General features: G+C 72.9%; 46 protein-coding genes and 1 pseudogene. 18 read left to right on the forward strand and 29 right to left on the reverse strand.

Annotation, left to right across the window (positions count from 1 at the left end):
* Window positions 1-1,280: SGNH/GDSL hydrolase family protein (locus AB0B48_RS07700; RefSeq protein ID WP_357197591.1), on the reverse strand; the 1,280-nt coding region annotated here is incomplete at its 3' end.
* Window positions 1,281-1,593: 313 nt separating this feature from the next.
* Between AB0B48_RS07700 and AB0B48_RS07705 the strand changes: the two genes are divergently transcribed.
* From AB0B48_RS07705 to AB0B48_RS07715, 3 genes are read left to right on the forward strand one after another with little or no spacing between them, the layout of a single operon-like run.
* Window positions 1,594-3,159 carry an AMP-binding protein gene (locus AB0B48_RS07705; protein WP_357197473.1) on the forward strand — a complete coding sequence of 522 codons (1,566 nt, stop codon included), beginning with the start codon at window positions 1,594-1,596 and terminating at the stop codon, window positions 3,157-3,159.
* Entirely contained in the window at window positions 3,156-4,379 is a 1,224-nt protein-coding gene (locus AB0B48_RS07710) for an MFS transporter (RefSeq protein ID WP_357197477.1), read from the forward strand. The genes AB0B48_RS07705 and AB0B48_RS07710 overlap by 4 nt, the downstream gene beginning before the upstream one ends.
* Before the next feature lie 41 nt (window positions 4,380-4,420).
* A complete protein-coding gene (locus AB0B48_RS07715; protein ID WP_357197480.1) occupies window positions 4,421-4,582 on the forward strand; it encodes a hypothetical protein in 162 nt (53 codons plus the stop codon).
* Between the two features lie 93 nt (window positions 4,583-4,675).
* Here the strand turns inward: AB0B48_RS07715 and AB0B48_RS07720 are convergent, their stop codons facing one another.
* On the reverse strand, window positions 4,676-5,251 hold the full coding sequence (locus AB0B48_RS07720) for a hypothetical protein (protein ID WP_357197482.1): 576 nt from the start codon (window positions 5,249-5,251) through the stop codon (window positions 4,676-4,678).
* Between the two features lie 221 nt (window positions 5,252-5,472).
* Between AB0B48_RS07720 and AB0B48_RS07725 the strand changes: the two genes are divergently transcribed.
* Together AB0B48_RS07725 and AB0B48_RS07730 are read left to right on the forward strand one after the other, a co-directional pair.
* Entirely contained in the window at window positions 5,473-6,411 is a 939-nt protein-coding gene (locus AB0B48_RS07725; protein WP_357197485.1) for a sialidase family protein, read from the forward strand.
* A gap of 39 nt (window positions 6,412-6,450) precedes the next feature.
* Entirely contained in the window at window positions 6,451-7,137 is a 687-nt protein-coding gene (locus tag AB0B48_RS07730) for an SGNH/GDSL hydrolase family protein (RefSeq protein WP_357197487.1), read from the forward strand.
* Window positions 7,138-7,240: 103 nt separating this feature from the next.
* On the opposite strand, the gene AB0B48_RS07735 is transcribed toward AB0B48_RS07730, so the two are convergent.
* The 12 genes from AB0B48_RS07735 to AB0B48_RS07790 all read right to left on the reverse strand — a co-directional run bounded on the left by AB0B48_RS07735 (window position 7,241) and on the right by AB0B48_RS07790 (window position 18,384).
* The gene (locus AB0B48_RS07735; protein ID WP_357197491.1) at window positions 7,241-8,599 is read right to left on the reverse strand and encodes a hypothetical protein; all 1,359 of its coding nucleotides are present in this window, start codon (window positions 8,597-8,599) and stop codon (window positions 7,241-7,243) included.
* Window positions 8,596-9,564, reverse strand: a complete 969-nt coding sequence (locus tag AB0B48_RS07740) for a transketolase C-terminal domain-containing protein (RefSeq protein ID WP_357197494.1) — start codon at window positions 9,562-9,564, stop codon at window positions 8,596-8,598. Before AB0B48_RS07740 ends, AB0B48_RS07735 begins: the two co-directional genes overlap by 4 nt.
* Before the next feature lies 1 nt (window position 9,565).
* Window positions 9,566-10,537 carry a thiamine pyrophosphate-dependent dehydrogenase E1 component subunit alpha gene (locus AB0B48_RS07745; protein ID WP_357197497.1) on the reverse strand — a complete coding sequence of 324 codons (972 nt, stop codon included), beginning with the start codon at window positions 10,535-10,537 and terminating at the stop codon, window positions 9,566-9,568.
* On the reverse strand, window positions 10,534-11,325 hold the full coding sequence (locus tag AB0B48_RS07750) for a DUF3050 domain-containing protein (protein WP_355008003.1): 792 nt from the start codon (window positions 11,323-11,325) through the stop codon (window positions 10,534-10,536). Before AB0B48_RS07750 ends, AB0B48_RS07745 begins: the two co-directional genes overlap by 4 nt.
* A 1-nt stretch (window position 11,326) precedes the next feature.
* The gene (locus AB0B48_RS07755) at window positions 11,327-12,256 is read right to left on the reverse strand and encodes a phytanoyl-CoA dioxygenase family protein (RefSeq protein WP_357197501.1); all 930 of its coding nucleotides are present in this window, start codon (window positions 12,254-12,256) and stop codon (window positions 11,327-11,329) included.
* Window positions 12,253-13,344: a 4-hydroxyphenylpyruvate dioxygenase gene (gene hppD, locus AB0B48_RS07760; protein ID WP_357197504.1), complete on the reverse strand. Its 1,092-nt coding sequence runs from the start codon at window positions 13,342-13,344 to the stop codon at window positions 12,253-12,255. Before hppD ends, AB0B48_RS07755 begins: the two co-directional genes overlap by 4 nt.
* Window positions 13,345-13,419: 75 nt before the next feature.
* A complete protein-coding gene (locus AB0B48_RS07765; RefSeq protein ID WP_357197507.1) occupies window positions 13,420-14,658 on the reverse strand; it encodes a beta-ketoacyl-[acyl-carrier-protein] synthase family protein in 1,239 nt (412 codons plus the stop codon).
* Window positions 14,655-16,271, reverse strand: a complete 1,617-nt coding sequence (locus AB0B48_RS07770) for a class I adenylate-forming enzyme family protein (protein WP_357197510.1) — start codon at window positions 16,269-16,271, stop codon at window positions 14,655-14,657. The genes AB0B48_RS07765 and AB0B48_RS07770 overlap by 4 nt, the downstream gene beginning before the upstream one ends.
* Window positions 16,268-16,780: a beta-ketoacyl synthase chain length factor gene (locus AB0B48_RS07775; protein ID WP_357197513.1), complete on the reverse strand. Its 513-nt coding sequence runs from the start codon at window positions 16,778-16,780 to the stop codon at window positions 16,268-16,270. Before AB0B48_RS07775 ends, AB0B48_RS07770 begins: the two co-directional genes overlap by 4 nt.
* Window positions 16,777-17,880 carry a beta-ketoacyl synthase N-terminal-like domain-containing protein gene (locus AB0B48_RS07780; protein WP_357197516.1) on the reverse strand — a complete coding sequence of 368 codons (1,104 nt, stop codon included), beginning with the start codon at window positions 17,878-17,880 and terminating at the stop codon, window positions 16,777-16,779. Before AB0B48_RS07780 ends, AB0B48_RS07775 begins: the two co-directional genes overlap by 4 nt.
* Window positions 17,873-18,118, reverse strand: a complete 246-nt coding sequence (locus AB0B48_RS07785; RefSeq protein WP_357197519.1) for an acyl carrier protein — start codon at window positions 18,116-18,118, stop codon at window positions 17,873-17,875. Before AB0B48_RS07785 ends, AB0B48_RS07780 begins: the two co-directional genes overlap by 8 nt.
* A complete protein-coding gene (locus AB0B48_RS07790; RefSeq protein ID WP_355007995.1) occupies window positions 18,118-18,384 on the reverse strand; it encodes an acyl carrier protein in 267 nt (88 codons plus the stop codon). The genes AB0B48_RS07785 and AB0B48_RS07790 overlap by 1 nt, the downstream gene beginning before the upstream one ends.
* Before the next feature lie 15 nt (window positions 18,385-18,399).
* On the opposite strand from AB0B48_RS07790, the gene AB0B48_RS07795 reads away from it, so the two are divergent.
* Window positions 18,400-19,086, forward strand: a complete 687-nt coding sequence (locus AB0B48_RS07795; RefSeq protein WP_357197523.1) for a 4'-phosphopantetheinyl transferase superfamily protein — start codon at window positions 18,400-18,402, stop codon at window positions 19,084-19,086.
* Here the strand turns inward: AB0B48_RS07795 and AB0B48_RS07800 are convergent.
* The 8 genes and pseudogenes from AB0B48_RS07800 to AB0B48_RS07835 form a co-directional block, all read right to left on the reverse strand.
* Complete coding sequence (locus AB0B48_RS07800) at window positions 19,014-20,363, reverse strand: class I adenylate-forming enzyme family protein (RefSeq protein ID WP_357197526.1); 1,350 nt, start codon at window positions 20,361-20,363, stop codon at window positions 19,014-19,016. The two genes, AB0B48_RS07795 and AB0B48_RS07800, sit on opposite strands and share 73 nt — an antisense overlap.
* A gap of 433 nt (window positions 20,364-20,796) precedes the next feature.
* Window positions 20,797-21,624: a M55 family metallopeptidase gene (locus AB0B48_RS07805; RefSeq protein WP_357197529.1), complete on the reverse strand. Its 828-nt coding sequence runs from the start codon at window positions 21,622-21,624 to the stop codon at window positions 20,797-20,799.
* 155 nt (window positions 21,625-21,779) lie between these two features.
* Complete coding sequence (locus AB0B48_RS07810) at window positions 21,780-22,097, reverse strand: antibiotic biosynthesis monooxygenase family protein (protein ID WP_357197532.1); 318 nt, start codon at window positions 22,095-22,097, stop codon at window positions 21,780-21,782.
* Window positions 22,094-23,368 carry a beta-ketoacyl synthase N-terminal-like domain-containing protein gene (locus tag AB0B48_RS07815; RefSeq protein WP_357197535.1) on the reverse strand — a complete coding sequence of 425 codons (1,275 nt, stop codon included), beginning with the start codon at window positions 23,366-23,368 and terminating at the stop codon, window positions 22,094-22,096. The genes AB0B48_RS07810 and AB0B48_RS07815 overlap by 4 nt, the downstream gene beginning before the upstream one ends.
* On the reverse strand, window positions 23,365-24,639 hold the full coding sequence (locus AB0B48_RS07820; protein WP_357197538.1) for a beta-ketoacyl-[acyl-carrier-protein] synthase family protein: 1,275 nt from the start codon (window positions 24,637-24,639) through the stop codon (window positions 23,365-23,367). The genes AB0B48_RS07815 and AB0B48_RS07820 overlap by 4 nt, the downstream gene beginning before the upstream one ends.
* Complete coding sequence (locus tag AB0B48_RS07825) at window positions 24,636-25,031, reverse strand: cupin domain-containing protein (RefSeq protein WP_357197541.1); 396 nt, start codon at window positions 25,029-25,031, stop codon at window positions 24,636-24,638. Before AB0B48_RS07825 ends, AB0B48_RS07820 begins: the two co-directional genes overlap by 4 nt.
* The gene (locus tag AB0B48_RS07830; protein ID WP_357197544.1) at window positions 25,024-25,779 is read right to left on the reverse strand and encodes an SRPBCC family protein; all 756 of its coding nucleotides are present in this window, start codon (window positions 25,777-25,779) and stop codon (window positions 25,024-25,026) included. Before AB0B48_RS07830 ends, AB0B48_RS07825 begins: the two co-directional genes overlap by 8 nt.
* Window positions 25,776-26,990, reverse strand: a pseudogene (locus AB0B48_RS07835) (biotin carboxylase N-terminal domain-containing protein); the annotation flags it as partial. The gene AB0B48_RS07830 and the pseudogene AB0B48_RS07835, both read right to left, overlap by 4 nt.
* 150 nt (window positions 26,991-27,140) lie before the next feature.
* Here AB0B48_RS07835 and AB0B48_RS07840 point away from each other — a divergent pair.
* From AB0B48_RS07840 to AB0B48_RS07860, 5 genes are all read left to right on the forward strand, one after another.
* Window positions 27,141-27,407 (forward strand): hypothetical protein, encoded by a 267-nt coding sequence (locus tag AB0B48_RS07840; protein ID WP_357197547.1) that lies wholly within the window; start codon window positions 27,141-27,143, stop codon window positions 27,405-27,407.
* A 41-nt stretch (window positions 27,408-27,448) separates the two neighbouring features.
* Window positions 27,449-29,788 (forward strand): tetratricopeptide repeat protein, encoded by a 2,340-nt coding sequence (locus tag AB0B48_RS07845; RefSeq protein WP_357197550.1) that lies wholly within the window; start codon window positions 27,449-27,451, stop codon window positions 29,786-29,788.
* Between the two features lie 40 nt (window positions 29,789-29,828).
* A complete protein-coding gene (locus tag AB0B48_RS07850) occupies window positions 29,829-30,452 on the forward strand; it encodes an ABC transporter ATP-binding protein (RefSeq protein ID WP_112602474.1) in 624 nt (207 codons plus the stop codon).
* Window positions 30,449-31,870, forward strand: a complete 1,422-nt coding sequence (locus tag AB0B48_RS07855; protein WP_357197553.1) for a DUF6297 family protein — start codon at window positions 30,449-30,451, stop codon at window positions 31,868-31,870. Before AB0B48_RS07850 ends, AB0B48_RS07855 begins: the two co-directional genes overlap by 4 nt.
* Window positions 31,871-32,020: 150 nt before the next feature.
* Window positions 32,021-32,599 carry a dihydrofolate reductase family protein gene (locus tag AB0B48_RS07860; RefSeq protein WP_357197556.1) on the forward strand — a complete coding sequence of 193 codons (579 nt, stop codon included), beginning with the start codon at window positions 32,021-32,023 and terminating at the stop codon, window positions 32,597-32,599.
* On the opposite strand, the gene AB0B48_RS07865 is transcribed toward AB0B48_RS07860, so the two are convergent.
* Both AB0B48_RS07865 and AB0B48_RS07870 read right to left on the reverse strand, forming a co-directional pair.
* A complete protein-coding gene (locus tag AB0B48_RS07865; RefSeq protein WP_357197558.1) occupies window positions 32,581-33,291 on the reverse strand; it encodes a helix-turn-helix domain-containing protein in 711 nt (236 codons plus the stop codon). The genes AB0B48_RS07860 and AB0B48_RS07865 overlap by 19 nt on opposite strands.
* Window positions 33,292-33,315: 24 nt before the next feature.
* Complete coding sequence (locus tag AB0B48_RS07870; protein WP_357197560.1) at window positions 33,316-34,788, reverse strand: PLP-dependent aminotransferase family protein; 1,473 nt, start codon at window positions 34,786-34,788, stop codon at window positions 33,316-33,318.
* A gap of 62 nt (window positions 34,789-34,850) precedes the next feature.
* On the opposite strand from AB0B48_RS07870, the gene AB0B48_RS07875 reads away from it, so the two are divergent.
* On the forward strand, window positions 34,851-35,462 hold the full coding sequence (locus AB0B48_RS07875) for a LysE family translocator (RefSeq protein WP_357197563.1): 612 nt from the start codon (window positions 34,851-34,853) through the stop codon (window positions 35,460-35,462).
* A gap of 7 nt (window positions 35,463-35,469) precedes the next feature.
* Window positions 35,470-36,210 carry a phenylalanine--tRNA ligase beta subunit-related protein gene (locus AB0B48_RS07880; protein WP_357197566.1) on the forward strand — a complete coding sequence of 247 codons (741 nt, stop codon included), beginning with the start codon at window positions 35,470-35,472 and terminating at the stop codon, window positions 36,208-36,210.
* On the opposite strand, the gene AB0B48_RS07885 is transcribed toward AB0B48_RS07880, so the two are convergent.
* Together AB0B48_RS07885 and AB0B48_RS07890 are read right to left on the reverse strand one after the other, a co-directional pair.
* A complete protein-coding gene (locus AB0B48_RS07885) occupies window positions 36,183-36,785 on the reverse strand; it encodes an MBL fold metallo-hydrolase (protein WP_357197569.1) in 603 nt (200 codons plus the stop codon). The two genes, AB0B48_RS07880 and AB0B48_RS07885, sit on opposite strands and share 28 nt — an antisense overlap.
* Before the next feature lie 55 nt (window positions 36,786-36,840).
* Entirely contained in the window at window positions 36,841-37,449 is a 609-nt protein-coding gene (locus AB0B48_RS07890) for a hypothetical protein (protein WP_357197572.1), read from the reverse strand.
* A gap of 43 nt (window positions 37,450-37,492) precedes the next feature.
* On the opposite strand from AB0B48_RS07890, the gene AB0B48_RS07895 reads away from it, so the two are divergent.
* The 3 genes from AB0B48_RS07895 to AB0B48_RS07905 all read left to right on the forward strand — a co-directional run bounded on the left by AB0B48_RS07895 (window position 37,493) and on the right by AB0B48_RS07905 (window position 39,889).
* Entirely contained in the window at window positions 37,493-38,620 is a 1,128-nt protein-coding gene (locus AB0B48_RS07895; protein WP_357197574.1) for a DUF5919 domain-containing protein, read from the forward strand.
* Window positions 38,621-38,692: 72 nt separating this feature from the next.
* A complete protein-coding gene (locus tag AB0B48_RS07900; RefSeq protein WP_357197577.1) occupies window positions 38,693-39,580 on the forward strand; it encodes a pentapeptide repeat-containing protein in 888 nt (295 codons plus the stop codon).
* A 72-nt stretch (window positions 39,581-39,652) separates the two neighbouring features.
* Window positions 39,653-39,889 (forward strand): preprotein translocase YidC, encoded by a 237-nt coding sequence (locus tag AB0B48_RS07905; protein WP_357197580.1) that lies wholly within the window; start codon window positions 39,653-39,655, stop codon window positions 39,887-39,889.
* Between the two features lie 7 nt (window positions 39,890-39,896).
* Here AB0B48_RS07905 and rnhA read toward each other — a convergent pair whose 3' ends face one another.
* Genes rnhA through AB0B48_RS07920 form a run of 3 tightly spaced genes read right to left on the reverse strand, consistent with a single transcriptional unit; the run spans window position 39,897 to window position 42,985 of the window.
* Window positions 39,897-40,370 (reverse strand): ribonuclease HI, encoded by a 474-nt coding sequence (rnhA, locus tag AB0B48_RS07910; protein ID WP_091406604.1) that lies wholly within the window; start codon window positions 40,368-40,370, stop codon window positions 39,897-39,899.
* A gap of 10 nt (window positions 40,371-40,380) precedes the next feature.
* Window positions 40,381-41,661 carry a lycopene cyclase family protein gene (locus tag AB0B48_RS07915; protein WP_357197582.1) on the reverse strand — a complete coding sequence of 427 codons (1,281 nt, stop codon included), beginning with the start codon at window positions 41,659-41,661 and terminating at the stop codon, window positions 40,381-40,383.
* 55 nt (window positions 41,662-41,716) lie between these two features.
* Entirely contained in the window at window positions 41,717-42,985 is a 1,269-nt protein-coding gene (locus AB0B48_RS07920; RefSeq protein ID WP_357197585.1) for an MFS transporter, read from the reverse strand.
* 144 nt (window positions 42,986-43,129) lie between these two features.
* On the opposite strand from AB0B48_RS07920, the gene AB0B48_RS07925 reads away from it, so the two are divergent.
* Both AB0B48_RS07925 and AB0B48_RS07930 read left to right on the forward strand, forming a co-directional pair.
* Window positions 43,130-43,969, forward strand: a complete 840-nt coding sequence (locus tag AB0B48_RS07925) for a metalloregulator ArsR/SmtB family transcription factor (protein ID WP_357197588.1) — start codon at window positions 43,130-43,132, stop codon at window positions 43,967-43,969.
* Window positions 43,970-44,279: 310 nt separating this feature from the next.
* Entirely contained in the window at window positions 44,280-44,765 is a 486-nt protein-coding gene (locus tag AB0B48_RS07930; RefSeq protein ID WP_091406610.1) for a hypothetical protein, read from the forward strand.
* Window positions 44,766-44,843: the final 78 nt, after the last annotated feature.

Raw genomic sequence — 44,843 nt, forward strand, 5'->3', positions numbered from 1 at the left:
CACAGGTCGAGCAGCCGCAGCGGCACGGCGTCTGCCAACGCCTGGTTGCCGGCGTCGTTCGGGTGGATGTGGTCCCCCGAGTCGTACGCGGGCAGCAACTGGCTGGGCCGGGCCGGGTCGCGCAGCACCCGGTCGAAGTCGAGCAGCCCGTCGAACTCCCTGCTGCCGCGCAGGTACGCGTTCACCGCCTGGCGGGTGGCCTCCTTCTGCGGCGTCCACACACCCGGCGCTCCGTGCCCCTCGTACGGGGTCAGCGTGGCCACCAGACTGGTCAGCCCGCGCTGCCGGAGCTGCTGGTTGATCTGCCGCAGCGTGCCGATGATCGCCTCGGGTGAGTCGTTCGACATCCAGATGTCGTTGATGCCCAGGTGGGTGACGACGGTACGCACACCGGTCTGCGGGAACACGTCCTCGTTGAGCCGGGCCGCGGCGTTCGGGCCGAGCTGGTAGTAGCCCGGATAGTTGCCGTCGCCCGGCTCGGTGCCCTCGTGGTTGAGCCGGTTGCCGGCCAGGCTCAGGTTGAGCACACCCGGGGTGCGCTTGTCCGGCCGGTCGGCGAGCAACCGGTCGGAGAGCAGGTCGGGCCAACGCCGGTTGGCGTTGACGGTGCTGCCGTTGCCGTCACCGATGGAGTCGCTGAGCACGACCAGCGCGCCGGGGCTGCCCTTGCGTTGCACGTCGACGCCGGAGAGGAAGAACCAGCAGCAGGTGGGACGGGTGGTGAAGCCGGTGCCCTCGGCCGCCCCGGTCAGATCCCCGGCGCCGATGAAATTGGCCTGCTGGGACTGCCCGTGGAACGTGGTCGGGCCGGTCGGCGTCGGGAAGTGCACTGTGACCACCAGGTCGCTGTCGTCAGCGACCGGGAAGGCCAGCGGGTCGCTGAGCAGTTCGGCGCCCCGGTTCATTGTCGCCGTGGTCGCACCGGTGAAACTCAACGGACGTACCGAGGCCGCGTCGATGTCGGAGAGGTCGTCCGGTGTCGCGGTGTTCGGCCGGGCGACGGTGGCACGACCGACGGTGACCGCCTGCTCGCCGTAGAGGTTGCTCAGGCGGACCCGCAGCGCCGGGCCGCCCACGGAGACGTGCACGATCATCCGGACGCTCTGGTTGTTGAGGCCGGTGTTCGTCAGCCCGACCGAGTTGCCCCGGGTGACCGCGGTGGCCCAACTGCCCGCCCACTCGGCGCGGGAGTCGGGTCGGCCGGCGGCGGTGCCGGACGGACCGGCGCTGGCGACGACGGCGGGTGCGCCGGCGACCAACAGCGCGGCCGCAGCGGCGATGACAGGCCATCTCTTCGGGGTTGCCGTTGCCATGGAACCTCCATCGTGGGGCAGCCCAGGGCCGTCCGCTGACGGCGCCCGCCTGGACGATGGTCCAGAAACCTAGCCGCCGCCGCTGACGGGCGTCAATCAACCTGATCGACGCGATCAAATGTCCGGCGGGCCGTTCGGATCGCCCGTCGGCACGGTTCCGACCAGCCGTCTCGCGCCTAGGCTTCCAGGCGGCGGCGGTGCGGTCGCCAACCGCGCCACCGTCGCGTCGTCACCGGGAACTGCCCGGGGACCGCCGCTTTTCTCAGATGGGGGCTGCCGGATGACTGACGGACCCGGGCACACCACTACCTACGTGGACAGGGTGTTGGACCTCTTCGCCGAGTTCGGCGACCGGGAGGCGCTTGTCGGCGCCGACCGCCGACTCACCTACACCGAGGCCGCCGCGCTGGTCCGGGCGATGGCCGCGACGGTGACCCGGCACGGCGTACGGCCCGGGTCGGCGGTGCTGGTGACAGTCGCGAACGCGGTGGAGGGTCCGCTGCTACAGCTCGCCCTGCATCTGCTCGGCTGCCGGACGATGTGGGTCGCCCCGGTGACCGCGCGCCGGGAGGTCGACGAGTTCATCCGGTTGGCCCGCCCGGACGCCCTGGTCTACGACGCCCGGGACCGGACCAGTCTGGGCCCGGAGCTGGCCGCCGCGCTGCCCGGCACACCGGTGTGCTGTCTGGGCTCGGGCGGCACCGGGCCCGATCTCACGGCCGACGCCGACGCCGACGGGACGGGCCTGCCGGCGTCGGTGCCGGCGCCCGAGTCGTTCCTGCAAACCAGCGGCACCACCGGCAGCCCGAAGCTGGTGCACCACCGGGAGAGCTTCTACGCCCAGATCCTCGCCCTGGCCGCCGACTTCCGCGCCGCCGGGTTCCCGTTGCTGCGGCACCTGTCGCACTCGCCGATGTGGCTGGCCAGCGGGCAGATCACCACGCTGTTCAACCTGTTCACCGGCGGGGTGCTGTTCCTGCGCGACGACTGGGACCCGGTGGCCTTCGTGGACACCGTGCAACGGGAGCGGATCAACTCGACCTTCGTCACGCCGCCGATGCTCTACGAGGTGCTGGACCACCCGGCGCTGGTCGGCGCGGACTTCTCCGCCATGTTCATGTTCAACGTGGGCGCCGGGCCCGCCGCGCCCGCCCGGCTGCGCCAGGCCATCGCCCGGTTCGGCCCGGTGCTGCGCATCGTGTACGGCCTCAGCGAGGCGGTCGTGATCACCGCGCTGCCCGGGCTGACCGACGATCCGGAGCACCCGGAACGGTTGCGCTCCTGCGGGAGGCCCTACGGCGACGTCCACATTGAGATCCGCGATGACGACGGCGCGGTGCTGCCGACGGGCCGCGACGGCGAGGTGTGGGTACGGACCCGACTGAGCTTCGCCGGCTACCACGGTCAGCCGGAGCTGACCGCGCAGACGCTCGTCGACGGGTGGGTGCGGACCCGCGACATCGGCCACCTCGACGACGACGGCTACCTCTACCTCGTCGACCGGGCACACGACATGATCGTCACGCATCGCCGGAACTGGGCGATCTTCTGCCGTCCCATCGAGGACGTGCTGGTCGGGCACCCCCAGGTACGGGCCGCCGCCGTCATCGGCGTGCCGGACGAGACGGTCGGCGAGGTGCCGCACGCGTACGTGGTGCTCGGGCCGGGCGCGACGGTCACCGGGGCGGAGCTGATCGACCTGGTGACCGTCGAACTCAACGAGATGTGGGCGCCGGCCGCTGTGGAGGTCCTCGACCGGCTGCCGGTCAACCGGTCGATGAAGGTGGACAAGCGGGCGCTGCGCGCACGGTACGCGGCCCGTCGGGCGGCGGCGGTCGGGGCGTGACCCCCCGCCGGCAACTGGTCGTCCTGGTCAGCGCGGACCTGATCTCCAACCTGGGCACCCGCATCTCGGTGGTGACCATTCCGTGGCTGGTGCTTGTCACCACCGGCAGCCCCACCAAGATGGGACTGGTCGCGTTCGCCGAGACCCTGCCGTACCTACTGTCCAGCGCGTTGGGCACACCCTGGGCGGACCGGATCGGCCTGCGCCGTACCTCGATCCTCTGCGACGCGGGCAGCGCGGTGGTGATGGTCGTCGTGGCGCTGACCCCGTGGTTGGGCTTCGTCCCGCTGGTGGCGCTCGTCGCGGTGGCCGGCGCGCTGCGGGGCATCGGGGACCGGGTGAAGCACGTGATGTTCCGGCCGGCCGCGGAGGCCGCCGGAGTGCCGCTGATCCGCCTGACCTCCGCGTACGACGGGCTCAGCCGGGTGGTGACACTGTTCGGCGCCGCGGTGGGCGGCCTGCTGATCGCCGTCTTCGGGGTGACCGAGGCGATCCTCATCGACGCGGCCAGCTTCGGGGTCTGCGCGCTGCTCATCGGCGTCCTGGTCCGCCCGCCGGCCGCCCCGACGCAACCCACCCAGCCGGAGAGTTACCTGCGCGCCCTGCGGGGTGGCTTCAATTACCTGGGCCGGGACCGGCCGTTGCTCGGCATGCTCGCCGTCATCTCGGCGCTGAACATGGTGGCCAACGCCAGCGTGGCCGTCTACATCCCGGTCTGGGTCGCCCGGGAGCTTCCCGGCCCGAGCGGCCTCGGTCTGGTGTTGGCGGCGTTCTCGGCGGGCGCGCTGCTGGGCAACCTGGTGTTCACCGCGCTCGGGCCCCGGCTGCCCCGGCGGCTGACGTTCCTGGTCGGCGCGCTGGTCGCCGGCACGCCCCGGTTGGTGGCGCTGGCGATCAGCGACGAACTGCCGGTGGTGCTCGTGGTGACGTTCCTGTCCGGAATCGGCATCGCGGCGGTCAACCCGCTGCTCGGGGTGGCGCTCTACGAGCGGGTGCCGCCGGAGTTGCAGACCCGGGTGATCGGCATCGCCGGTTCGTTGGCGTTCGTCGGTCTGCCGGTCGGCGCGCTGCTCGGCGGCTGGTCGGTGGACGCCCTGGGATTCACCCCGGCCCTGCTGACCATGGCGGCGGCGTGCCTGGTGGTGACCGCGTACCCGCTGCTGAGCAGGGCCTCCGGCCCGGAGACACCGGTGCGGCCCACTCCCGCCACCACCCGGTAAACCCGTTGCGGGTCCGGCCCGGCTGCCACAGGCTCGGGCAGATGAACGGACAGCCCACCTACGGCGTGCCAGTGACCGACTGCGACACCGTGATCGCCTGGACCCTGCTGCACGGCCCCAGCCGGGCCGCCTTCCGCGCCGCGCTCGGTCTCGACGACGCCAGCTGGGCTCGGGCCGGGGCTGGGCGCTGTGGAAGGCGCTGATCACCCTGGATGATCAGGACCCGGCGAAGGCCGAGTGGGCCGCGCGCGTGCTCAGCGAACTCCTCACCGAGCACCACGCGCACCGCTGAACCGTCACCGGTCGGCCGGGGCCCGGGTGGCGTGCTCGGTACGGCAGCGCGGGCAGCGCAGCCGCGTCCCGGCTGCCGCCCGGGGCACCCGGAGCCGCTGACCGCAGCCGCAGGTCAGTACCGGCGCCGACGCGCGGAGGTATTCGTCCCGGTCCCGGCGCGGCCACCGGCCGTGACAGCGGGCGCACCACTTCGGCGGGTAGCTGTGGTAGTGGGCGAGGCCGAACGCGCCCGCGATCATCAGCGCGACGGGGACCAGCAGACCGAGCGGCGCGAGCAGCGCGGTCGGCACTCCGCCGAGGCCGTCGGAGACCAACTCGGCGACCACAGCGAGCACGACCACCGGCACACCGAGCAGTGTGAACCCGAAACCCCAGGCGAAGGTCAGCAGGGACGGCAGGAACATCCACATGCCGCCCGGCGCCCAGCGGCGGACCCCGTACCCGCCGCAGCGTGGGCAGTTCGGCGAGGCGCGGTGCGGCACCGACCGCAGCGCCTTCGGCGCCAACCACTGCACCAGGAGCTTGAGGATCTCCTCGACCAGTTTCGTCGCGAGAGCCTGAAGCAACGAACCGAGCATCCGGTCACCTCCCTCGCCGACGGATCCCGTGGTCGACCCACCACCCATGGTGGGCGGTGGGTGCCAACATCCCGTCCCAGCGCGCCGATCTCGTCGCGCCAACGACGCCGATCCGACAGCGCCCGCGCGTTGTTCGTCGGACGTTCGGTTGCTGGTCGCGTGGGCGTCGGCGACGGCTGACTAGCGTCTACGGTCGTCACCGCACCTGGAGGCCGCCGCGTATGACGTCGTCACCCACCCGCCGCCGCACCGCGGAGGTCGTCGCCGTGCGCCGGATCGGCGACAGCGCGCCGCACAGCGCGTTCACCGACCTCGTCCGGTACGCCGGAAGCTGGTTCTGCGCCTTCCGGGAGGCTCGCACGCACCTCAGCGACGACGGCGTGATCCGGGTACTGACGTCGAGCGACGGCCGGTCCTGGACCTCCGCGACGGTCATCGCGCAGCCCGGTGCCGACCTGCGTGATCCCCGTTTCGTGGCGCGCCCCGACGGGCGGCTGCAACTGCTCGCGGCGGCCGCCACCGGCGCGGCCAGCAAGACGTTCCAGACGGTGACCTGGCTCAGCACCGACGGGCACACCTGGGGTGATCCGACCCCGGTGGGCGAGCCGGGCGTCTGGGTGTGGCGGGCGGCCTGGCACGACGACGCGATGTACGGCGTCGGCTACGCCACCCGGGAGCCGAGGTTCGCCCGGCTCTACCGCAGCACGGACGGGGTCGACCTGCGGCAGTGGGTGCCGACGCTGTTCGCTGACGGGTACCCCAACGAGTCCGGCCTGGTCTTCGCGCCGGACGGTACCGCCCTGTGCCTGCTGCGGCGGGACGCGGCCACCGCGAGCGCGCAGCTCGGCCGGGCCGTGCCGCCGTACCGGGACTGGACCTGGACGGATCTGGGTGTCCAGGTGGGCGGGCCGGCGCTGCTCCGACTGCCCGACGGGCTGCTGCTGGCCGGGGTGCGCCTGCACGACGGCGAGGTCCGCACCGCGATCTGCGTCGTCGATGCGGACCGGGGCGAGCTGACCGAACTGGTCGCGCTGCCGTCCCGTGGCGACACCAGCTACCCCGGGCTGGTCTGGCACGACGACCTGCTGTTGGTGAGCTACTACTCGTCACACGAGGGGAAGACCTGTGTCTACCTGGCCGAGGTCAGGCTGACCGGCTGAGCCTGGCCCGGCAGCCCGGCGGTCGGCTAGCGTGCCGGCATGCCATCGACGCTCACCGAATCGACGGACCCGTACTGTCTGCGCCCCGGGGAGGCCACCGAGTTGCTGAACGGGCACCGGTGGCGGCGGTTCGTGGCGCTCGGCGACAGCGTCGTGGAGGGCATGTGTGAGCCGACACCGGGCTACCCGGACGTGCAGTGGGTCGACCGGGTCGCCGCCGAGCTGACCGCCGTGCGCCCCGAACTGGCGTACCGGAATCTGGGTCGACGCGGGCTGCGCGCGCACCAGGTGCGGGCCACCCAGCTCGGCCCGGCGCTGGCCTTCGCACCGGACCTGGCGCTTGTCGTCTGCGGCGGCAACGACGCCTTTCACCCGGCGTACGACGCGGAGGCGGTGGACGCCGAGCTGACCGCGATGATCGTCGCGCTGCGCGAGGTGGGCGCCGACGTGATCACAGTGGGCATGTTCGACGTCTCACACAGCCCGGCGGTGCCCGCGCACCTCCGGCCCGGCCTGGGCGACAGGATGCGCCGCCTGTCGGCCCACACGGCAAAGCTGGCCGAGCGACTGAACACGATCCACGTGCACCTGACCGACCATCCCCTGACGGCCGATCCCAGCCTCTACAGCACCGACGGCCGCCACGGCAGCGCCCGCAGCGACGCCATAGCCACGGCCGAAACCCTGCGCGTCCTCTCCCCCCACCGCACCCCCCGCATTCCCTGACCCCACCCCTACCCACCTGTTGATCATGAAGTTATTGCCACGACACGCCGCAGCGCGGGGCAATAACTTCATGATCACCGCGGGTGAGGGTGGGGCCGGGTCTTCAGTCGCTCAGGAGGATTCCGGTCAGGAGGACGCCGTGGGCCAGGTTGAGGATGCCGTCGCAGCCGGGGTAGCCGACCCGGGCCAGGCCGCCGGAGGCGTGCCGGCCGAACAGGTACGGGGCCAGGGAGTACGGGACGTCGGCGGTGACCGTCTCACCCGTCTCGATCTGGACGAAGTCCATCGACACCCGGTCGGTCGGCAGGTACTCCTGGAGGATGGCACCGCCCTGCTCGACGGCGGCCCGCACACCGTCGGCCCAGTCCGCGGCGCTCAGCTCCGGGCCGAGCAGGACACCGTGCCCGGCCGAACCGTCGGCCGGCTTCGCCACCAGCGTGGCCTGCTCGGCGATGGCCCGGTCGAGCACCGCTGCGGTCAACGGCACCGTGTACGGCACGTGCCGGCGGATCAGTGCCTGGTCGTCGGCGGGCAGCCCGTCCACGTCCTCCCACAGCCAACCGAACGTGGTCTTGTTACCGAGCAGCCAGGCTGCCGCCGACACGAACATCGGTAGGGTGCCGGCGGCGAGGGCCACGGCCACCGCGTCCAGACCGGCGGTCGGAGTGACCCGGTTGGGCACGAACAGCCGGAACAGCGCGTCGACAGGTGCGCCGTCGACGACCAGGCGGCTGTCGGCGTCCAGTGTGGCGGTGGCGACCGGGGCGATGACCAGGTCGATGCCGAAGTCCCGGGCCCGTACGGCGAGGGGGTCGAGGATCCGGATGAACGTCTGCGGGTCGTCGAGGCCCGGGTAGTCGCCGTCGAAGTCCATCAACAGCGCCACCCGAGCGCCCTCGGGCAGCCGCAGCTCCTCACGGATCGCCACGAACCGCTGATCCAGCAGCGACGGCGCGGCCCGCACCGGCAGGTCGTCGAGGATGCCGTGCTCCCGGTAGAGGCCCTCGTACCGCTGGATGACGGTGTCGGCGTCGAACCCGCCACCGAGGCTGCTGTCGATGTTGTACTCGACGAACTTCGGCACGCCGGCGGAGAAGATGACGTCCGGGCGGTACGCGGCCAGCAGCGCCTCGGTCAGCGGCTCGGCCTCGTCCAGCAGCCGGGTCTCCCCCGCCGGTACGCCGAGCAGCCGGCGCAGCTCACCGGCGGTGTCGGCCCGACGGCGGCAGGCGTCGAGGATGAGCTGGGCCAGCCGGTCGCAGACCTCGTTGAGCTGCCGCCAGGCGTCGGCGGTGAGCACCGGGGGCCGGGCCAACCGCCACTGCTTGTTGTACGTCGCCCGACCGTGGAAGACCTGCTCCCAGGCCGCCGCCCCGCTCGCCACCATGGCTCGACGGGCCGGCTCCGGCAGGTCGCTCCAGGCCCGGTCGGCCGCCGGCCACGGGTAGTGCGGATCAGTCATGAGCCGTCCTTCATCGTGAGGTGGATCGCGGTGGCGAGCTGGTCGCGGCCGGGCTGGACGGCCCGGTCCAGTGCCGGGGCGAACGGCAGCACCGCCCCGTCCGGGCGGGTGACCCGGCGCGGCGGGGCGAGCAGCCGGACCCGCTCCACCACCGAGGTGATGATCTCGGCGGCCATGCCGCAGGAACGGTTGCCGTCGTCGAGCACCACGAGGCGTCCGGTGCGGGCCACCGACTCGGTGAGACCGTCGATGTCGAACGGGTACAGGGTGCGCGGGTCGAACACCTCCACCGAGACCTGGTCGGCCAGCTCCTCGGCGACGGCCAGCGCGTCGTGCACCAGGTGCCCGATCGCGACCACTGTCACGTCGTCGCCGAAACGGTGGATCCGCCCGCGGCCCAGCGGCACCGGCGTCAGGTCGTCGACGTCGTCACGCACGTCCATCGCGCCGGCCGGGGCGAACACCACCACCGGGTCGTCGTGGCGGATCGCGGTGACCAGCAGCCCGTACGCGTCGGCCGGGGTGGCGGGTACGACGGTGACCACGCCGACGTGGGCGAAGAGGCTGTACGGGTGGTCGGAGTGCTGCCCGGCCCACCCGGTACGCGAGCCGGATCCGGGCACCAGGTAGGTGACGGGGACACGGCACTGCCCGCCGGTCATCAACGGGAACTTGTGCGCGTGGTTGACGATCTGTTCGAAGACCAGGAACAGCAACGATGGGATCTGGAACTCGATCACCGGGCGCAGCCCGGCCAGCGCCGCCCCGGTGGCGAAGCTGGTGAACGCCTGCTCCGACAGGGGGGTGTCGCGGACCCGTTCGGTGCCGAACCGCTTGGCCAGCCCGGTGGTCACCAGCGACGCCCCGACCTGGACGTCCTCGCCGAGCAGGAACACCGCCTCGTCGCGGGCCAACTCGTCGCCGAGGGCCCTCGTCAGCGCCCGGCGGTACGACAGTCGGGGCACCTCAGCCACCTCCGGTGCGGGCGGTCAGGCCGCTGGCGTACAGGTAGGTCAACGCGTCGGCCGGGTCGGGTTGCGGGCTGTTCAGGGCGAACCGCACCGCCGCGTCGAGGGTCGCCTCGACCTCGGCGTCCACGGCGGCGCGGTCGGTGTCGGTGAGGCGTTCACCCTGGATGCGCACCGGGTCCCGGGCCCGACCACGGGTCACCTCGTCGGGGGGCCGGTAGTCGAGGCGTACCGCGTGTTCGAAGGTGTGGTGCACGTCGAAGCGGTAGGTCCGGGCCTCGATCAGCTCGGGGCCGCCGCCGGCGCGCATCCGGTCGACGGCGGCGCACGCGGCGACGCGTACCGTCTCGGGGTCCTGGCCGTCGACCTGGACGGCCGGGATGTCGAACGCGGCGGCCCGGCCGGCGATGCTGCCGGCCACCGCGCCGGCCACCGGCATGGTGGTCGCGTAACCGTTGTTCTCGCAGACGAACAGCACCGGCACCCGCCAGAGCGCGGCCAGGTTCAACGCCTCCAGCAGCATCCCCTCGTTGACCGCGCCGTCGCCGAAGAAGCTCACCCCGACGGTGTCGCGGCCCCGGCGGCGGTGGGCCCAGACCGCACCCGTGATGATCGCCCCCGATGCGCCGACGATCGCGTTGGCCCCGAGCACGCCGATGCTCAGGTCGGCGGCGTGCATCGAACCGCCCCGGCCGGCGTTGAGGCCGGTGACCCGGCCGCACAGCTCGGCGAGCATCCGGGCCGGGTCGGCCCCGCGGGCCAGGACGTGCCCGTGCCCACGGTGGGTGCCGGCGAGCACGTCGTCGGCGCCCAGCGCGGCGCAGACGCCGGCGGCGATCCCCTCCTGACCGAGGTACGGGTGGATGCCGCCGACGATCTGCCCGCCGTGGACCATCTCCACCGCCCGTTCCTCGAACCGGCGGATCAGCCGGACCGTGCGGTAGAGCCGGACCGGGTCGGCGTCGGTCACACGGGCCCCTTGATGGCGGCCAGGATGTCGTCCCAGAGCCGTGCCCGGGCGGCGAGGGCGGTGTTGACGGTGTCGGCGCACTCCTGCCACTTGGTGTCGTCGTCGCCGCACAGGTCGGCGAGCATCTGCATGGCCATCGGGGTGTGCTGTTCGCCGTCGACCTCGATGTGCCGCTCCAGGTAGTCGACGAAGGTGTGCAGCCGGTTGCTGACCTCGTTGACCGAGACGACCTGGGTGAACATGTCCGGGATCAGGTCCTCCCGGCCGAACGCGAACGCCGCCGCCTGGCAGTGCACCGGGGTGGACTCGATGATCTGCCAGGTGGTCGCGGCGAACCTCGCCGACGCGGCCGGCACCCCGGCCTCGGCGAGCGCCTCGGTGACGGGTCGGCCGGCGCGCAGCAGGTCGATGAGCGCGTTCACCGCCGTGGTGTCCGCGCCGGCCTCGGCCATGCCCCGCACGTACAGCTCGAAGTGGCTGATGTAGCCACCGCCCAGCTCGTCGCTCTCCTCGACCATGACTATGTCGTTGATGAGGCGGCGGCTGCCGGTCGGGCCGGTCGGGATCCACGGCACCGTGACACAGGTCAGTTGCCGTTGCAGCGACTTCAGCAGGGACATGAAGTCCCACACCGCGAAGACGTGGTGCTGCATGAAGGTGACCAGCGCGTCGTGGGTGTCGAGGTTGGCGTAGAGCGGGTGCTTGACCACGGCGTCGCGCCGGTCGGTCACCGCCCGCTCCAACCGCTCGATGCCCGGGTGCGTCTTACCCCAGTCGTACCGTGACATGTCAGCCTCCCTGCTGGGCGCGGTGGCGCCAGATGACCGGGCAGTAATCGGGGTCCGCGTAGTCCGGCCGCCCGTCGTGGGTGCGGCGGACCAGCACGTCGTGGTTGTACGAGGCGAATGTGCCGTCGGAGAGCGGATACTCCCGCCAGGCGTTGTCGCCGTCCTGCAAATGCAGCGAGATCGCCTGTCGGGGGCGACCGCTGACGTTGGGGCCACTGCCGTGGTAGGTGCGGCAGTGGTGGAAACTCACGTGTCCCTTGGGGATCACCATCGGGATCTTGCGGATCTCCGCGCCGTTGTACGCGGCGTTCTCGGCCAGCATCTCCTCCAGCTGGCTGCGGTCCCGGTCGGCGAAGTGCCGCACCACCGTGTCGTCCGCGCCGATCTCCTTCCACCGGTGCGAACCGTCGACCATCGTGATGGTGCCCATCTCCTCCCCGCAGTCGTGGAAGGGGATGAACGCGGTCAGCATCTTCTCCGACGACGAGGACGCCCAGTAGTGCTTGTCGAAGTGCCAGGGCACGATGTTGCTCGGCTCGCCGGAGATCGGCGGCTTGTAGATCAGCGTGGACTGGAAGACCCGGATCTCGTCGGCTCGGGCGAGCCGGGCGGCGACCGCGCCGAGCAGCGGTTTGCGCAGAATCGCGCCGAGCCCGTCGTGCTCGTGGTGGACGTAGTCGTTGTGCCGCTGCACCGGCCCCTTGGAGGGCTCCCAGTAGGCCAGCTTCGGTGGGCGTACCGGCAGCCGCCGGTCCCGCTCCCCGTCGTAGTAGCGCTGCGTGGCAGCGGCGAGGGCGTCCACCTCGTCGTCGGTGAACACCTTCTTCGACAGGTACCAGCCGTGCTCGGCGTAGTGCCGCACGTCGTCGTCGGACGGCAGCAGCGCCTGCTCCTCGGCGGTCAACGTCGGCTCGTACTCCGTCGCGGTCATGCCCCCACCCCCTGTGGTGTGGCCACCGCAGTGGCCAGTTCCCGCTCCTTGGCCTCGTAGAGGGCCTTGATGTTGCCGCTGCCGAAGCCGCGCGCGCCGCGCCGCTCGATCAACTCCAGGAAGAGCGTGCGACGCACGTGCATCGACTCGGCGAAGATCTGCAGCAGCTGGCCGTCGTGGTCGGAGTCGACGAGCACACCCAGCTCGCGCAGCCGGTGCAGTGGGGCGTCGACCCGACCGACCCGCGCCTCCAGGGCGTCGTAGTAGCTGGCAGGGGTGCCGGCGAAGCGCACCCCGCGCCGGCCCAGCGCCTCGACCGCGCCGACGATGTCGTCGGTGCGCAGCCCCAGGTGCTGCACTCCCCCACCGGCGTGCTGGTCGAGGAACGCGTCGATCTGCCCGGGTCGCCGGTTGCGGTCCGGTTCGAGCAGCACCACAGTGACCCGCCCGGACGGGCTCTGCACCACCTTGGAGTTCATGCCCTGTCCGTCGACCTCGATGTGCTCCTCGAAGATCTGCGCGAAGTCGAACAGCGCCTCGAAGTGCCGGACCGTCTCGTCGAGCTGGCCGGGCGGCACGCAGACCGCCAGGTGGTCGATCTCGGCGAGCACCGGCGGGTGGCCGTCCGTCGTGGACGCCGCCGCGGTGATGGCGCCGGGCAGGAACTCGCTCCCCTCGCCCCGGCGCTGCACCAGCCGGTGCCGCACGTCGGCGAAGCCGTCCACCTCGGCGATCACCACCTCGGCGTCCGCGCTGGTGCGGGTGGTCGGCGGCGTCACCCCTGTCGCGCCCCGACCCACCAGCTCGGCGTACGCGGCCGGCACGTCGTCGACCTCGACGGCGACGACCCCGATGCCGTCACCGTGGCGTTGCACGTACCGCGACGCCGGATGCTCGGCGCTCAGCCCGGAGGTGAGCAGCAACCGGATGTCGCCGTGGCAGAGCAGCAGTGAGCGCTGCCCCGCCAGCCCGGTCTCCGGACCGCCCTGGCCACAGATCTCGAAGCCGACGGCGGTGCTGAAGTAGAAGGCCGCCTGTCGGGCGTCCCCCACATAGAGTTCGATGTGGTCGATACCACGGATGTCCATGTCGCCTGAAACCCTTCCCAACCGATTCCCCCTGTGTTGCCGTCCGGGCACACCCCGCCCGGGATGCCGCCTCGATCACCCCCTCGGCTCGGCGACGCGCGCCAGCAGCAGGCTCACGTTCTGGCCGCCGAACCCGAACGAGTTGGTGACGGCGTACTCCAGGTCTGTCTTGCGGGCCGTGCCACGGATGTGGTCCGCCGGGCAGGCCGGATCCGGATCGTCGAGGTGGTACGTCGGCGGCAGCAGACCCCGACCGAGCGCCAACGCGGTGGCCGCCGCCTCCAGCGCCCCGGAGGCACCGAGCAGGTGACCGGTGAGCGCCTTGGTGGAGCTGACCGGCACACCGCCGACGCCGAAGACGTCGGCCAGCGCCGTGGTCTCCGCGATGTCACCGAGCTTCGTGCCGGTGCCGTGCGCGTTGACGTATCCGACCGCCGCCGCCGGCACACCGGCGCTGCGCAGCGCCCGGCGGATGCACGCCGCCGCGCCGGCACCGTCCGGGCGGGGGGCGGTCGGGTGGTACGCGTCCGTCGTCGCGCCGTGACCGGCCACCTCCGCGTACCCGGCGACGCCGCGGGCCGCGGCGTGCTCGGCGCGTTCGAGCACCAGCAGCGCGGCGCCCTCGGACAGGACGAACCCGCTGCGGGAGGTGTCGAACGGCCGACTCGCCCGGCCCGGGTCGGTGCCGGCGCGCGCCAACGCCCGCGCGTTGCCGAAGGTGTCGGCGAAGGTCGGGAAGAGCGGTGCCTCGCTGGCCCCGCAGAGCACCACGTCGACCTCGCCGGTCGCGATGAGCCGCACCCCGTCGGCGACCGCCTGGGCGCCGGAGGCGCAGGCCGTGCCGACCGACGAGCTGTAGCCGCGGATGCCGTGCGCGATGGCGATCCGCGCCGCCGGCATGTTCGGCAGGATCCCGGTGAGCAGGTACGGGCTGACCGCCGCCCGACCCCGGGCCGCCCGGGCCAGCACCTGCGACTCCAGGGTGGCCATCCCGCCGACCCCACCGACGATCACACCGATCCGGTCGGGGTCGACGTCGCGGCCCACCTCGATGCCGGCGTCGGTGAGAGCGTCGGCGGCGGCGAGCAGGGCGAGGACGACGATCCGGTCCAGCACCCGGGTCTCCGGCCCGGACGCGACGGTACGTGGGTCGATGTCGGGCAGCAGGCCGGCGACGTCCAGCGACTCGCTCGCCGGGTGCCCCTCCGGCGGGCGGGTCAGCCCGGACCGGCCGGTGGTCAGCGCGTCAAAGGTTTCCTCGACGCCCCGACCGACCGGTGTGAACAGACCCATCCCCGTGATCAACGCGGTCATGAGCGTGCCTCGGTGAGGTAGCGCTCGCGCAGGACCACCTTGCGGACCTTCCCGGTCACGGTGACCGGGATGTCGGCGGAGCGCACCGGCACGACCCGACGCAGTGTGGCGCCGACGTCCGGGCCGAGGGCGGCGCGGACCCGCTCGGTGCGGTCCTCGGCCTCGTCGGCGCCGGCGGCCAACTCCAGCAGCACGTCGGTGACGACCGCCCCGGCCTCGGCGACGATCACCACGGTGCAGTCGGTGACGTCCGGGCAGTCCGCGAGGATGCGCTCCTCGGACAGCGCGGTGAAGAACCGCCGTCCGTCACCCGCGTCGACCGAGTCCACCGCCCGGTCCAGGTGGTAGTAGCGGCCGTCGGTGTCGGCGCGCACCAGGTCACCGGTGAGGTACCAGCCGCGCTGGCGGAAGCGGTAGGTGGTGACCGAGTCGTTCCAGTAGCCTCGGAACAGCGACGGTGAGTCGATGCCCAGGAAACCCACCTCGCCGACCGGCACCGGCTCACCGTCGGCGTCGAGCACCGCCACCTTCGCGAACCGGTACGGGCGGCCGATGCAGCGGCCGTACCGGTCGGTGTCGGCGCGGTGGGTGATGTGGAACATCGAGTGCCCCATCTCGCTGGAGCCCAACCCGTCGATGAAGACCGAGCCGGGCACCTTCGCCACCCCGTCGCGGGTCATGGTGTCGCGCCAACCGACCGCGACCAGCCGGCGGATGTGCGGCTCGTGCGAGGCGTCGCCGGTGTTGAACCACAGCCGCACCGAGTCCAGGTCGTACCCGGACAGGTCGAAGCGGGCCAACTCCGCCCAGGTGACCGAGAAACCGAACACCCCGTCGGGGCGCCAGCGTTGGATGGCGTCCAGCACCTGCTCGCCGCCCTGCTCGGAGAGCAGGAAGATCTGCGCGCGGTTGCCCAGCGCCTGGTTGACCATCAGCACCGTCGCGGTGTGCGGTGCGGGCAGCGCGTTGAGGATCCGGGTGGTGCCCTGCGCCTGCGGCATGGTGAGCAGGTGCCGGGTGGCCGCGAAAAGGCTGGCGTGCGAGTGCAGCACCGCCTTGGGCACCCCGGTCGTCCCGGAGGTATGGGTGATCACGATCGGGTCGTCCGGGTGGTGCCGGTAGTGCGCCGGGGCCGCGGCCGGGTCACCCGTGCCGGCCTGCGCGGGAGTGCCTAGCAGGGGTACGCCGAGGTCGTGCCCGGCCAGCAGCGCGGTGTGCGCGTCGTCGGCCAGCACACCGACGCCCCGCAGGCGGCGGATGTACTCGGCGGCGATCTCTGGGCGGAGTTTGCCGTTCATCAGCGCCGGGATCGCCCCGAGCCGGGCCAGCGCCAGGAAGCTGAGCACCATGTCGGCGGCGGCGGTGGCCCAGACGGCGACCGGGTCGCGGGGGCGTACTCCTTGTTCGTGCAGCCAGGCGGCGCGGGCGGCGACCCGCTCATCGAGCCGGCCCAGCGTCAGCGGCGTCTCGGCGGGGTGCCCGTCGACGGCGGTGTCGAAGGTCAGGCCGGGCCCGTCCGGGTCGGCGCCGTGCGCCAGCACCCGGGCCAGGACGTTGCCCGCGCCCAGTTCGGTGTCGGCGGCCAGTGCGCCGCGCAGTCCCCGTGTCCTCATGGTCGTGCTCCTCCCCCCAGCAGCACCGCGACCGCCTCGGTCGGCCCGTCGGGTGCCTGTTCGATCAGGATCAGCAACACCTCGTCGGTGTCGCCGTCGTCGCGCAGCAGGTCGGCCTCGGCGACACCGTCGGTGTACGGGTCGCCGGTCGGGCTGAGGCAGACCACCGGTCCTCGCAGGTTCCAGCGGGCCGCGAGGTGCCCGGCGACGCTGTTGGGCACGGACTGGAAGAAGAACAGCGGGCCGACCCGCCCGCCGGCCTCGACGGTGGCCCGTACGTGCCGAGCGCTGGCGAGATCACCGCTGGCGCTGACCAGCACGATTCCCGTCCGCACCCCGGCGGGCACTCCCGCCGACCCGTATCCCCGCCGCAGACACCGTTCCGCGACGGCCACCACCACCGGCGCGAAGTCCGAGTGCACAAACCCCGGCACCCCCGCCACGGTGCCCCCGACGTCCCCGCCCTCGGGCCAGAGAGCCCGAGCCCTCTCCCCCGGCGATCCGGTCATCCGACGCCGACCAGGAGAGCGGTGTTGGCGCCACCGAAGGCGGCGTTGAGGGTCAGGGCGTGGGTGGCCTCCGTCCTTTGCGGACTGTCTTTGACGACGTTCAGAGGGCAGGATTCGTCGGGGCCCAGCCATCCGGCGTTGACCGGCAGGTCGCCGTGGCGCAGCGCGAGCGCGGTGACCACCAGTTCGAGCAACCCGGACGCCTCCAGCGCGTGCCCGTGCACCGACTTCGTCGAGCTGATCGGGACCTGGGCGGCATGACCGCCGAGAGCCCGACGCAGGGCGGCGGCCTCGGCGGCGTCGCTCTGCGCGGTACCGGTGGCGTTGGCGTTGACGTAGCCGACGGACTGCGGTGGCAGCCCGGCCCGGCGCAGCGCGCCGTCGACAGCGCGGGCCAGCCCGGTGCCGCCGGGCTCCGGCTGGCAGGGATGGAACGCGTCGCCGGCCCGCCCCCAACCGACCACTGCGGCCACCGGTTCGACACCGCGTCGTCGGACGGCGCTCGACTCCAGCACCACCGCGGCCACGCCGTCGCCCAGCAGCAACCCTCGACGGCCGGCGCTGAACGGGCGGACCGCCCCGTCGACAGCGAGGGCGCGACCGGCGTCGAAGAGCGCGTACTGGTCCGACTCCACCAGGTAGCCGGCCGCGACCACGACCCGCTCGACATCATCCCGGGTGATCCGGGCGGCGGCGTCGGCCACCGCCGTGCTGGCCGACACGCAGGCGCTGGTGTAGACCCGGGTGTGCCCGGACAGTCCACATCGCGCGGCGAGCTGACCGGCGAGCACGGCCGGCGTCGGGCCCACGGCCGGGCCGCCGTGCACGGCGAGCAGCAGGGCACACCCGGCGCGCTGCGCGCGGTTCAGACCGGCCGCGCGGCAGGCCGCGTCGATCGCGGTGGCCAACTCGTCGGGGAGGGTAGCGACCTCGGGCAGGGTGGCCGCCACTGTGACCCGGCGGGAGGCGGTGTCGAATCGGTCCACCGGCCCGAACGCCGGCACGCCGGCCAACACCCCGGCGAGCTGCGCGTCGGCGCCCCGCCCCAGGGCGCTGACCGCGTACACACCGGTGAGCTGGGCTACGCGCGCCTCAACCATCTGCGGAGGCGGTCAGCGACGCCTGGAACACCACCAGGGCGTCGTCGACTGTGCGGATGCCGGCCAGTTCCTCGTCGGTGAGGTCGAGCCGGCGTTCGTAGCGCTGCTCGACGAGGTGCACCAGCCAGGCAAGCTCCATCGAGCCGATCCGGTCGGACACGTCGGCAGCCGGTTTCGCTGTGAGTTCGGCGAGCATGGTCATCAGGTCAGCTCGCCCCAGATCGGGCTGACCGCCCATCAGCTCTTGTCGCTCGTCGCCTCGGTGACCCGATCGGCGACCATTGTGGTGAACTCGCCGACCGTCATCAGGGCGAGCTGCTCCGACTCGTCGTCGGCGAACGTCAGGCCGTACCGGTCCTCGACCCGGACGGACAGGTCGGCCAGGGCGAGTGACTCCAGGTCGACGCCGGAAGGGCCGAGCGTGGTGTCGTCGTCGAGCCCCTCGACGTCGTAGTTCATGTCGGCGAGCTGCTCGACGACGAAGGCGCGGACCTCGGCTCTCATGGATACCCTTTCTGCGTGGCTCAGCTGACGGTGTCCGGTCGGGACACCGCCTACGTGTGGGTCGGCCGGGACACCGGCGGTCAGCCGGATCCGGCCGCTGTGCTGCTGCGGCGGGCGGGTGCTCTGTTGCTCGGTCGCCCGGACGCCCAGCTGGTGCTGACGCACGACCGTGAGGGACGGCCGGTCGTCCGGGTCGACGAGGTGACCGGGTCGGTCGAGCTGGCGGTCAGCGTCAGCCGCACCGCCGGGCTGGTGGTGGTCGCCGCCCGTCAAGCCGGCGCGGTCGGGGTGGACGTGGAGCGGATCCGCCCGCTGCCGGCGCTCGCGCTGGCCCGCCGCTGGTTCCCGCCCGCCGAGCTGGCCTGGTTGGGCGATCGGCCCGAGGCCAGCCGGACTGTGGACTTCCTGCGGCTGTGGACCGCCAAGGAGGCGGTCGGCAAGGCGCTCGGGCAGGGGTTGCGCGGCGGCGGGTTGCGCCGGCTGATGCCGCCGCCGGGGCTGCCGTTGCGGCCGGTGCCCAGCGCCGAGCACCTGTGCGTCGGTCATCCGCACCTGGGCGGGGGCCTCGTCCTGGCCGTCGCCGCGCACGCGGGCGAGCAGGTCGGCATCGAGGTGATGCAGCGGCCCGGTCACGGGGTGACCGCCGAGCGCAGCGCGTCGGTCGAGCGGACCAGCTTGCCGGTGGTGGTACGGGGCAACTGATCGAGCAGGTGCAGCGCCCTGGGCCGTTTGTAGCCGGCCAACCGCTCGGCGAGGAGCTTGTCCAGCGTCTCCTCCGACAGCGGGCCGTCCGGTTGGACGTACGCGGTGATGCCGTCGTCCCAGACCACCACGGCGGCGGCGACGCCGGTCAGCTCGGCGACGGTGGCCTCCACCTCGGTCAGGTCGACCTTCATCCCGCCGACGGAGACCTGCGAGTCGAGTCGACCGCGCACCGTGACCAGGCCGGTGTCGTCGTCGACGGTCCCGGCGTCGCGGGTGTGCAGCCACCCGTCGGACCAGCGGGTCGGGTCGCTCAGCCCGACGTACGGCGACGCCGGGCAGGACACCCACAGCTCACCGCCGGACTCGCGGACCTCGATCCCGGGCGCGGGGGCGATCGACGGTCGGTGCGACCCGTGCAGGTCGGTGCCGATCACCCCGACCTCGGTCATCCCGTACATGTTGCCCAGGGGTACGCCGTACCGGTCGGTGAACGCCCGGGCGACGGCGGCCGGGACCAGCTCACCCCCGGTGGTCATCCGCCGCAGCTGTGGCAGTGGACCGTTCGGACGGGTGGAGGCGAGCAGTCCGATGTGGAACGGCACGCCGAGCACCGTGGCTGGCGTGGGGCCGGCGCTGATCGCGGCCAGGACGGCGTCACCGCTGAGCCGCTCCGGTGGCACCAGCTCGACCCCGGCGTGCAGCCCGTAGAGCAGGCCACCGACCAGGCCGAGCACGTGCACCATCGAGGGCAGCAGGATGATCCGCTCGCCGGGCAGCGCCACCCCGTCGATCCGGGTGTAGCGGTGCACCTCGGCGACCAGGTCGGCGGCGGTGCGGCCGATCACCTTGGACGGGCCGGTGGAGCCGGAGCTGAGCTGGATCACGGCGTGGCCGCTGACCGCCGGGCGGTCGGCGTACCGGGTGACGCCCTCGGTGACGTCGACGAAGATCTTCAGGGCGCCGCCACCGGTCCGCACCGGAGCGACCACCACCTGCGGGGCCAACCGGGTCAGCGCCCGGTCCACCTCGTGGTCGGTGAGCCGGTGGTCGAGCAGGATCGCCTGCCCCCCGGCGCGCCAGGTGGCGAGCAGGTTCACCACGTACGCCAGCGACGGCGGCAACCGCAGCGCCACGGCACCACCGGGGCGCAGTCCGGCGGTGGTCAGCCGCTCCTGCGCGGCGGTGACCAGCCGGTGCAGGGTCGCCCGGTCGACGGGCTCGGGCAGACGAAGACAAACGTCGGTCGGGTGGCCGGCGAAGAGGACTTCGTCCACCCAGCCGGGGTCTGTCGCCGTAGGATCTTCTGCCGTCACTGCCGTTCACCGCCCAGCATGAAAGAGGGCGAATCCGCCCATCACGTACGCTTGTCGGGGTGCTGCGGGGAACCATACGACTCCCACGTGGCCATTGCTAGATGCGAATGGATGGATCAAAAGCAGCGGCCAGCCGGATTGCCGACAGCCCGTTCGGCGGGCATGATCGGGCGGGTGATTTGGCAGAACGTCACCGAGGCATGACGCCTCGTACAACCGTCGCGCGTCCCCAGCCGGACGGCCGATGGCGGCGAGGTCGCCGCCGAACGAGACGGCTCTCGGGCGCCAAGGCGCGTTCATCAGGGCGGTCGAGTTCATCAGGGCGGCCGAGCCGAGGCGGTGTCCGGGCGGCCACCGGCAAGGCGCAGGCCGGCCAGTTCTGATGAAACAGGCCTCAGCTCGGTTTGATGCTGGCGAGTTCGACGAGCAGCTGAACCAGCCGATACGCCTCGGCGACGTCGGCGGCGTGGAAGGCGACCGTCCGGCCGCCACCGACGCGGGTAACACCCGGGACCAGAACCGCGAGGTCGACCATGTACGGCCCGTACAGATCGACCTCGACGTCAACCGGCCCGGCCATCTGCGCCGGTGGGATCGAGGCGCGCCGGGCGATCGCGTCGGCGGCGGCATGGCGCAGCCGCTCCCGTGCCTCCTGCGGATGCAGGGCCACCGCGGCGGCCTGACCCAGGGTCTGCTTGACGGCGACGGTGACCGCCGAGGGCACCAACGCGCTGAACTCGGCGCAGGCGGTGTCGTCCCCGCTGAGCAGGACGACGGGCGCATCGTGGTGCCCTGCCATGGCGACGTTGAGGCCGATCTCGCCCAGCGACCGCCCGGCCACCCGTACGTCGAGGATGGCGTCGCTCATCGTGTGGGCCAGCACGGCGGGCCCGGCACCCGCCCGAGCGTGATAGCCGACGAGCAGGACGGCATCCGTGTGCTCGTCCAGCCCGGCGAGCATGCCCAGCGGCCGGGGTTTGCCCCGCACCAGGTGAGCACGCCGGTCGAGGTCCTCGGGCAGGATGTTCCGGAACGTCCCGTGCGCGTCGGCGACCCACACGACCGCCTCGGGTTCGGCATCGAGGACCCCGGCGATCACCGCGTTCGCCTCGGCCGTCATCAACGCCCGGCCGCGCTCGTAGTCGTACCGATCCGGATTCGTCTCGGTGGGGTGAACGATCCCCGAGACGCCCTCCATGTCGACGGAGATCAGTACCTTCACAACTCCAAGACCCTACGCGCCGCAACCCGTCCCCACCGCGTCGATCTTGCAGTTTCGGTCGTCGAGACGCGTGACATGCCCCCTATGTCGCGACATCAAGTGCAAGATCGCGGGAAGAGGGCGACGGGGGCGGCACCGGGGGGCGGGAAGGACCCTCAGGCCAGGGCTGGGGTTTGGGCGTGGATGTGGAAGCGCAGCGAACGGGCGTCGGTGAAGCACTCCCGCATCGGGCGTACGAGGTCCCGGTGCTCAGGGCTGCGTTCCCACTCCTCGAAGTCGGCCAGGCTCGCCCACTCGCTGGTGATCAGCCACTGCTCCGGGTCGGTCGACGACCGGCACACCTGGTCGACCAGGTGCCCCGGCACACCGCCGGCGACCAGGTGCCGCACCTGTTCGTACGCGGCGAGGAACGCCTCGGTGCGCGGCACCGGCACCCGTACCAGAAAGACCACCCGGGCCCGTTTGTCGCTCATGACGCCTCTCCCCTCATCGGCGCGGCCCCGCGCAGGACCAGCGCACTGTTGAACCCGTCGAAGCCCCGCGCGCAGATCAGGGCGAGTCGACTGCGCGGTCGACGGTGCTCGCGCAGGAAGTCCAGCTCGCAGCCCTCGGCCACCTCGTCCGGGCCCGCCGACGCGGGCAACGTGTCGTGGGCGAAGGCGAGCAGCGCGGTGGCCACGTCCAACGCCGAGCCGCCCTGGTACGCCCGACCCGTCAGCGGTTTCTGCGTGGTCACCGGGGGCGGCCGGTCGGCGAACACTGCCCGCAGCGCCTCGGCCTCGCTGCGGTCGTAGCGGGGCACGCCGAGAGCGTCGGGCAGCACCACGTCGATTCCGGCGGCGGCGACGCCCGCCCGGTCCAGGGCCAGCCGCATCGCCCGCGCGTACTGGGCCGGGTCGCCGCTGCTCTCCGCAGTGGTGTGCGCGGCGTCGTGGGTGGAGCCCCACCCGCTCACCTCGCCGTAGACCCGGGCGCCCCGGGCCAGGGCGTGCCCCAACTCCTCCACCACGAACACCGCTCCGCCCTCGGCCGGCAGGTAGCCGCTGGCGGTGGCGTCGAACGGCCGGTACGCCCGCTCCGGGTCGGCGACGTCACTGAGCAGCCCCGAGCGCAGCTGGCAGGCGAGCGCGTACGGGCTCAACGGGCACTCGGTGGCCCCGGCGATCACGACCGGGGTGCCCCGGCGCACCGCGCGGGCGGCGTGGGCCAGGCTGTCCAGCCCGCCGGCCGACTCCGCGACCAGCACCCCGCTCGGGCCCTTGAACTGGTGGTGGATGGAGAGCTGCCCGACGCTGGCCGCGTAAAACCAGGCGATCGACTGGTACGCCCCGACCGTCCGTGAGGTGCCGCCCCACAGCCGTTGCAGTTCCCGCTGACCGAACAGGTTGCCCCCGGACGAGCTGGCCAGGGTCACCGCGTAGCCGTACGGGTCGGGTGCCCGGTCGGGCAGGCCGGCGTCGGCCAGCGCCAGCCGGGTGGCGGCGAAGCCGAGGTGCGTCCACCTGTCGGTCTGCACCAACTGTCGACTGTCGGCGTATGAGTCGGCGGTGAAGCCGGGCACCTCCCCTCCGAAGCGCGTCGGATAGCCGACCGGGTCGAACAACGTGATCGGCCCGGTCCGGCGGGTGCCGGCGAGGACCGTGCGCCAGTGCGCGTCCGCGCCGATGCCGCTCGGTGCGACCACCCCGATGCCGGTCACCACCGCCCGGGCCGTCGCGCCGCCACTGTGCGAAGCGGCGCTCACGCCGCCACCGCGCCGAGCATCCGACGGAAGACCATGGCCGACTGGAAACCGCCGAAGCCGCTGCCCACCGAGAGGGCCACGTCCACCGGTACCTCCCGTGCCTCATTGGGTACGTAGTCCAGGTCGCACTCCGGGTCCCGGGTGCTCCAGTTCGCCGTCGGCGGCACCACACCGAACTCGATGGCGAGGGCGCACGCGGCCATCTCGATCGACCCGATCGCGCCGAGCGAGTGCCCGACCATCGACTTGATCGAGCTGATTGGGATCCGGTACGCGGCCTGGCCCAGCGCCCGCTTGAACGCGGCCGTCTCGTGTCGGTCGTTCTGCCGGGTGCCCGAGCCGTGGGCGCTGATGTAGGAGACCTGTTCGGGCAGGATCCGGCCCTGCCGGAGCGCGTCGGTGACGGCGAGGCCCATCTCCAGCCCGTCCGGCCGCAGCCCGGTCATGTGGAAGCCGTTGCTGCGGCTGGCGTAGCCGGCCACCTCGCAGTAGATGTGCGCTCCCCGACGCCGGGCGTGGCCGGCCTCCTCCAGCACCAGCACCGCCCCGCCCTCGGCCAGCACGAACCCGTGCCGGTCGGCGTCGAACGGGCGGGAGGCGTGTGCCGGGTCGTCGTTGTCCGGGCTGGTCGCCTTGATCGCGTCGAACGAGGCGACAGTGACCGGCGAGATCGGCGAGTCGGACGCGCCGGCCAGCATCACGTCCGCCTCACCGTCCACGATCATCTGGTGGGCGTACCCGATGGCGTCGATGCCGGAGGTGCAGCCGGTGGACACCACCTGCGCCGGACCGTGCAGCCCGTGCCGGCACGCCACGTCCGCGGCGAGGCTGCTGGGCACCAGCGCCTGATAGAGGTACGGGCCACCGCGCGTCCCGTCCACCAGCCACCGTCGGCCGTGCTCGCTCACTGTGACGTACTCCTGTTCCAAGGCCATCGTGCCGCCCACCGCCGTGCCCAGCACCACCCCGGCCCGGTCCCGTTGCGCGTCGGTGAGCTCCAACTGGGCGTCGGCCACCGCCTCGGCGGAGCAGGCCAGCGCGAACTGCACGTACCGGTCGGCCCGGCGTCGCTCGGCCTCGCTCAGGCCCGCCGCGACCGGGTCGAAGTCGCACTCCGCCGCGATCTGCGACCGGAACGCCGACGGGTCGAAGAAACTGATCCGCCGGGTGGCGGTGCGCCCCTCGGTGATGGTTTTCCAGAAGCGGTCCCGGCTGGCGCCGCCCGGGGCCACCACCCCGATCCCGGTCACCACCGTGCGGCGCCCGGTCATGGTGCCTCCACCAGTTCGGTGTCGACGTGGCCCAGTTCGGGTCGGGGGGCGAGCGGGCCCAGGTGGAAGACCACCTCGGCCGGTTCGACCCCGGTGTTGCGCAGCCGGTGCCGCACGTTCACCGGGACGAAAAGCCCCTCACCGGCGGCCAGCAGCGTCGGGTGATCGTCCAGGTCGACGGTGATCGCGCCCCGCACCAGGTACAGGAACTCCTCGCTGTACGGGTGGTAGTGCTCGGCGATCCGCTCCCCCGGCTCGAGTGTGGCCACACCGAGGAAACCCGAGGTGCTGCCGACGGTGCGGGGGCCGAGCAGCACCCGTAGCTCACCGCCGCGCCGACGGTCGGCGGGTACGTCCCGGGCGGCGATCGGGCGGGTGCTCAGGTCACTCATCGTCGGCTCCCGTCGGTGCGTCGCTGGCGGTCGGCGCGCCCTGGTCGGCGCGCTGCCAGGCGATCCGCTCCACCCGGTCCTTGATCACCGCGAGTTGGATCACGCTGTTGGTGTTGATCCGCTCGGTCATCGCGGCGTTGTCGACAGGCGCGGTCGGCTTCATCGCGAAGTCCTGCGTCCAGGTCATCCGGGTGCCACCGGCCTCCTCGGTGTAGCGCCAGTGGATGCGCATGTACTCGAACGGCCCGGTCTCCACCCGGTGCGCCCGGACCTGCCTGCTCACCGGGTCGGCGGTGCGCTCGCTGACCCAGCTCCAGGACACCCCGTTCTCGTCGGGGTACATGGTGAGGCGGAACCGCACCGTGTGCGCCTCGCGGTGCAGGATCTCCACCACGGCGTACTCGGTGAACAGCTCGGTCCAGTTCGCCACGTCGTTGGTGACCTCCCAGACCAGCCCCAGCGGCGCGTCGATGACCACGCTGTTCTCGGTGTGCCCGGGCGGGTCGGCGCGGCGGGCGACCAGGTCGGCCACCGCCGGGATGCTCAGCTGTCCGGCCTGCTCGGGGATGGCCACCTGCCAGCGGTCGGCGACGACCGCCGACAGTTCCAGCAGGGCGAGCGAGTCCATGCCCAGCTCCTCCAGCGACGCGGCGGGCGCGCGGGCCGCGGCGTCGGCGTCCAGCCCGCAGTGCGCCACCAGGATGTCGGTGATCTCGGCGGTCATCGGGCGACCATGGGTGACGGTCATCGGGTCCTCCTGTGGGTTGCGTCGGGATCTGCGGCGGGCGCGGTACGCGGTGCGGGGGTGGTCGTCGGCCCCGGAGCGGGCGCGGAGAGCAGACGGTCGACCAGTCCGGTGGTGTAGCGGCCCTTGCGGAATGCGGCGTCGTCGAGCACCCGCCGGACGAACGGGATGGTGGTGTGCACGCCCGGACCGGCGACGTCGAACTCGTCCAGGGCCCGTTCCAGCCGGTTGAGGGCCAGCTCCCGGTCGGGCGCCCAGACGATCACCTTGGCGAGCAGCGAGTCGTACCAGGGACCGACCAGGTAACCGGCGCTGGCGTGGGTGTCCACCCGGGTGAACGGGCCACCGGGTGGGGTGAACCGCTCCAACCGGCCGGGGGTGGGGGCGAAGCCGCGCCCGGGGTCCTCGGTGTTGACCCGACACTCCACCGCGACGCCGTGCAGGCGGATCTCCTTCTGCCGCCACCGCAGCGGTACGCCGGCGGCGATGTGGAGTTGCTCGTGGACCAGGTCGATCCCGGTGACCATCTCGGTGACGGGATGCTCCACCTGGATCCGGCAGTTGATCTCCAGGAAGTGGAACTTCTCCTCCGCGTCGACAAGGAACTCCAGCGTGCCGGCGCCAACGAAACCGACCTCGAGGGCACCCCGCAGGGCGGTCTCGGCGATGGTGTCGAGAACGGCGGCGGGGAGCGCCGGCGCGGGTGCCTCCTCGACCAGTTTCTGGTGCCGGCGCTGCACCGAGCAGTCCCTGGTGCCCAGGTGCACCCCGTTGCCGTGGGCGTCGCAGAGCACCTGCACCTCGACGTGCCGCGCCTCGGTGAGGTAACGCTCGACGTACACCCGGTCGTCGCCGAAGGCTGCCTGCGCGGCGGCCCGGGTCCGGGTGTACGCCCGGCGCAGCTCGCCCGGGGTGCGCACCACTGTCATCCCCCGGCCCCCGCCCCCGGCGGCGGCTTTCACGATGACCGGGTAGCCGACGGCGTCGGCCACCTCGGCCGCCGCGGCGGCGGTCGGTACCGGCGCGACACTGCCCGGCGACAGCGGCAGGCCGGCGCGGCTCATCAGTGCGCGGGCCGAGGACTTGTCGGCCAGCGCGGCCATCACCGCCGGTGGCGGGCCGATGAACGTCAGCCCGTTGTCGGCGCAGATCTCGGCGAAGTCGGCGTCCTCGGAGAGGAAGCCGTAGCCGGGGTGCACGGCCTGCGCCCCCACCTGCCGGGGGGCGGGCCCCCCGGGGGGCGGGGGGGGGGGGGCGCGCCGGGGGGGGGCGCCGCGCGCGCCCGGGGCGGCGGCCGCGCGGGCGCCCGCCCCCCCCCCCACGCCCGGTTGGGCGGGCGTCGGTGGTGGCACACACTGCGCCGGTTGGCCCGGCACAACCTGTCGGCGGTGGTGGCGGTGTCCGTGCTGGAGTTCGTCCAGGTCTGGAACGACCTGGTGGTGGGGCGGCTGTTCAGCGCGTCGGGGTCCTCGCCGCTCGGGCCGTTCCTGGCCGAGCAGACCCGCAGTTTCGTGAGCAACAGTGGCGCGCTGGCCGCCAGCTCGGTGCTCGCCTCGGTGCTGCCGGTGGTGCTGGTGGTCCTCTCGCGGCGGCACCTGGTCGCCGGGCTCGTCTCCGGGGGCGTGCGGTGACCGGGCCGGGTGGTGCGCGCGGCGGCTCACGCTGGCCGGCGTTGATCGCGATCGGCGGCGTGGTCGGCAGCGTCCTCGCCAACGTGGCCAGCAACCTGGCCGGCAATGTCCTCTCCGAGCTGGCGGCCAGCGTGCTCGGGCCGGTGACCATCGTCCTGGCCTCCGGCGGCGTCGTCGGTTACGTGGTGTACGAGGTACGCCGCCGCCGGACCGGCCGAAAGGTCGACCCCGAGCCGACGGAGGTGCTCACCACCCCTGCCGCCGGGGCTCCCAACCTGCCCTACACGGCCGAGTTCACCGGTCGCGAGGAGCACGTCGACGCCCTGGTCGGTCTGCTCGCCCGGGAGCACGCGGTAGCGGTGCTGGGCCGGCGTGCGGTGGGCACCTCCGCGTGCGCTGTGCAGGCCGCCAACGAGTGCCGGGAGGAGTTCCCCGACGGTCAGTACTACCTGGACCTGCGGCGGCGCGGCCGACCCCGCTCGGCCCGGCAGGTGCTCACCGCGCTGGCCCGGATCCTGGGCACCGCCCCGCCGACCTCCGGCCGGCCGGACGCGCTCGCCGCCGCCGCCGACGCGCTGCGCGGTCAGCTCGACGGTCGCAAGATCGTGCTGGTGCTGGACAACGTCGACCGTCCCGACCAGGTGCGGCCTCTGTTGCCGCCCACCGCGCGCACCTGCCGCCTGTTGCTCGCCGGTGGTCCGGCGCTGGTTGGTCTGGAGGGTGTGGTCGCGCACTGGATCGCCGAACCGGGCACGTCCGAGGCGGTGGAGCTGTTCGCGACGGCGGGTGGGGCCGCGCCCGCCGCCCGGGTCCGTCGCGCCGACCCACGCACCGATCCGGCGGTACGCGAGATCGTCGACCTGTGCGGGCGGCAACCGCGTACCGTCCGGGCGCTCGGTTACCGCACCGCTCAGCACGGCTGGCGGCACTCCGACGTGCTGGACGCGCTGCGCCGCGCGGTGCAGACGCCACCGCATCAGCGGCTCGCCGTCTCACCGGCGGCCCGCCTGGTCACCGAACGGGACATCGCGTACCGGGTGTTGCCCCGCCAGGCCCGACGGTTGTACCGGCTGATGTCGCTGGTCCCCGCCCCGGTGGACCGGCCCAGCATCGCCGCGCTGGCCGGACGGCACCCCGAGCTGGTGACCGCACTGCTCGACCGGTTGGCCGCAGCGGCGTTCGTGGTCGGCGCGCCCGGCGACCGGTACGAGATCCGCCCCCTGCTGGCCGGCAGCGCCCGGCTGCACCTGCGGGACGCGGATCCGGTCCGGGCCCGGGTCGCCGCGCAGGCCCGGCTGACCCGGCATCTGGCCCGTCGGGCCGAACGGCACGCGGCCAACCTGGCGGTGCTCGGCTCCTCACCCGACCGGGAGTGGTCGCTGCCGTTGGACGACGACCCGTACGGCTGGTTCGACCTGCACCAGGAGCTGCTGCTGGCGGTGGTGCGGGTGCCGGCCGGCGCGAAGGAGACCCTGCCCCGGCGGGTGCGCCGGTGGTGGTTCCGGTTGGCGGTGGCGCTGTGCGGGTGGCTGGCGTACGCCGAGCGGCTCGACGAGTGGGAGCAGGTCTGCCGCACCGTGCTGGCCACCCCGACCGCCGACGACCGTCCGGAGATCGCCGGGTGGGCGCACAACGAGTTGGGGGTGCTGCGTCGACGCCGGCACGACCCGCAGGGGGCGGCGGCGGCGCTCACCCTCGCGGTCAACGAGCGGGGGCGGCGGGGCAACGCCCAGGCGCGGATGAACCTCGGTCTGGCCCTGCTCGACCTGGGGCAGCTCGACGACGCGGTGGAGCACCTGGAGATGTCGCGCCGACACCGCTCCGGCGCCGACCGGGCCGGGCACGCCCTCACCGAGCTGGGCCTGGGCGCCGCCCAACTGGCCCGGGGCGAACCGGACACCGCGCACCACCACCTGGTGCGGGCGGCCAACACGTTCCGGTCGGTGGGTGACGCGCGCGGGTACGCGGCGGCCCTGACGAACCTGGTGCTGGTGCACGCGGCGCTCGGCGAGCACCTGGACGCCGCCCAGGCGTGGCGGGCCGCACTGCGCGAATACGAGTCGGTCAACGACCCGACCAGCCGGGCGACGGCGCTGCTCAACGCCGGGGCGACCCTGCTGAGCAGCACCCCGGGGCAGGCGCGCACGGCGTACGAGCTGCTGGCCGAGAGCCGCCGGCTGCGCGAGGAGACCCGGCCGACAGCCGGGCTGGCGCGTACCCTGCTCTACCTGGGTGACGCCTGCTCCGCGCTGGGCGACCAGGCCGACGCGCGGCGGCACTGGGCGGACGCGGCGGCCGTGGCCGAGGAGGTCGCCGACGCCCAGGGGCTGGCCGCCGCCGACGCCCGACTGGACAACGACGCCGACAGCCGGGTGACGTAGGTCGCTCGGGTTGGTCGGTGGCGTGGCTCTGGGAGACTCTGTGATCGTGGACGCGCTCTCGGTACGGGGACTCAGTCGCAACTTCGGCAACCTGGTCGTGCTCGACGAGGTGAGCTTCACGCTCCCGGCGGGCCGGATCGCGGTGGTGCTGGGCCCGAACGGCAGCGGCAAGACGACCCTGCTGCGGTGCGTCGTCGGCGCTGACCGGCCGGACGCGGGTGAGGTGCTGGTGCAGGGCCGCCGGGCCGACGAGACCGATCCTCAGGTGCGGGCGCTGGTGGCCGCCGCCCTGGACGACATCGACTTCTTCCCCGACCTGTCGGTGGTCGAGCACCTGGAGCTGGTCGCGTACGCCCACGGGGGTGACGCCGAGCCGGTCGAGGAGGTCCTCGCCGAGCTGGGTCTGGAGCCGGCCCGCGACCAGCTGCCGGTGACGCTGTCCAGCGGGCAGCGCCGCCGGCTGGCGCTGGCGTCCTGTTTCGTCCGGCCCCGCCGGGTGCTGATCCTGGACGAGCCCGAGCAGAGGCTCGACGTCCGCGGGCGACAGTGGCTCGCCGACCGGCTCCTGCGGGAACGGGCGGCGGGCACTGCCGTGCTGTTGGCCTCGCACGACCCGGAGCTGATCGACGCGGTGGTCGACGAGCGCATCGAGATCGGCAAGTGACCGCCGCGCCGGCCACGATCGCCGACACGCCGGTCGGGGTGCCGACCGCGCGGCAGGTGCGAACGCACCTGCGTAAGGCACGCAGCCGGCACCACGACCATTCCCTCGGTGACGTGCTCGGCGACGCGTACGTCATGGTCCTTTTCGTGGGCATGTACGGCTGGTTCGCGATCAGCGCCAGCCGTGACCTGCTGGACTCCCCCTCCGTGGGTCAGGCCGAGCCGGGCGTGCGGTGGTGGCTGGCGGTCGCCGCGCTGCTGGCGGGCGCGGGGCTGGCCTGGCGTGGTCTGCGCGCGCTCGGCCCGCTGCTGGTCACGCCGGCGACGCAGAGCTGGGCGACCAGCGCGCCGATCGACCGACGGGCCTGGTTGGCGCCCCGTTTCGTCCTGTTGCTGCTGGGCTCGGCGGCCGGCACCGCTGCGCTCGGCGTGGCGGTGGCGGCGCTCGGTGGGGTCAGCGAACCGTCCGCCCTGGGCTGGGCGGCGGCGGCCGGCGCGGGGTGGGGCGCGGCCGCGCTGGCGCTCAGCGTCGTCGCCCAGGGCAGCCGGTCGGGGCGGCGCTGGCCGACGGTGATCGGGGCGGTGCCGATGGTGGCGGCGGCCGTGATCACCGCCCTGGTGGTGCTCGTCGGTCGACTCGGCGACGGGCTGTCCCGGCCGGCGACGACGCCGACCGTCGCGTTGTTCGCCGCCGCGGTGCCGCTCGTGGGCGTGGGCGTGATCCTGGCGGTACGCGCGCTGCCCCGGGTCGACCGGGCCACCCTGACCACCGGCGCGCAGTTCGCCAACGCCGCCGCCACGGCCACGATCCTGCTGGATCCGAGCCTGCTCGCCGGGCTGGTGGAGAGCCGCCGCTGGCGCCGGATCGGCCGGGTCCGCAGCCGCCGGTTCCGGCCCGGCCCCGGCTGGTGGGCGCTGTTGCAGGCCGACGTACGCCGGTTGCGCCGCCACCCGAGCGCCGTGCTGATCTGGGCGGCGCTGATCGGGGTGCAGTACGCTGCCGCGCTCGCCCTGCCCGGGTTGGCCGGTGCCGCGCAGGTGGTGTTCGCGTACCTCGCCGCCAATCGGCTGACCGGCGGTCTGCGGTCGGTCAGTCGCTCACCCGGGCTGCGCCGGGCGCTCGGTGGCAGCGACAACCTGCTGCGTGGGATCCACGTGGTGGTGCCGGCTGTCGGCGCGGGTGTGTGGTGGTTGCTGACCCTGCCGACCGTCGACCCGGGGCCGGCCTGGCTGGCGCCGACGCTGGCGCTGGGGGTGGTGGCCGCCGCGTTCCGGGCCGGCACCCGCCCGCCGATCGACTACGGCGGCGCGACGGTCAACACACCGTTCGGGATGATCCCGGTCGACCTGATGCGTCAGGGGTCACGGGGGCCGGCCCTGCTCGCCGTGCTGGTCCTCGTCCAGCTGTTCCTGGGCTGAGGATCCGCCCGATCGTTGCGGGGCCTGATGACGGCACCAGGCGATCCGGCGGCCCGTTCGGACCGGCTGTCGCTTCCGTCCAAGACAGCGCCACGTCAGCGATCTAGCGTGTACCCGGCAGCTCGCTTCCAAGCCTGAGGAGACAACACAATGCGCGACCTGGTCTACACCGGTTTCATGTCGCTCGACGGCGTCGTCGACTCGCCCGGCGGCGGGCCGGGTGAGGAGCACCGCAGCGGCGGTTGGGTGTTCAAGGACCTCGAGTTCGTCCCGGAGGCCTGGTCGCTGAAGGGCGAGGAGCTCGCCGACACGACGGCGTTGATGTTCGGCCGCCGCAGCTACGAGGCGTTCGCGCGGGTCTGGCCCGGTTCGGAGGACCACGCCGACTACAAGGAGCTGCCCAAGTACGTGGTGTCGAGCACGCTGTCCGACGACGCGCTCGTCGACGGGTGGGGGCCGACCACGATCCTGCGCTCGACCGGGGACATCGCCGCGCTCAAGCAGGATGAGGGCGGAGCGATCTTCATCCACGGCAGCGCGGAGCTGGCCCGGCGGCTGTCCGATGAGGGGCTGATCGACCGGTACAACCTGCTCGTCTTCCCCGTGCTGCTCGGTGCCGGCAAGGGCCTGTTCGGCCGGGCCGACCGCGACAAGCACATGCTGACGCTGCGGGAGTCGGAGAGCTACCCGAACGGGATCCTCAAGGTGATCTACGACGTCAAGCGCTGATCCAGGTCGAGGGCGATGGCGCCGCCAGTGCCCTCGCGTAGCTGGCGAACGGTACGTCCGAGGTAGCGGCGCAGTGCCCTGGCCAGGTGCGGCTCGTCGAAGTAGTCGAGCTTGGCGACCACGTCGGCGGCCGCGTCTCCGCAAGCCAGCAGCTCCGCCGACGCGCGGGCCCGCTCAATCTGCCGGACCGCGCCGCGCGTCAGCCCGGTCGCGGCGCGGAACCGGCGTTCGACGGTCCGCGCCGAGACGACCGGCCCGCGGCCCCGCAGCAGCTCGGCGACGAGCGGGTCACGGACCACGGTCCCGGCCCGGACGAGGCTGTCGACCAAGGCTTCCGCGTCGTCGGGGCCGGGCGTCTCCCAGCGAGCGCCGTCCAGCCGGAACGTCCGGCGCGTGGTGTCGGGGAGCTCGATGCCGCCGTCGACCAGCGTCGGCGTGGGCACGGCCCGCAACGAGGTGCCCACGGCGAACTCGATGCCGGTGAAGGTCGCGCCGTGCGGCACCGGCGCCGTGCCAGTGCGGGTCTCGGGACCGGTGATGCTCGCGTACGCCCGGCCAGCCTGCTCCCAGAACACCAGGCCCCAGCGCACCCCCGCCACGGACGTCATCGCGGTGACCTGCTCGCTCGTGCAGGTCCACACGGTGTCGACCCATGGCGAGTCGGACCCGCGCGTCTCGAAGCGCAGTCCCACTGGCGAAGGATACGCCGGATGGTCCTAGCCGGAGCCGAGCGCGGCGGCGACGGCGGCGACGCCGGCCTCGATCTCGGTGGGAGTACGGGCCGCGTAGCCGAGCACGAGGCCGGGCCGGTACGGCCGCTGGCAGTGCCAGGACAGCGGTTGCACCTTCACCCCGAGTGCCAGCGTCGCCGCCGCCCACTCGGTGTCGACGACGGTGTCGTCCAGCGTGATCATCAGGTGCAGCCCGGCGGCGGCGCCGTGCACTGTCGCCGACGGCAACGCGCGGGCCAGGGCGGCGATCATGGCGTCCCGCCGACGGATGTGTCGCCGGCGCAGCAGCCGCAGATGCCGCTCGAAGGCGCCGGAGGTCATCAACTCCGCCAGCACCAGTTGCGGTAGCACGGCGTTGCCCAGGTCGGCGTTGCGCTTGGCGGCCACCACTGCCTCGCGCAGCCGCGCCGGCACGAGCAGCCAGCCGACCCGCAGGGCGGGGGCGAGCAGTTTGGACACGCTGCCGGCGTAGCAGACCTGCTCGGGCAGCAGGCCCCGCAGCGCCGGCACCGGAGGACGGTCGTAGCGGTGCTCGGCGTCGTAGTCGTCCTCGATGATCAATCCGCCGGCCCGCGCCCAGGCGACGAGTTGGCGGCGGCGGTCACCGTCGAGCACCACGCCGCTCGGGAACTGGTGTGCGGGGGTGAGCATCACCGCCGGTACGCCGCTGGCTGTCAACTCGTCGACCCGCAGCCCGGCGTCGTCGACGCTGATCGGCGGGGTGTCCATCCGCCAGTTGTTCAAGTGCTGGCGTACCCCGAGCGACCCCGGGTCCTCGACGGCGATCCGGGCGACGCCGGCAGCGGCGAGCGCCTGGGCGAGCAGCCCGAGCGCCTGGGAGACGCCGGCCACGATGATCACCTCGGCGGGGTCGACGCTGATGCCGCGGTTGCGGGCCAGCCAGGCGGCGACGGCCTGTCGCAGCACGGGCGTGCCACAGGGGTCTCCGTAGCCGAGGTCGGCCGCGGCGAGGCGGCGCAGCACGCTCCGTTCGGCACGCAGCCAGTCCGCGCGGGGAAAGGCGGCCAGATCGGGTACGCCGGGCGTCAGGTCGATCGACGCGTGCGCCGCGCGTAACGCCTCGAAGATGTCGGTGCCCGGTGCCGGCGGAAAGGTCGTGACCGGTGCCGGCGCGGCGGTCGCTGTGGGTGTGGGCGCGACCGGCGCGGCGACGACGACAGTGCCGGCCCGGCCCCGGCCGGCGATGTGCCCCTCCTCGGTCAGGCGCTGGTACGCCTCGGTGACCACGCCCCGGGAGACACCGAGGTCGGCGGCGAGCACCCGGGTCGGAGGCAGCCGGTCACCGACCGGCACCCGCCCCTCGGCGATGGCCTGCCGCAGCCGGTCGGTCAGCCAGTCGGCGCGCCCGCCCGGCGTCGCGTCGGTGATGGTCAGGTGCAGGAAGTCGGAGCCGGCCGATATGGACCTCTCGGACGCAGTCGGTTTGGCTCTGCCCATCGGACCATTGTGGCAGCAGAGTGAGGAGGAGCCAGACCTGCCGACTCCGCCGGAGGACGATCGTGACCATCCCGTTCCTGATCACCACGCTGATCGTGGTGGTCACCCCCGGCACCGGGGTGATCTTCACGCTCTCCGCCGGCCTGTCGCGGGGCGCGCGGGCCGGAGTGCTGGCCGCGTTCGCCTGCACGCTGGGAACGTTGCCGCACCTGCTGGCCGCGATGACCGGGCTGGCCGCGCTGATGCAGACCAGCGCCGTGGCGTTCGAGACCGTCCGCTACCTCGGCGTCGGCTACCTGCTCTACCTGGCCTGGTCCATGGCGCGCGACCGCGACGCCTTCGCGGTGACCACCGACGCCGCACCCCGCTCGGCGATCCGGGTGATCGTCTCCGGGGTGCTGGTCAACCTGCTCAACCCGAAGCCGACGATGTTCTTCGTCGCGTTCCTGCCGCAGTTCGTGGACACCACGGCACCCGGCTCGACCCGGGTGATGCTCGGCTGCGGCGCGGTGTTCATGTTGCTCACCATGGTGGTGTTCAGCGGCTACGGCATCTTCGCGGCCCGGGTACGCGACCGGGTGCTGACCCGCCCCCGGGTCACCGACTGGCTGCGTCGATCCGCCGCCGGCACCTTCGTCGCGCTCGGCGTGACCCTCGCCCTCACCGAACGATAGGAGCACAGTGCAGTTCGAACATTCTCCTCGGCTTCGCGACGCGTACCCCGATCTGGTCGCCGGTGTGGTGCAGGTCGCTGGGATCACCGCCACCGCCGACGTGGCGGCACGCACGGCCGCCCATCTCGGCGAGGCGCGGCGGCGGTTGGCCGGTGGGGCCGAGAGCGGGTTCCCGGAGATCCAGGCGTGGCGGCGGGCGTACGCGGCGATGGGGCTGCGGCCCACCAAGTACCGGTGCGCCTCCGAGGCGCTGCTGCGTCGGCTGCGCCTCGACGGCGAACTGCCCCGGGTGCACCCGCTCGTCGATCTCTGCAACGCCGTCTCGGCCGCGTACGCCATCCCGGTCGCGGCGCTCGACCTGGACCGGGTCGACGGCGACCTGGTGGTCCGGCCGGCACACGGGGACGAGGCGTACCTGAGCTTCGCGGGCGACACCGAGCATCCCGAACCGGGCGAGGTGACCTTCGTCGACTCCGCCGGGCGGGCCCACGCCCGACGATGGACCAACCGGCAGAGCGGCTGGTCGGCCGTGCGGGCGGGCACCACGTCGGTGCTGATCGTCGCCGAGGCGCTGCACCCGGGCGGCGAGCCGGCCGTGACCCGGCTGGTCGCCGACCTCGTGACAGAGCTGACCGAGGTGTGGTCCGCCCCGACGACCGCCGCGGTGCTCACCGCCGCCGCGCCGCGTTTCCGCACCCCGGCGGCGGATGACGACCGGGGTCAGGCGGTCTCGCCGGGCAGCAGGTGACGGTAGCCGGGGATCGTCTCGGCGAACCAACCCGCGACACTGGCCAGACCGCGGTCGTTGAGCTGCGCGTCGTGGATCGGGTACGCCGCCGCCGCGCCCACGACGCCGGCGAAGCGGATCGCCTCGTCCAGGCGCAGCCAGGACCCCTGGGCCGGGACGAGCAGGGTGCGCACCGGCTCGTCCGGCACGTGCAGGGCGTCGCCCGGGTGGTAGAGCCCGTTGCCGATCAGGTAGCCGAGGTTCGGGCAGTCCGGTTGGCCCCCATAGATGGTGGCGTGCCGGCCGCCGTGGGCGCTGACCTCGATGCCGGCCGCGGTGAAGCGTTGCCCGGCACGGACCCGGGTCACCGGTAGCGGCGCGACATCCGGCAGCTGAGCACCCTCCGGGGCGTACACGGGGACGCCCCGGAGGGCCAGGCGCGCCACGTCCACGTGGTCGGTGTGTTCGTGGGTGACCAGCACCGCGTCCGCGCCGACCAGAGCGTGCGGCTCACTCCACGTCCCCGGGTCGACGACAAGCACCCCGCCGTCGTGCTCGACGCGTACACACGAGTGGGTGAACCGGGTGATCCGCATCAGCCGACCGTACGCCGCCGCGCTGGCGATCGACCTCAGTGGCACCGGCGGGCCGTCAGCGCATCCGTGCGGCCGACGCCCGGAGGATGTAGACGAACTGCACACCGAACGCCACCACCGCGACCAGCACCCCGACCAGGACCGTCAAAACGGCCTCGGCACCGACGGTAGAGGCCACCAGGGCGATGCCGAGCCCGCTCAGGACGGCGTTGACCGCGCCCACGAGTGCGGCCGTGGTCAGCAGGAACTCCCACCGCCCGGGACGCGTGCCGACCAGGTTCCACGCCGTGCTCATGGCGTCGTCGGCCGCCACCGCGTCGGCGAAGAAGTCGTGCTCGCCCGCGAGCTGATGGTGGTAGTAGGCCCGGATGCGCTGGATCCGCAGCAGGTCCAACGAGTTCTCCACGGTGGTCTCCACCAGGCGCAGAAACGTCAGCACCCCGATGATGACCAGCGTCGGCAGCACCGCGGCCAGGTACGGCCGGACCAGCCTGTCGTTGCTGGCGACGAAGCCGAGGCCGATCAGCGCCGCCGACAGGACGGACAGGAAGATGGTGGCGCGACCGGTGGCCTCGGCGATGGTGCCGGCGCGGGACGTCTGCAACGCGTAGTGCTCGGTGGTCAGGACGGTGAGAAGCGCCTGCTCGCGTTCACTCTCGTCCATCCCGCCACCCTCCGTGGTCGCACGACTCCGTTACCGTCAGCCTATGAGCGGTGGATCGGGTCCGAGCGGCGAAATGCTCGGGTGGGCTGGTCGGGGCGGGCGGCAACGACGGGCCTTCGTCGTCGGTGGGGCACTCTTCGCGATCGCCGTCGTCATGCTGCTGGCCGCCTGGCGCAGCGCCGGCTTCCTCAGCGACCTGCTGCTCAACCTCGGGGCCAGCGTGGTCCTCGCGGCCATCTCGTACGTCATCTTCGACCCGTTGTTCGAGGAGGCCCGCAAGGCGCGGGTGCAGGAGCACCTCAGCTTCGACCAGCAGGCGTTCGTGACACGGCTGCACCGCTCCGGGCGTCGGGTGCGCATCCTGGACACCTGGACGATCCTGTTGGAGCAACGGCACCGGGAGGAGACGCTGAGCGCGGTGCGAGCGGCGCTCGCCAACGGCGCCCAGGTGCAGTTGCTCCTGCTGGACCCCGACTGCACCGCAGCCCAGCAACGCTCCGAGGAGCTGGAACGGCAACGGGTGGACGTGCCCCGGCAGATCCGCACCAACCTGCGCCACCTGGCCGCGTTCGCCGACGCGCTCGACTCGCGGCTGCGCCACCGCCTACAGGTCCGGCTCTACGACGCGTCCCCGTCGATCCAGCTCTACCAGTGGGACGGGCGGGCGCTGATCTCGTTCTTCCCGATCGGGAAGTTGTCGTTCAACGTGCCGCAGCTCGAGGTGGACATGGACAGCCCGTGGGGCGGGTTCGTGCACGCCCGGTTCGAGGAGCTGTGGGAGCACGAGCAGGCCACCCTCGACCTGGAGCGGTACTGGTCGGTCATGGTCACGCTGCGCCACGACGAGTCGGACGTGGTCGAGGTACGCGTGCCGTTCGTGACGGTGGACGGGCAGCACTACGTCGACTGCCGGGGGTTCCGGGTGACCGGGCCGCTGACGGTGCGAGCCGTGCTGCCGCCCCGCGCGCCCGGGGCGACGCCCGGCGTGTTCGCCCTTGCCGAGCCCGCCGACGGGGACCGCACCCCGGTCGCCGTCGTGAAACGGCACTTCGACCAGAAGTACGGGCACGACGACGGCGAGCGAGACGTCCGCCGGCTCGTGCCGCCACCGGGCGATGCCCGTACCCCGGCGCCCCGCACCGCGCCGGCCGGCGACACACACGCACGGTGACCCCCGACCGACCTCGGGGTTCGGCACAGGAAACAATGGTGGTCCACCCTGATCGCCAGGAGGACCGTCGGCGTGCCGCACCGCACCGCACCGCCGTCCGGGGCGGCGCAGCTGCGCGCCGACTGCGGACGCTGCTTCGGGCTGTGCTGCGTGGTGCCCGCCTTCGCCGCGTCGGCGGACTTCGCCATCGACAAGCCGGCCGGCTCGCCCTGCCCCAACCTGCGCCCCGACCACCGCTGCGGCATCCACACCGAGCTGCGGCAGCGTGGTTTTCCCGGTTGCACGGTGTTCGACTGCTTCGGTGCCGGGCAGCAGGTCGCCCAGGTGACCTTCGGCGGGCGGGACTGGCGGGACGCGCCGGAGACGTTGCCGGCGATGGCGGAGGCGTTCGCGGTGCTGCGACCGCTGCACGAACTGCTCTGGTACCTCACCGAGGCGGTGGCGCTACGCCCGCCGGCCGACCTGCGCGCCGAGCTGGAACGCGCCCGCGTCGAGACGCTGACGCTCACCGAGGGTGACCCGGCGCAACTTCGCGCGGTGAACGTCGCCGACCAACGGAACCGGGTCAACCCGCTGCTGTCCCGGGCCAGCGACGTGGCCCGCGCCCCCGGCGGCGCCGACCGGCGGGGCGCGCACCTGCTCGGGGTGGACCTGCGCCGCGTCGACCTCCGCCGGGCCAACCTGCGCGGGGCGCTGCTCATCGGCGCCGACCTGCGCGGAGCGGACCTCGGTCTGGCCGACGTCACCGGCGCGGACCTGCGCGGGGCCGACCTGCGGGGCGCGGACCTGCGGCGCACGCTCTTCCTGCACCAGACCCAGCTGGACGCCGCCCGGGGTGACACCCACACGGGCCTGCCGCCGACGCTCACCCGGCCGGCGCACTGGACGGCGCTGCCGCTCACCCCGGTCCGTCAGCCCACCCGGTCTCCCGCACCTGCTCGTCGGGGCCGGCGTCGCTGACCGCGAGGTTTCGGCCGGGACGACGCCGGGTAGCCAGCGCCGACGCGAACCGGCATCGACGGGGGGCACGGCGTGGGCTACCGAAAGCGCGACGGTGAGCTGCCGGGCGACCCGCAGCACAGTGAGGACGAAGCCGGCCAGGTGCCACTGGTGCAGGTCGAGGCGGACACCGAGGTCCCCGCACCGGCGGACACCGACGTCCGGCCGGACATCGTGACCGAGCCCGACAACTCGGGCGTCGTCGGTGGTTCATCCGGCAGCAGCGGCGGCGGTTCCAGCATGCCGGGGCACCCCGACGCGACCCGCTGACCCGGGATCAGCGGCTGGTCAGCGCGCCCCGGGCCTCGGTCATGCCCTTGTTGGCGAGCCCGTCGGCCCGCTCGTTCTCCGGGTGGCCGTTGTGTCCCTTGACCCACAGCCAGGTGACCTCGTGCCGTTCGCAGGCCGCCTCCAGCCGCTGCCACAGGTCGGCGTTCTTCACCGGCTGCTTCGCGGCGGTCCGCCAACCGTTGCGCTTCCACGACGCCAGCCAACTGGTGATGCCGTTGCGCACGTACGTGCTGTCGGTGTGCAGCTCCACGGTGACCGGCCGGTTCAGGCTCTCCAACGCCTGGATGGCCGCCATCAGCTCCATCCGGTTGTTGGTGGTGGGCGTGGCCTCACCGCCGCACAGCTCCCGCTCGTGATCGCCGTAGCGCAGCAGCGCACCCCAACCACCCGGACCGGGGTTGCCACTGCACGCCCCGTCGGTCCAGATCTGCACGCCCCTGCCGGCCGCCGCGTCCACCATGCCCGGCAACCTACCGGGAGCGGACGTCGTCCTCCCCGCTCGGGGGGCCGGCGCGCCGAGCCGTCGACGTCGAACCCACCACCGCGGGTGGGATGGCCGGCGCCGGCCGGGTGGGGCGCAGCCGGTCACGGACCCGGTCTGCGGCGTCGCCGGCGGTCGCGGCGATCATCGGCAACAGCCGGGTCGAATTCATGATGGCGACCTCCTCGGCCGGAGTGGTGCCGCCATCGAGGAAGCGCAGCACCCGCTCGGCCGGGTTGCGGTCAAAGAGCCGATCGAAGAAATCAGGACCGCCCACCCCGCCCCGGTCCAGCGCGCGCAGCGCCAGCGCGTCCATCCAGCGGTGCCGGCGCGGGTACGCCGGCGCGGGCACCGGCGCGCCGCCCGCGGCGAGGGCGCGGGCCACCTGGTCCGCCTGGCGGTACATGGCGGAGAAGGTGAAGCCGGTGGAGGGGCGGGTCGCGCCACCGGCCGTGCCGAGCCGGACCACGCGGGGAGTGGGCCGGGCGGGAAACGGCGCATCGGTCATCGGGATCACCCCGTTCTCCACCTCGCGCACCCGCAGCCCGGTCGGGTCCAGTCCGAGCAGATCCCGGTAGCCGGCCAGCGCCGCGTCGTACCCGGCGTCGGTGAGCAGGTCCGGCGAGAACTCGGTGTACTCGACCAGGGCGTAGCGGTCGCTCACCGGCAGCACGTACCCGAAGGAGACACCCCGGGGCGGCTGCGGGGTACGGAAGTCCATCAGCACCGCACGGGTCGGGTCGAACACCGGCCGGTCAGCCTCCAGCCACCACCCCCGGAAGTGCTGCAACCAGGTGGTTCGCCCCGCTCGCGCCGGCGGGCGGGGGCGCGAGTCGAGCACCCAGCCGGCCCGGACGCCGCGCCCGTCGCCGGTGCCCACCAGTACCCGGTTGCCGTCGTCGCGCACCGTCGCGGCGGGCGCGTCGATCCGGATGGGGTCGTGGGGACGCTCGGCGTCGGCAGCCCGGTCGTAGACCGGGCCGGAGCGGAGCATGGCGTACCGCAGCGGGGTGAGGTCCAGGACGCGGCGTCGCGCCGCCGTCGCCACCTCGACCTGCTGCCAGCTCGCGCTGAGCAACGGGTCCAGGTCGCCGTCGGGGTGACCCCAGAACGCCCAGGTGCGGTCCTGACCGCGTCGGCGCACCGGGTCGACGATGGCGACCCGCAGATCCCGGACGCCGTGGCGGTCCAGTGCGGCGAGCAGCAACGACGCGGCGCCGCCGCCACCGAGCAGCGCGAGGTCGACGTCGAGCGGCGCGGAGTCGGTCACCCGCACCACGCTGCCACACCGCTGCCCGGCACCACCGAATGGGCTGCCACGGCGCTCAGGCCACCGGCGCGGGCGACTCGACCGGGGGCGGGTCGGCGTAGGCGCGCGCGACCGCGGCGCGGTTGAAGACCCGCCAGGTGGCGGCGGAGACGCCGATCGCCACCACCAACCCGACCCAGTACGGCGCTGTGATGCCGAATCGGGCGGCCAGCAGCCCGCCCAGCAGTGCGCCCACGCAGTTGCCGCCCGCCGCCACGAAGAGGTTCGTGCTGGCCACCCGGCCCTGCAGGTTCGCCGGGGTGAGGCGTTGGCGCAGGGAGTTCGACACGATGTTCCACAGCCCGCCGTGCACGCCGAAGGCGAACAGCGCGAACCCGACCACGATGGTGTTGCGGGACGCGGCCAACGCCAGGTGCAGCCCCGCCTCGACGAGCAGGCCGATCCGGATCGTCCAGGTGGCGCTGATCCGGGCGATGATCCGGTCGCCGAGGAGGGCGCCGAGCACCCCACCGGTGGCCATGCAGGTGAAGAGCAGGCCGTAGCCGACGGATCCGAGGCCCAGCCGCTCGCCGGCGAGCAGCACCAGCACCGCGAGCGCGGCGGTGAGGGTCACGTTGAGCAGACCGATCAGCAGGGCCATCGTGCGCAGCAGCCGCTGGTTGGCCAGCCAGCGCAGGCCTTCGACGATCTCGCCGCCCATCGAGCGGGTACGGCGTGCCTGCGTGTCACCGACGGCGGCCCGGAAGTCCCCGCCGATCAGCGCCACCAGTACGGCGCTGAGGGCGTACGTGACGGCGTTGACCAGGAACGGGCTGCCCGCCGAGAGCGCGAACAGGAAGCCGCCGAGCGGGCCGGCGAGCATGCTGTGCATGAGAGTGGCGCCGCCGCTGAGCCATCCGTTGGCGCGCTCCAGGCGGTGCCGCGGCACCACTACCGGAACCATGGCCTGGCTCGCCGCGCGGAACACGATCTCACCGGTGTTGACCAGGAACAGCACCGCGAACAGCAGCACCACCCCGCCCTTGCCGCTGAGGATCGCCGTGGCCAGAACGGCGAGCGCGACCACCCGGACCAGGTCGATGACGATCATCAGGCGGCGCCGGTCCATCCGGTCCACCAGCACCCCGCCGGGCAGGGCGAAGAGCAGCCACGGCAGCCACGCCACGGCGGACGCTCCGGCGACCACGAGCGGGTCGTCGGTGCGCGACGCGACGAAGAGCGGCGCTGCGACGGTGGCCAGGCCGCTGCCCAGGGCCGAGAGGGTGCTCGCCGCCCAGAGTTTGGCGAACACCGGTCCCAGGCCAGCTCCCACATTCCGTGTCACGGCGAGCGAACCTACCAGCGTCTCTCCGGGCGGCACGGGGATTTATCCCTCCGGCAGAAGCCCGCCCGCGGCCAGGTTGACAGGCAACCCGGTAGTTGCCTAACTTGACAGGCAACCGAATGGTTGCCTGTTGTGGGAGGGTCGATGGACGACGCGTTCCGGGCGCTGGCCGACCCCAGCAGGCGTCGACTGCTGGACCGGCTCAACGAGCGCAACGGCCAGACCCTGCGGGAGCTGTGCGACGGGCTGGCCGGCACCCGACAGGCCGTCAGCAAGCACCTGTCGGTGCTGGAGGCGGCCGATCTCGTCACGACCATGCGGCGCGGCCGGGAGAAGCTGCACTACCTCAACGCCGCCCCGATCAACGCCATCGCCGACCGGTGGCTCAGCCGCTACGACCGCGAACGCGCCGCCACGCTGGCCGACCTGACCACCGCATTGGAGCGACAAGCCATGGAGAGCCCGACCTTCGTCTACACCACCTACGTGACCACCACCGCCCAGCGACTGTGGTCCGCGCTCACCGAACCGGCGTTCACCCGTCGCTACTGGGGTGGAGTCGCGCTGGTCTCGGACTGGCAGGTCGGGTCACCCGTGCTGTGGCAGGACGCACCGGACGGCGAGCCGCGCGACCTCGGCCAGCGGGTGCTCGTCGCCGAGCCGTACCGTCGCCTCTCCTACGGTTGGCACGGCTTCCAACCCGAGCACGCCGAGCACTTCGGCTGGTCCGACGAGGAGCTGGCCGCGCGGCTCGGTGAGCGCCGCTCGAAGGTGACCTTCGAGATCGAGCCGCACAGCGGGTCGACCGTCCGGCTGACCGTCATCCACGACGACTTCTCCCCCGACAGCGAGATGCACCGGGCGATCAGTGGCCAACTCGACGGCAGCGGCGGCTGGCCGGAGCTGCTGGCCAGCCTCAAGACCCTGCTGGAGACCGGCGAGCCGATGCCCGACCCGAGCCAGGCCCAGGCCCAGGCCCGCTGACCCGAGCGCGAATCACCTCGGCCAGGTGGTGCATTCCCGCCCTCTTCGGCAATACCTCGCCATCGGCCCAGCGGCGACAGCTCGGCCGGAGCAGACATCGATCGGAGCACCCGTGCCGGTCGGGGCGTCCGGGCCTTTCGGCAGCTCACCCCGCCTTCGGGTGGACACGTGACGGCAACGAGGATTTCTCATTTTCACCTGATCGAGGACCCAACCCACCTAGTGTTGGGCACACCGGTGCTAGTCACGGAGTTGGCCACCCGAACGACGTCCCACGCAGTCAGCGGACGAAAAGTGAGGGAAGACGCGTATGAAGGTCTCAACAGCACTCTGCTCGGCGGCGCTCGGCGTGGGCCTCGGCACGCTTCTGCTGCCAGGCGCCGCACTGGCCGACACCACTGTGTCACCGGCCACCACCCCGGTCGGTGGGACCGTCGTGCTCACCGCGACGACCTGCAACCCGAAGTCGGGTGACGCCCTCTTCCGGGTCACCGGGCCCAACCGCGACCAGAACGTCCGATCCACCACGGCCGCCGCCGGCGGCGGGCTGAGCGCCGAACTCTTCACCGCCGGATTCACCCTGGGCACGTACACGGTGGCGGCGACCTGCGGCGACGGCAGCTCGGCCGGCACCGCCACCTTCGCCGTCACCCCGATCGGCGGCGCGCCGGCCGGCTCCGGCGGCGACAACCGTGACACCGGCGCTCTCGCTGCCGGCGGCACGCTGCTCGGCACCGCCCTCGCCGGCGCGGTGATCCTGATCCGCCGGCGCCGTCCGGTGTCCACTGTCGCCTGATCGGCGACCGTTCCATCCCTGAGACGGGTTCCCCCCGACGGGAGAACGGAGCGGGCCCCCCCACAATAAGGTTAGGAG

The sequence above is a fragment of the Micromonospora sp. NPDC049089 genome, assembly GCF_040648775.1.
Lineage (GTDB): Bacteria > Actinomycetota > Actinomycetes > Mycobacteriales > Micromonosporaceae > Micromonospora.

Excerpts from the sequence above, each read along its gene's own strand:
- AB0B48_RS07705 (WP_357197473.1), top strand. The coding sequence starts at position 1,594 with ATGACTGACGGACCCGGGCACACCACTACCTACGTGGACAGGGTGTTG.
- AB0B48_RS07715 (WP_357197480.1), top strand. The coding sequence starts at position 4,421 with ATGAACGGACAGCCCACCTACGGCGTGCCAGTGACCGACTGCGACACC.
- AB0B48_RS07720 (WP_357197482.1), bottom strand. The coding sequence starts at position 5,251 with ATGCTCGGTTCGTTGCTTCAGGCTCTCGCGACGAAACTGGTCGAGGAG.
- AB0B48_RS07725 (WP_357197485.1), top strand. The coding sequence starts at position 5,473 with ATGACGTCGTCACCCACCCGCCGCCGCACCGCGGAGGTCGTCGCCGTG.
- AB0B48_RS07730 (WP_357197487.1), top strand. The coding sequence starts at position 6,451 with ATGCCATCGACGCTCACCGAATCGACGGACCCGTACTGTCTGCGCCCC.
- AB0B48_RS07735 (WP_357197491.1), bottom strand. The coding sequence starts at position 8,599 with ATGACTGATCCGCACTACCCGTGGCCGGCGGCCGACCGGGCCTGGAGC.
- AB0B48_RS07750 (WP_355008003.1), bottom strand. The coding sequence starts at position 11,325 with ATGTCACGGTACGACTGGGGTAAGACGCACCCGGGCATCGAGCGGTTG.
- AB0B48_RS07755 (WP_357197501.1), bottom strand. The coding sequence starts at position 12,256 with ATGACCGCGACGGAGTACGAGCCGACGTTGACCGCCGAGGAGCAGGCG.
- hppD (WP_357197504.1), bottom strand. The coding sequence starts at position 13,344 with ATGGACATCCGTGGTATCGACCACATCGAACTCTATGTGGGGGACGCC.
- AB0B48_RS07765 (WP_357197507.1), bottom strand. The coding sequence starts at position 14,658 with ATGACCGCGTTGATCACGGGGATGGGTCTGTTCACACCGGTCGGTCGG.
- AB0B48_RS07770 (WP_357197510.1), bottom strand. The coding sequence starts at position 16,271 with ATGAGGACACGGGGACTGCGCGGCGCACTGGCCGCCGACACCGAACTG.
- AB0B48_RS07775 (WP_357197513.1), bottom strand. The coding sequence starts at position 16,780 with ATGACCGGATCGCCGGGGGAGAGGGCTCGGGCTCTCTGGCCCGAGGGC.
- AB0B48_RS07780 (WP_357197516.1), bottom strand. The coding sequence starts at position 17,880 with ATGGTTGAGGCGCGCGTAGCCCAGCTCACCGGTGTGTACGCGGTCAGC.
- AB0B48_RS07785 (WP_357197519.1), bottom strand. The coding sequence starts at position 18,118 with ATGGGCGGTCAGCCCGATCTGGGGCGAGCTGACCTGATGACCATGCTC.
- AB0B48_RS07790 (WP_355007995.1), bottom strand. The coding sequence starts at position 18,384 with ATGAGAGCCGAGGTCCGCGCCTTCGTCGTCGAGCAGCTCGCCGACATG.
- AB0B48_RS07810 (WP_357197532.1), bottom strand. The coding sequence starts at position 22,097 with ATGAGCGACAAACGGGCCCGGGTGGTCTTTCTGGTACGGGTGCCGGTG.
- AB0B48_RS07820 (WP_357197538.1), bottom strand. The coding sequence starts at position 24,639 with ATGACCGGGCGCCGCACGGTGGTGACCGGGATCGGGGTGGTGGCCCCG.
- AB0B48_RS07825 (WP_357197541.1), bottom strand. The coding sequence starts at position 25,031 with ATGAGTGACCTGAGCACCCGCCCGATCGCCGCCCGGGACGTACCCGCC.
- AB0B48_RS07830 (WP_357197544.1), bottom strand. The coding sequence starts at position 25,779 with ATGACCGTCACCCATGGTCGCCCGATGACCGCCGAGATCACCGACATC.
- AB0B48_RS07860 (WP_357197556.1), top strand. The coding sequence starts at position 32,021 with ATGCGCGACCTGGTCTACACCGGTTTCATGTCGCTCGACGGCGTCGTC.
- AB0B48_RS07870 (WP_357197560.1), bottom strand. The coding sequence starts at position 34,788 with ATGGGCAGAGCCAAACCGACTGCGTCCGAGAGGTCCATATCGGCCGGC.
- AB0B48_RS07885 (WP_357197569.1), bottom strand. The coding sequence starts at position 36,785 with ATGCGGATCACCCGGTTCACCCACTCGTGTGTACGCGTCGAGCACGAC.
- AB0B48_RS07890 (WP_357197572.1), bottom strand. The coding sequence starts at position 37,449 with ATGGACGAGAGTGAACGCGAGCAGGCGCTTCTCACCGTCCTGACCACC.
- AB0B48_RS07895 (WP_357197574.1), top strand. The coding sequence starts at position 37,493 with ATGAGCGGTGGATCGGGTCCGAGCGGCGAAATGCTCGGGTGGGCTGGT.
- rnhA (WP_091406604.1), bottom strand. The coding sequence starts at position 40,370 with ATGGTGGACGCGGCGGCCGGCAGGGGCGTGCAGATCTGGACCGACGGG.
- AB0B48_RS07925 (WP_357197588.1), top strand. The coding sequence starts at position 43,130 with ATGGACGACGCGTTCCGGGCGCTGGCCGACCCCAGCAGGCGTCGACTG.
- AB0B48_RS07930 (WP_091406610.1), top strand. The coding sequence starts at position 44,280 with ATGAAGGTCTCAACAGCACTCTGCTCGGCGGCGCTCGGCGTGGGCCTC.